Source organism: Paucibacter sp. B51, from assembly GCF_027863535.1.
GTDB classification, from domain to species: domain Bacteria; phylum Pseudomonadota; class Gammaproteobacteria; order Burkholderiales; family Burkholderiaceae_C; genus Paucibacter_A; species Paucibacter_A aquatilis.
Map to the genome: position 1 here is coordinate 855,917 of NZ_JAPIVN010000001.1, position 54,671 is coordinate 910,587.

General features: G+C 67.3%; 55 protein-coding genes (1 of these 55 cut by a window edge). 32 read left to right on the forward strand and 23 right to left on the reverse strand.

Going from position 1 to position 54,671, the window contains the following annotated elements; genetic code table 11:
• The first annotated feature begins 76 nt into the window (after positions 1-76).
• The 4 genes from OOB33_RS03615 (at position 77) to OOB33_RS03630 (ending at position 2,799) form a co-directional block, all read left to right on the forward strand.
• On the forward strand, positions 77-1,288 hold the full coding sequence (locus tag OOB33_RS03615; RefSeq protein ID WP_271007703.1) for a serine hydrolase domain-containing protein: 1,212 nt from the start codon (positions 77-79) through the stop codon (positions 1,286-1,288).
• A gap of 227 nt (positions 1,289-1,515) precedes the next feature.
• On the forward strand, positions 1,516-1,776 hold the full coding sequence (locus OOB33_RS03620) for a hypothetical protein (protein ID WP_271007704.1): 261 nt from the start codon (positions 1,516-1,518) through the stop codon (positions 1,774-1,776).
• A gap of 70 nt (positions 1,777-1,846) precedes the next feature.
• Entirely contained in the window at positions 1,847-2,260 is a 414-nt protein-coding gene (locus OOB33_RS03625; RefSeq protein WP_271007705.1) for a DUF3592 domain-containing protein, read from the forward strand.
• Positions 2,261-2,283: 23 nt separating this feature from the next.
• Positions 2,284-2,799, forward strand: coding sequence for an endonuclease V (locus OOB33_RS03630; protein WP_271007706.1), 516 nt, complete (start codon positions 2,284-2,286; stop codon positions 2,797-2,799).
• Positions 2,800-2,859: 60 nt separating this feature from the next.
• On the opposite strand, the gene OOB33_RS03635 is transcribed toward OOB33_RS03630, so the two are convergent.
• Positions 2,860-3,879, reverse strand: coding sequence for a GlxA family transcriptional regulator (locus tag OOB33_RS03635; protein WP_271007707.1), 1,020 nt, complete (start codon positions 3,877-3,879; stop codon positions 2,860-2,862).
• An 88-nt stretch (positions 3,880-3,967) separates the two neighbouring features.
• Between OOB33_RS03635 and OOB33_RS03640 the strand changes: the two genes are divergently transcribed.
• Positions 3,968-4,858, forward strand: a complete 891-nt coding sequence (locus OOB33_RS03640) for an MBL fold metallo-hydrolase (protein WP_271007708.1) — start codon at positions 3,968-3,970, stop codon at positions 4,856-4,858.
• Here OOB33_RS03640 and OOB33_RS03645 read toward each other — a convergent pair.
• From OOB33_RS03645 to OOB33_RS03655, 3 genes are all read right to left on the reverse strand, one after another.
• Positions 4,797-5,465: a substrate-binding periplasmic protein gene (locus tag OOB33_RS03645; protein ID WP_271010008.1), complete on the reverse strand. Its 669-nt coding sequence runs from the start codon at positions 5,463-5,465 to the stop codon at positions 4,797-4,799. The genes OOB33_RS03640 and OOB33_RS03645 overlap by 62 nt on opposite strands.
• Before the next feature lie 203 nt (positions 5,466-5,668).
• Positions 5,669-6,382, reverse strand: coding sequence for a PEP-CTERM sorting domain-containing protein (locus OOB33_RS03650; protein ID WP_271007709.1), 714 nt, complete (start codon positions 6,380-6,382; stop codon positions 5,669-5,671).
• Between the two features lie 144 nt (positions 6,383-6,526).
• Positions 6,527-9,076: a cation-translocating P-type ATPase gene (locus tag OOB33_RS03655; protein ID WP_271007710.1), complete on the reverse strand. Its 2,550-nt coding sequence runs from the start codon at positions 9,074-9,076 to the stop codon at positions 6,527-6,529.
• Between the two features lie 133 nt (positions 9,077-9,209).
• Here OOB33_RS03655 and OOB33_RS03660 point away from each other — a divergent pair, with 133 nt between their 5' ends.
• The 3 genes from OOB33_RS03660 to OOB33_RS03670 are packed head-to-tail and all read left to right on the forward strand — an operon-like array spanning position 9,210 to position 10,915.
• Positions 9,210-9,662 carry a DUF1924 domain-containing protein gene (locus OOB33_RS03660; protein WP_333780313.1) on the forward strand — a complete coding sequence of 151 codons (453 nt, stop codon included), beginning with the start codon at positions 9,210-9,212 and terminating at the stop codon, positions 9,660-9,662.
• A gap of 16 nt (positions 9,663-9,678) precedes the next feature.
• Positions 9,679-10,155, forward strand: a complete 477-nt coding sequence (locus tag OOB33_RS03665; protein WP_271007711.1) for a diheme cytochrome c — start codon at positions 9,679-9,681, stop codon at positions 10,153-10,155.
• Entirely contained in the window at positions 10,127-10,915 is a 789-nt protein-coding gene (locus OOB33_RS03670) for a cytochrome b/b6 domain-containing protein (protein ID WP_271007712.1), read from the forward strand. Before OOB33_RS03665 ends, OOB33_RS03670 begins: the two co-directional genes overlap by 29 nt.
• A gap of 51 nt (positions 10,916-10,966) precedes the next feature.
• Here the strand turns inward: OOB33_RS03670 and OOB33_RS03675 are convergent, their stop codons facing one another.
• The 3 genes from OOB33_RS03675 to OOB33_RS03685 form a co-directional block, all read right to left on the reverse strand.
• The gene (locus OOB33_RS03675) at positions 10,967-11,863 is read right to left on the reverse strand and encodes a PEP-CTERM sorting domain-containing protein (protein ID WP_271007713.1); all 897 of its coding nucleotides are present in this window, start codon (positions 11,861-11,863) and stop codon (positions 10,967-10,969) included.
• 218 nt (positions 11,864-12,081) lie between these two features.
• Positions 12,082-12,576 carry a RidA family protein gene (locus tag OOB33_RS03680; protein ID WP_102768828.1) on the reverse strand — a complete coding sequence of 165 codons (495 nt, stop codon included), beginning with the start codon at positions 12,574-12,576 and terminating at the stop codon, positions 12,082-12,084.
• A 52-nt stretch (positions 12,577-12,628) separates the two neighbouring features.
• Complete coding sequence (locus OOB33_RS03685; RefSeq protein WP_207795968.1) at positions 12,629-13,285, reverse strand: DNA alkylation repair protein; 657 nt, start codon at positions 13,283-13,285, stop codon at positions 12,629-12,631.
• Positions 13,286-13,632: 347 nt separating this feature from the next.
• Between OOB33_RS03685 and OOB33_RS03690 the strand changes: the two genes are divergently transcribed.
• The 4 genes from OOB33_RS03690 to OOB33_RS03705 all read left to right on the forward strand — a co-directional run bounded on the left by OOB33_RS03690 (position 13,633) and on the right by OOB33_RS03705 (position 15,770).
• Positions 13,633-14,088 carry a hypothetical protein gene (locus tag OOB33_RS03690; RefSeq protein WP_271007714.1) on the forward strand — a complete coding sequence of 152 codons (456 nt, stop codon included), beginning with the start codon at positions 13,633-13,635 and terminating at the stop codon, positions 14,086-14,088.
• A gap of 112 nt (positions 14,089-14,200) precedes the next feature.
• Positions 14,201-14,617, forward strand: coding sequence for an SRPBCC domain-containing protein (locus OOB33_RS03695; RefSeq protein WP_271007715.1), 417 nt, complete (start codon positions 14,201-14,203; stop codon positions 14,615-14,617).
• A 77-nt stretch (positions 14,618-14,694) separates the two neighbouring features.
• Entirely contained in the window at positions 14,695-14,997 is a 303-nt protein-coding gene (locus OOB33_RS03700; RefSeq protein ID WP_271007716.1) for a hypothetical protein, read from the forward strand.
• Between the two features lie 29 nt (positions 14,998-15,026).
• Positions 15,027-15,770: a hypothetical protein gene (locus tag OOB33_RS03705; protein WP_271007717.1), complete on the forward strand. Its 744-nt coding sequence runs from the start codon at positions 15,027-15,029 to the stop codon at positions 15,768-15,770.
• Positions 15,771-15,780: 10 nt separating this feature from the next.
• Here OOB33_RS03705 and OOB33_RS03710 read toward each other — a convergent pair whose 3' ends face one another.
• Both OOB33_RS03710 and OOB33_RS03715 read right to left on the reverse strand, forming a co-directional pair.
• Positions 15,781-16,524, reverse strand: a complete 744-nt coding sequence (locus OOB33_RS03710; protein ID WP_271007718.1) for a general secretion pathway protein GspB — start codon at positions 16,522-16,524, stop codon at positions 15,781-15,783.
• A gap of 86 nt (positions 16,525-16,610) precedes the next feature.
• Positions 16,611-18,317 (reverse strand): ExeA family protein, encoded by a 1,707-nt coding sequence (locus OOB33_RS03715; protein WP_271007719.1) that lies wholly within the window; start codon positions 18,315-18,317, stop codon positions 16,611-16,613.
• A 246-nt stretch (positions 18,318-18,563) separates the two neighbouring features.
• On the opposite strand from OOB33_RS03715, the gene OOB33_RS03720 reads away from it, so the two are divergent.
• On the forward strand, positions 18,564-20,189 hold the full coding sequence (locus tag OOB33_RS03720) for a thioredoxin family protein (RefSeq protein ID WP_271007720.1): 1,626 nt from the start codon (positions 18,564-18,566) through the stop codon (positions 20,187-20,189).
• A 93-nt stretch (positions 20,190-20,282) separates the two neighbouring features.
• Here the strand turns inward: OOB33_RS03720 and OOB33_RS03725 are convergent, their stop codons facing one another.
• From OOB33_RS03725 to OOB33_RS03760, 8 genes are all read right to left on the reverse strand, one after another.
• On the reverse strand, positions 20,283-20,774 hold the full coding sequence (locus OOB33_RS03725; RefSeq protein WP_102768820.1) for a hypothetical protein: 492 nt from the start codon (positions 20,772-20,774) through the stop codon (positions 20,283-20,285).
• Positions 20,775-20,797: 23 nt separating this feature from the next.
• Positions 20,798-23,107, reverse strand: a complete 2,310-nt coding sequence (locus tag OOB33_RS03730) for a protein kinase domain-containing protein (protein WP_271007721.1) — start codon at positions 23,105-23,107, stop codon at positions 20,798-20,800.
• Between the two features lie 168 nt (positions 23,108-23,275).
• Positions 23,276-23,836 (reverse strand): hypothetical protein, encoded by a 561-nt coding sequence (locus tag OOB33_RS03735; RefSeq protein ID WP_171826454.1) that lies wholly within the window; start codon positions 23,834-23,836, stop codon positions 23,276-23,278.
• Positions 23,833-24,669, reverse strand: coding sequence for a DUF6502 family protein (locus OOB33_RS03740; protein ID WP_102768817.1), 837 nt, complete (start codon positions 24,667-24,669; stop codon positions 23,833-23,835). The genes OOB33_RS03735 and OOB33_RS03740 overlap by 4 nt, the downstream gene beginning before the upstream one ends.
• 163 nt (positions 24,670-24,832) lie before the next feature.
• A complete protein-coding gene (locus tag OOB33_RS03745; RefSeq protein WP_271007722.1) occupies positions 24,833-26,791 on the reverse strand; it encodes a TonB-dependent siderophore receptor in 1,959 nt (652 codons plus the stop codon).
• An 82-nt stretch (positions 26,792-26,873) separates the two neighbouring features.
• Complete coding sequence (locus OOB33_RS03750) at positions 26,874-27,488, reverse strand: NUDIX hydrolase (protein ID WP_271007723.1); 615 nt, start codon at positions 27,486-27,488, stop codon at positions 26,874-26,876.
• Positions 27,489-27,631: 143 nt separating this feature from the next.
• A complete protein-coding gene (gene gstA, locus OOB33_RS03755) occupies positions 27,632-28,240 on the reverse strand; it encodes a glutathione transferase GstA (RefSeq protein ID WP_102768814.1) in 609 nt (202 codons plus the stop codon).
• 105 nt (positions 28,241-28,345) lie between these two features.
• Positions 28,346-28,681, reverse strand: coding sequence for a PspC domain-containing protein (locus OOB33_RS03760; protein ID WP_271007724.1), 336 nt, complete (start codon positions 28,679-28,681; stop codon positions 28,346-28,348).
• A 238-nt stretch (positions 28,682-28,919) separates the two neighbouring features.
• On the opposite strand from OOB33_RS03760, the gene OOB33_RS03765 reads away from it, so the two are divergent.
• The 3 genes from OOB33_RS03765 to OOB33_RS03775 are packed head-to-tail and all read left to right on the forward strand — an operon-like array spanning position 28,920 to position 32,442.
• A complete protein-coding gene (locus OOB33_RS03765) occupies positions 28,920-30,437 on the forward strand; it encodes an alpha/beta hydrolase (RefSeq protein WP_271007725.1) in 1,518 nt (505 codons plus the stop codon).
• Complete coding sequence (locus tag OOB33_RS03770) at positions 30,434-31,231, forward strand: ABC transporter ATP-binding protein (RefSeq protein ID WP_271007726.1); 798 nt, start codon at positions 30,434-30,436, stop codon at positions 31,229-31,231. Before OOB33_RS03765 ends, OOB33_RS03770 begins: the two co-directional genes overlap by 4 nt.
• Positions 31,228-32,442, forward strand: a complete 1,215-nt coding sequence (locus OOB33_RS03775) for an ABC transporter permease (protein ID WP_271007727.1) — start codon at positions 31,228-31,230, stop codon at positions 32,440-32,442. Before OOB33_RS03770 ends, OOB33_RS03775 begins: the two co-directional genes overlap by 4 nt.
• A gap of 686 nt (positions 32,443-33,128) precedes the next feature.
• Here OOB33_RS03775 and OOB33_RS03780 read toward each other — a convergent pair.
• Entirely contained in the window at positions 33,129-33,371 is a 243-nt protein-coding gene (locus OOB33_RS03780; RefSeq protein WP_133155246.1) for a hypothetical protein, read from the reverse strand.
• Between the two features lie 286 nt (positions 33,372-33,657).
• Between OOB33_RS03780 and OOB33_RS03785 the strand changes: the two genes are divergently transcribed.
• The 5 genes from OOB33_RS03785 to OOB33_RS03805 all read left to right on the forward strand — a co-directional run bounded on the left by OOB33_RS03785 (position 33,658) and on the right by OOB33_RS03805 (position 38,605).
• Positions 33,658-34,395: a helix-turn-helix transcriptional regulator gene (locus tag OOB33_RS03785; RefSeq protein ID WP_271007728.1), complete on the forward strand. Its 738-nt coding sequence runs from the start codon at positions 33,658-33,660 to the stop codon at positions 34,393-34,395.
• Positions 34,396-34,555: 160 nt separating this feature from the next.
• The gene (locus OOB33_RS03790) at positions 34,556-34,747 is read left to right on the forward strand and encodes a hypothetical protein (protein WP_133155245.1); all 192 of its coding nucleotides are present in this window, start codon (positions 34,556-34,558) and stop codon (positions 34,745-34,747) included.
• A gap of 84 nt (positions 34,748-34,831) precedes the next feature.
• Positions 34,832-36,082, forward strand: a complete 1,251-nt coding sequence (locus OOB33_RS03795) for an HlyD family secretion protein (RefSeq protein ID WP_271007729.1) — start codon at positions 34,832-34,834, stop codon at positions 36,080-36,082.
• The gene (locus OOB33_RS03800; RefSeq protein ID WP_271007730.1) at positions 36,075-38,249 is read left to right on the forward strand and encodes a peptidase domain-containing ABC transporter; all 2,175 of its coding nucleotides are present in this window, start codon (positions 36,075-36,077) and stop codon (positions 38,247-38,249) included. The genes OOB33_RS03795 and OOB33_RS03800 overlap by 8 nt, the downstream gene beginning before the upstream one ends.
• A gap of 101 nt (positions 38,250-38,350) precedes the next feature.
• The gene (locus tag OOB33_RS03805; protein ID WP_171828499.1) at positions 38,351-38,605 is read left to right on the forward strand and encodes a DUF2061 domain-containing protein; all 255 of its coding nucleotides are present in this window, start codon (positions 38,351-38,353) and stop codon (positions 38,603-38,605) included.
• On the opposite strand, the gene OOB33_RS03810 is transcribed toward OOB33_RS03805, so the two are convergent.
• Positions 38,592-39,611 carry a Bug family tripartite tricarboxylate transporter substrate binding protein gene (locus OOB33_RS03810; RefSeq protein WP_271007731.1) on the reverse strand — a complete coding sequence of 340 codons (1,020 nt, stop codon included), beginning with the start codon at positions 39,609-39,611 and terminating at the stop codon, positions 38,592-38,594. The genes OOB33_RS03805 and OOB33_RS03810 overlap by 14 nt on opposite strands.
• Positions 39,612-39,678: 67 nt before the next feature.
• The gene (locus tag OOB33_RS03815; protein ID WP_171828501.1) at positions 39,679-39,945 is read right to left on the reverse strand and encodes a YkgJ family cysteine cluster protein; all 267 of its coding nucleotides are present in this window, start codon (positions 39,943-39,945) and stop codon (positions 39,679-39,681) included.
• Positions 39,946-40,118: 173 nt separating this feature from the next.
• On the opposite strand from OOB33_RS03815, the gene mnmG reads away from it, so the two are divergent.
• The 5 genes from mnmG to OOB33_RS03840 all read left to right on the forward strand — a co-directional run bounded on the left by mnmG (position 40,119) and on the right by OOB33_RS03840 (position 45,001).
• Entirely contained in the window at positions 40,119-42,089 is a 1,971-nt protein-coding gene (gene mnmG, locus OOB33_RS03820; protein ID WP_271007732.1) for a tRNA uridine-5-carboxymethylaminomethyl(34) synthesis enzyme MnmG, read from the forward strand.
• Positions 42,086-42,661, forward strand: a complete 576-nt coding sequence (locus OOB33_RS03825) for a cysteine hydrolase family protein (RefSeq protein WP_102768801.1) — start codon at positions 42,086-42,088, stop codon at positions 42,659-42,661. Before mnmG ends, OOB33_RS03825 begins: the two co-directional genes overlap by 4 nt.
• Positions 42,658-43,329, forward strand: a complete 672-nt coding sequence (gene rsmG, locus OOB33_RS03830) for a 16S rRNA (guanine(527)-N(7))-methyltransferase RsmG (protein ID WP_102768800.1) — start codon at positions 42,658-42,660, stop codon at positions 43,327-43,329. Before OOB33_RS03825 ends, rsmG begins: the two co-directional genes overlap by 4 nt.
• Before the next feature lie 93 nt (positions 43,330-43,422).
• Positions 43,423-44,193 (forward strand): ParA family protein, encoded by a 771-nt coding sequence (locus tag OOB33_RS03835; RefSeq protein ID WP_102768799.1) that lies wholly within the window; start codon positions 43,423-43,425, stop codon positions 44,191-44,193.
• A gap of 16 nt (positions 44,194-44,209) precedes the next feature.
• Entirely contained in the window at positions 44,210-45,001 is a 792-nt protein-coding gene (locus tag OOB33_RS03840; RefSeq protein ID WP_102768798.1) for a GNAT family N-acetyltransferase, read from the forward strand.
• Between the two features lie 21 nt (positions 45,002-45,022).
• On the opposite strand, the gene OOB33_RS03845 is transcribed toward OOB33_RS03840, so the two are convergent.
• Positions 45,023-45,475, reverse strand: a complete 453-nt coding sequence (locus OOB33_RS03845; RefSeq protein ID WP_271007733.1) for a GNAT family N-acetyltransferase — start codon at positions 45,473-45,475, stop codon at positions 45,023-45,025.
• A complete protein-coding gene (gene argC, locus OOB33_RS03850) occupies positions 45,472-46,416 on the reverse strand; it encodes an N-acetyl-gamma-glutamyl-phosphate reductase (RefSeq protein ID WP_271007734.1) in 945 nt (314 codons plus the stop codon). The genes OOB33_RS03845 and argC overlap by 4 nt, the downstream gene beginning before the upstream one ends.
• 54 nt (positions 46,417-46,470) lie before the next feature.
• Here argC and OOB33_RS03855 point away from each other — a divergent pair, with 54 nt between their 5' ends.
• From OOB33_RS03855 to OOB33_RS03880, 6 genes are all read left to right on the forward strand, one after another.
• Positions 46,471-47,016, forward strand: a complete 546-nt coding sequence (locus tag OOB33_RS03855) for an RBBP9/YdeN family alpha/beta hydrolase (protein ID WP_271007735.1) — start codon at positions 46,471-46,473, stop codon at positions 47,014-47,016.
• Positions 47,017-47,030: 14 nt separating this feature from the next.
• Positions 47,031-47,942, forward strand: a complete 912-nt coding sequence (locus OOB33_RS03860; RefSeq protein ID WP_102768795.1) for a ParB/RepB/Spo0J family partition protein — start codon at positions 47,031-47,033, stop codon at positions 47,940-47,942.
• A gap of 310 nt (positions 47,943-48,252) precedes the next feature.
• A complete protein-coding gene (locus OOB33_RS03865; protein ID WP_102768794.1) occupies positions 48,253-50,175 on the forward strand; it encodes a PrkA family serine protein kinase in 1,923 nt (640 codons plus the stop codon).
• A 34-nt stretch (positions 50,176-50,209) separates the two neighbouring features.
• The gene (locus OOB33_RS03870; RefSeq protein ID WP_207795966.1) at positions 50,210-51,490 is read left to right on the forward strand and encodes a YeaH/YhbH family protein; all 1,281 of its coding nucleotides are present in this window, start codon (positions 50,210-50,212) and stop codon (positions 51,488-51,490) included.
• Positions 51,491-51,576: 86 nt separating this feature from the next.
• Positions 51,577-53,088: a SpoVR family protein gene (locus OOB33_RS03875; protein WP_243392887.1), complete on the forward strand. Its 1,512-nt coding sequence runs from the start codon at positions 51,577-51,579 to the stop codon at positions 53,086-53,088.
• Positions 53,089-53,251: 163 nt separating this feature from the next.
• Complete coding sequence (locus OOB33_RS03880; protein WP_102768792.1) at positions 53,252-54,343, forward strand: hypothetical protein; 1,092 nt, start codon at positions 53,252-53,254, stop codon at positions 54,341-54,343.
• 30 nt (positions 54,344-54,373) lie between these two features.
• Here OOB33_RS03880 and OOB33_RS03885 read toward each other — a convergent pair whose 3' ends face one another.
• Positions 54,374-54,671, reverse strand: partial view of an FAD-binding oxidoreductase gene (locus tag OOB33_RS03885; protein WP_102768791.1) — the final stretch only. It continues 1,112 nt past the right edge of the window; 298 of the gene's 1,410 nt are visible here — the last part of the coding sequence; its start codon lies beyond the right edge, outside the window — the gene reads right to left on this strand; its stop codon occupies positions 54,374-54,376.

A 54,671-nucleotide genomic window follows, 5' to 3' on the forward strand; every position in this document is an offset into this window, starting at 1 on the left:
GCGGCACGCTGCCTTCGCACCTCATTTCATTCTGGCCGTGCGGCTTGCCGCCGACAATTACAAGGACGAGGTCCTCATGCCAACTCTGACTCCCTGCGCCTGGCCACGCCGCGCCGCCACCCTGCTGCTCCTTGCCTTCGCCTTGTCAGGCTGCGCCCATTCGCCTCGGACCTCACCCCAGCCCGCCGTCAACACACAGGGCCTGGACGACACCGTACGGCTTGCCATGGCCGCCACCGGTGCCCGGGGTCTGGCGCTGGCTGTGGTCGACGACGGCCAGCTGGTGTTCAGCAAGGCTTACGGCGTGCGCAACGCCAGCGGCGACCCGCTGCAGGAGGACACCGTGATGCACGGCGCCTCGCTGACCAAGGCTGCCTTCGGCTACTTGGTGATGCAGCTGGTCGAAGAAGGCAAATTGGGCCTGGATGTGCCGATTGCAAACTACCTGCCGCAGCCGCTGCCGAGCTATGCCTCGCCGGACATCGTGCGGCGCTACTCCGCGTTTGCGGGCCTGGCCCGCGATGAGCGCTGGCGCCGGCTGACCGCCCGCATGCTGCTCACGCACAGCGGCGGCTTTGCAAACTTCTACTTTCTGGAACCCGACCAGCAGCTGCGCATCCACTTCGAACCGGGCAGCCGTTATGCCTACTCCGGCGATGGGCTGATCTTGCTGCAATTCGTGCTGGAGCGGGGTCTGGGCTTGGATGTCGGTGCGGAGATGAATCGGCGGATCTTTGCGCCAAACGGCATGAGCCGCACAAGTCTGATCTGGCGACCTGACTTTCGACCGAATTTGGCAGACGGGTTCACCCTGGACGGGCGGCCAGAGCCTCATGACGAGCGCAGCCGGGTGCGCGCCTCGGGCTCCATGGACACCAGCATTGCCGATATGGGCCGCCTGGCCGCCAGCTATGTGCGCGGCGATGGTTTGAGCGCTGCCGCGCGAGCCGAGCTGACCCGGCCGCAACTCCCGATCACCACGCGCAGCCAATTCCCTTCGCTCCAGCCAACCCTCGCCACTCCACCCTTTCCATCACTCGGCGCAGGGCTGGGGGTGATCGCCTTCACAGGGCCGCAAGGTGCCGGCTTCTTCAAAGGCGGGCACAACGACTCCACGGCCAATATGTGGGTCTGCATCGAGGCAAGAAAGCGCTGCCTGGTGATGCTCTCCAACGATGTGCGGGCCGAGCCGGCGTTCCCGGCCTTGGTGCGTTCCGTGTTGGGCGAGACCGGCCTGCCCTGGGCCTGGGAGTATGGCGACATGAAGTTCTGGTCGCCGGAGCGCTGAGTCCGAATCTCGTGGCGGAGGACGCTTTGCGTTCCCGGCTTCATCGGAGCCAGACTCCTCATGCAAGCTGCTGGCACTGCATGTGGGCCGCCTGGCGAGTGAATGAATGAATGCGGTGACTCTTCGCACAGCGCCCGGGCATGACTTTTCGCATCATGGGCCCAGGCTGGCATATCGGACCAATTCAACGTCTATCTGGCTCAAACCATCTAGGGAAGCTCAATCGAATGCAACGCGAATCCAAACTCTTCGCCTGGTTTGCGATCACGCTCGGTGCTGCAGGCATCCTGATGGGGCTGGCTTCACTTCTGGGATGGCCCGTCCAGGCATCCGGCTCCAGCTGCAAGGCCATCTGTGGCCTGAGCTTGCTGTTCACAGAACTGCTCGGCGACCGCGCGGGAATGTGGGTGGGAGGCCTGCTCTGGCTGGCCGCGGGCTTGGCCATTTTCGGTTTCGGCTGGCGAATCCTCAAAGAGCGGGCTGCTTGATGAAGGGTCTTGCCTGGGTCCGCCAACCGCACTCGACGGTGAGCAACACCAAGTGTTTGAAAGCTCGAACTTGAGCAGCTTTGCCATCGGCATCTTGTTACTGCTGAGCATCGCTGTGCTGCCTGCAGCCCTGGCAGCCGTCCTCCAGCAACTGGTGTTCGTGCATCGCGCACGCAGGGTGGAGGGGCGAGTTGTCAGCGAGCGGTGCTACCGCATGTTTGGCCGCACCCGGCGGTACTACCGCGTGGAGTTCGAGCTTTCAACGGGGCAGCGCGCTCAATTGCGCAGCAGTGTCGCCAGTTCGTCCAAGACAAGCCCTCAGCTGGGCCAGGCCGTGCCGGTTCTGCTCATCGAGCGAACGGGGCGCCAAGCCAAAGCGAAGATCGGAACCTGGCTGGAGCTTTGGTTCTCTTCGGCCCTTCTGCTCTTCATCGGCTCCATCGGATTCCTCGCGGTCGCCTTGGCAAGCGCTTCCAGCATCTGAGTCACCGCGACTCATAGTCCCGCATGAAACTCATCGTGGCTGTTCATTTCGAAGACGCGCAGGCGACCCGTGCCAGGGCTGCTGCGGTGGCTTTCGAGGCCTGGGATGCGGCAGAAGCGACCCGCACTTACCTCTCACGCATCGCCCATGTCGAGCCCGCGGTCCGAGGAGCGCTGGACCTGCGCGAGCTGCCCTGCTTGATGCAGCTGCTGCGCGAGCACAAGTTGGAGCCCGAACTCATCTTGATCGACGGTTTCGTGCATCTGGATGCCGATGAAACGCCCGGCCTGGGTCAGCACATCTTTCACGCCCTGGGCGGCAGCGTGCCCATCGTCGGCGTGTCGAAAAGGCGCCTGCCGGGCCTGACGGCACAGTTCGAGGTGATGCGGGAAGAAGACGAGGAAGCGCAGCCACTGCTGGTCACCTGTGCGGGCATCGACCTCGGCGCGGCCAAGGCTCGCCTGCGCGCGATGCACGGCAGGAAGCGCGTGCCCACGCTGATGAAGCTGGTGGCGCGCCTGGCGAAGAACAAGGACTGACTGCGGCCGGGGTCTTCCTCCTCGATCCAAGGCAACGATTTCAGCGGGAACGGATGCAGCCTAAGTCCCCTGCCGATACTGCGCCCGGTAGACCTGCGGCGTCAGCCCCGTGGTCTGCTTGAACATGCGGTGCAGGGCCGCCTCGGTGCTGAAGCCCAGATCTTCGGCCAGACGCTTCAGCGGCTCGGGGCCGCGCGAGAGGCGCTCGGCCACCTGGCGCAGCTTGACGCGGCGCAACCAGCTGGCGACGGGCAGGCCGGTGGCGGCTTGCAGATGGCGGCTCAGGGTGCGCGGTGAGAGGCTCAAGGCGGCGGCAGCGGCCGGCACGGTCAGTGCCACGGCCGGGGTGCGCTGGGCCCAGAGCAGCAGCTCGCGCAGCCAGGGCTCGCGCAGGGCCATCAGGCTGACCGCGGCAAAGGCCGGGTGGCGCTGGCGCGGCTGGGGCAGCATCAAGACCTCCTGCACCTCGCGCAGGCTCTCGGCCTCCATGCGGTGCGCCAGCTGGTCCAGCATCAGGGCCAGGTAGCCGTTGGCACCGGCCGCAGTGACCGTGCTGTCGCTGTCCACCAGGGCCTCGTCGAACTGCCAGGCCACCTGCGGGAACAGCGCTTGCAGATGCGGCGCCAGCCACCAGGTGGCCGTGGCCGCCTGGCCGTTCAGCCGGCCGCTGGCGGCCAGCAGGGACACGCCGGCGCAATAGCTCCAGAGCGCGCAGCGGGCAGGCAAAGCGCGCATGGCGGCGATCTCGGGCCGACGCGCCTGCATGGTCTGCTGCAGGCCCTCCAGCGAGCTGACCCACAGCCCCGGCAGCAGCAGGGCATCAAGCTCATCCGCGCTGTCGACCAAGGCGCCCTCGGGCGTCAGCGTCGGCCCGCCCTCGGTTCCACCACTGATTCCATTCACCGGCCGGCCATCCACCGTCAACCAGCGCCAGCGCATCAACTCCCGGCCGGCGCGCAGATGGGCCGCGCGCAGCAGATCGGCCACGGCGAACAGCCCGGCCGGCATGCAGCCCTCGAACAGCAGCAGGCCCAGGGTGAAGGGCGGGCCCGCTGCCGTGCGGTGAATTGAAGATGGCATGAATGGCTAATTTAATGTTCGATTCAGCCATTTTGCGGGCGGACTGGAATTTCAACAATGGCGCTATCCCCTCTCACACCGGTCCACCATGAAGATCACCCAGCTCCGCAATGCCACCGTCGTGCTCGAGTTCCACAGCCAGGGCCAGGACATCGTGCTTCTGGTCGACCCCATGCTGGCCGAGGCCGGCGCCCTGCCCGCCCTGCGCTACTTCGGCGGCCAGCGCCGCCGCAACCCGCTGGTGCCGCTGCCGCCCGGCAGCGAGGCCTTGCTCAGCCGCGTCAGCCACGGCCTGATCACGCATTGCCAGCGTGGCCACTTCGACCATCTGGACCGAGCCGGCCAGCGCTGGCTGCGCGAAGCCGCCGTGCCCGTTCTGGCCATGCCGCGCGACGCCGCCTACCTGCGCCAGCGCGGCCTGCAGGTGCAGGCCCTGCAGGGCCCGGGCCGCCAGCCTCTGCTGCCCGCCCAACTCAGCGGCGCCTTCATCACGCCGATTCCCTGCGTGCATGGCCGCGGCATCGCCGGCCTGCTGATGGAGCATGGCCACGGCTATCTGATCGAGGTGGCCGGCGAACCCAGCGTCTACCTGGCCGGCGACACGGTGATGTGCGCGCCGCTGCGCGATTGCCTGAGCACCTTGCGCCCCGATGTGGCCGTGCTGCCGGCCGGCGGGGCGCGCTTCGACCTGGGCGCCGAGATCCTGCTGACGCCCGAGGCCCTGATCGAGGCCGCCGCGCTGTGCCCGGGCACTCAAATCGTCGCCAACCATCTGGAGGCGCTGGACCATTGCCCGGGCACGCGGGCGCGGGTTCGAGAGTTGGCGCGGGCGGGCGGGATGCAGGATCGGGTCTGGGTGCCCGAGGATGGTGACACGCTGAGCTTCCCGGCCCGCGCAAACGCAAACGACGAGCGACTCAGTCCTTCAGGTACTTGTCATAAATCGCCTGAAAGCGACCCGATTCCTTCAGCTGCTTGAGACCCTGGTTGAAGTCATCGCGGATGCGGGGGTCGCGGAAGACCGGGCGGTAGTCCTGCGGGTTGAGCTTGACGAAGGCGGTTTCGTCCACCGGCTGCAGCTCGGTGAAGCCCTCGCTTTTGAGCTGCAAGGCGAAGTACTTGAAGATGTTGCGGTCGCTGAGCACCACGTCGTAGCGGCCCAGCATCAGAGTCTTGACCTGAACCGACTGGTCGTTGATCTCGGTGTAGAGCCCGGCGCGGCGCACCGGCTCCAGCCACTCGGGATAGCGCTTGATCGCCCCGGCAAAAGACACCACGCTCAGCCCCTTCAGATCTGCTGGCGTGCTGATCTTGAGCTGGCGCCGGCCCAGGGTGATGAAGACGTTGTCGTAGAGCACGGCCGGATCGGCATAGTGGCCGCCGGCGCTGCTGAGGTCCTGGCCCAGGTCGGTCATGGCCGCATCAACCGTGCCATCGCGGAAGGACACCGGGATGCGTGCGAAGGGAAAGTACTGCGGCTTGAGCTGGTGCCCTTTGTAGGCCAGAGCACCGCGGATCACCTCCAACTCGATGCCGCTGTCGGTCTTGGGGAAGCAGAACGGCGGGATCTTCTCGCCAAAAGCCATGCGCACTTCAGCGGCTTGGACGGGGCCATCGGGACACAGCAGCAGGAGCGGCCCTATCAACAACAAGCACGCCGGCCAAAGCCGCGAAGCCTGGCCGCTGCAGCCCGAATCGCGCACGCGTTTCAGCATCCTCATCATGGAGCGAGCCTTCCACCAGGGTTGAACTCAGGGCCTCGGTGGAAGGCTATCACGGCCGCCGCGCTTCAGGACGGCAGGGCATCCCCTGAACGTGGACGCGAGCGTCCGCCAGCCAGCAGGACCGCCGCCAGACCCAGGCCCAGCAAGACGGCACTGGCCGGCTCAGGCACGGGCTGGGCCTCGAAGGCCACCTCGCTGAGCATGGTGGCGGTGTCGTGGCGCAGGACCTGCAGCTGCAGGCTGCTGCCGACAAAGCCGGGGCCCAGATTCAGCACCGAGGCAAAGGGCGCGTCGCCAGCCGGGTCGATGATGTCAAAGCTCTGCGACTGGCCGCCCACCGTGACGATGAAACCGCGCGGTGTGGCGACATTGCCATAACCGTTGGCATCGTCGTGCCAGATGGTCAGCTGGCTGAAGACCAGGGTTTCGCCGAAGTGGAAGGTGATGACCGGGTCCATGGCCGACCAGCCGACGTAGGGGCCGGTGCCTTCGAGGTTCTCGACGCGGTCCCAGCGCTCGGTGGCGATGACGCCGTCGGTCAGATCACCGAGGCCGCCGCTCAGCGGTGCGAAATCGAGCTGGGTGTTGCCGCTGCCGCTGTAACCGCGGTCCCAGTAATTGAAGCTGCCGCCGCTGGCGGTGCCGTAGCCATTGGGCATGTCGTAAGAGGTGGGCGACACCGGCCCGGCCAGCGCCGCGGCGCTTGAAAGGGCCAGCAAGGCGGTGGCGCTGACTAGCAGGCGGCGGAAGGTCGGGCGACGAGCAAGAAGTCGGTTCATGGTGAACTCCTGTGTGGATGCGTTGAGGAATTGAAATCCGCGGAACAGATGAGTGAACGAGGAAGGAGCCCCGCTCCGCCCTCAGCCACTCCTTCAGTCCTTACGCATTCCGCCGCTCACAGCGGCCACACAGAGATCGACAAACTAGGGGTGCACCCCGCTCCAGCGCCGCAGCAGCAGCAAGACCAGCAGCATCAAGCCGCCCGTCGCCAGACCCAGGCCCAGCGAGGCCGGGCTCAGCGCGGCGAAGCGGAACACCTCGCGCAGCGGCGCCAGCCAGAACACCGCGGCCAGCAACACGGCGGTGGCGGCCAGCACCTGCCAGAGCACGCGGTTGGGCCGCAACAAGGCCTCGCGCCAGCGCCCGCTCAGGCTGCGGCTGGCCAGGATCAGCGCGATATTGCAGCTGACCAGGGCCAGGAAAGCCGTGCCCCGCACCGCCTCCTGGCTCATCGGGCCACGGCTGAGCAGGACGGCGTACAAGCCGCCCACCACCGTCAGGATCAGCGCGCCCTGGGCCACGCTCCAGGCGATCAAGCGGCCTGAGAACAGGGGCGCGGCCGGGTCGCGCGGCGGCCGGCTCATCACATCGGCCTCTTCTTCTTCGGCCTCGAAGACGATGGAGCAGACGGGGTCGATCAGCAGCTCCAGAAACGCAATGTGCACCGGCGAGAGCAGAAGCGGCCAGCCGAACAAGAGCGGCAGCAGCGACAGGCCGGCAATCGGCACATGCACGGCCAGCACAAAGGCCATGGCCTTGTGCAGGTTGTCGTAGATGCGGCGGCCCAGGCGGACTGCGCCGACGATGGCCGAGAAACGGTCGTCCAGCAGCACCAGGCTGGAGGCCTCGCGGGCCACATCGGTGCCACGCCCGCCCATGGCAATGCCGATGTGGGCGGCCTTCAGCGATGGGGCGTCGTTGACACCGTCACCGGTCATGGCCACCACCTCGCCCTGCGCCTTCAGCGCCTCGACGATGCGCAGCTTCTGCTGCGGCTTGATGCGCGCGAACACGCTGGCACCCGCCGCCAGGCGCTGACGCAGGGCTCCATCGGACAGCTGGGCCAGCTCCGGCCCGGTGATGGCGGGCTGGGCCACATCCAGGCCGGCCTGGCCGGCGATGGCGCGCGCCGTGGCCGGGTGGTCGCCGGTGATCATGAGCACGCGCAGGCCGGCGGCGCGGCATTGGGCAATCGCCTCGGGCACCTCGGGGCGCAGCGGGTCGGCAAACGCCAGCAGCCCCAGAAAACGCAGGCCGGCGAAGCCCTGCGGCCCGGCCGGCCAGGGCGGACCCGGCAGCGCGGCATCGGCGCAGGCCACACCCAGCACGCGCAGGCCGCGCTCGGCCATGGCCTGCGTCTCGGCCGCCACCTGGGCGCGCTGCGCCTCGCTGAGGCCACACAGTGCCGCCACCGCCTCGGCCGCGCCCTTCAGCGCCAGGCGCGAGCCGGCCAGGCCCTCGCCCTGCCAGACATGGCCCATGGCCGGCAGCTCGGGGCTGAGCCCGTACTCATGCACCAGGCGCCAGCCGGGGTGGCGGCGCTCGGGGGGCAGCTGGGTCTCGGCCAGGCTGTGCAAGGCACGCTCCATCGCATCGATGGGCGCGATTTCGCTGGCCAGCACGGCCACGTCCAGCATGTCCATCAAAGCCTCGGGCAGCGCCTGCCCGGCCGCGGCCACCCAGCGCACAGGCGTCTCGCCGAGCGCGGCCAGCTCGGCCACGGCCATGTCGTTGACGGTCAGCGTGCCGGTCTTGTCGCTGCACAACACGGTGGCGGCGCCCAAGGTCTCGATGGTGGCGGCGCGGCGCGCCAGCACGCGCTGCTGCGACAGGCGCCAGGCGCCCATGGCCATGAACACCGTCAGGATCAGCAGGAACTCCTGCGGCAGCATGGACATGGCCAGGGTGATGCCGGCCAGCACGCCGCCCAGCCAATCGCCGCGCAGCAGGCCGAAGAGCAGCAGCACCAGCACGCTCAAAGCCAGGCCCAGGATGGAGAACAAGCGCACCAGGCGACGCGTCTGCTGGTGCAGCGGCGTGGGCGGAATCTCGATCTCGGCCAGCGAGCTGCCGATGCGGCCGATCTCGCTGCGCACGCCAGTGGCCGTCACTCGCGCCAGGCCCTGGCCACCCACCACCAGCGAGCCGGCAAACACCCGGCCGGCCTCCTGCTCGGCGCCGGCGCGCTTGTCCACGGCCAAGGATTCGCCACTGAGCAGGGATTCATCGGTCTGCAGGTCGTGGCTGCTGAGAAGCAGCGCATCGGCGGCCACCCGGTCGCCCTCCTCCAGCAGCAGCAGATCACCACACACCACCTCGCGGCCGGCGATGCGCTGCGCCTGGCCGCCGCGCCGCACCAGGGCGCGCGGGCTGGTCAGGTCGCGCAGAGCCTCCAGCACCTGGGCCGTGCGTTGCTCCTGGCTGACGCTGATGACGACCGTCAGCAGCACAAAGGCCAGCAGCATCAGCGCCTCGCCGCGGTTGCCCAGCAGCAGGTAGATGGCGCCGGCCGCCAGCAGCAGCTGCAACATGGGCTCGCGGATCAGCTCGGCCAGGATGTGCCAGACCGTGCGGTGCTGGGGCGGGCTCAGCTCGTTGGGCCCGTCCTGGGCCAGACGGCGCGCCGCCTCGGCGGGGCTCAGACCTTGCTGGCTGTCGTCGTCAAGGGCCGGGGGCGCTGGATGTGGCTTCATCCCCTCAGAGTATGGCCAGGGATGTGACCGCGGCATGTAGGAGAGCGCCGCGCTGGGACATGCCAGCCAACTTCAGATAGCGCTAAGCAAGCGCGCGCAGCATGGAGGCATTGCCTCAGCCAGGACCCGCGCCATGCCCCGTTTCCCCAAGATCAAGCGCCATTTGCTGCTGCTCTTGCTGCTGCTCTTGCTGCTGCCCTTGCTGCGGCCCCTGCTGTTGGGGGCCGCCCTCTTCGGCACCAATCTGGCCCGCGCCGCCACCCCGGCCGAGCTGTTGGATGGCTATGTGGCCGCGGCCCAGGCGCCGGCCGATGCCCGCCGCGGCCAGGCGTTTTTCACCCAGCGCCACGTTGCGGAGTGGAGCTGCGCCTCCTGCCATCAGGCTGTGCCGACGCGGGCGGGCCTGCACGCCGGCACCGGCAAGGAGATCGGCGCCCTCGCACCGGCCTTCAACCCACGGCGTTTCAGCGAGCCGGCCAAGGTGGAGAAATGGTTCCGCCGCAACTGCAAGGACGTGTTGAACCGCGAGTGCAGCGCCGGTGAAAAGGCCGATGTGCTCGCCTGGCTGATGACGCTCAAACCCTGAACCGAAAGGCTCACCCATGAACACACGCACCGCCCAATGCCGCCGGCTTGCCCTGATCGGCCTGGCCCTGGTGGCGCCGCTCTGCCCCGCCGATGAAGGCCAGCGCCTGAAAGTGCCGCTGCTGCCGGCCTACCAGCAGGAATGTGCGGCCTGCCACATTGCCTACCCGCCAGGGCTTTTGCCGGCGGCGTCCTGGCAGCGCATCAGCCAGAACCTCGGCAAGCACTACGGCAGCGATGCCTCGCTGGACCCCGCCACCGTGGCGCAGCTGAGCCAATGGCTGAGCGCCAATGCCGCCACGGGCAAGCGCGCCCGCGAGGCGCCGCCCGAAGACCGCATCACCCGCAGCGCCTGGTTTGTGCGCGAGCACGATGAAGTGCCGGTCGCCACCTGGAAGCGCGCCTCCATCAAAAGCGCTGCCCATTGCGCCGCCTGCCACGGCGGCGCTGAACAAGGAGATTTCAATGAACACCGCATCCGCATTCCCAAGTGAGGGCGACACCGGCTCACCCGCCCCGGCGCCACAGCGCCGCGTCATCGACGCGCCAACCCGCGCCCTGCACTGGCTGCTAGCCCTGAGTTTCAGCGGCGCCTACCTCTCCGCGGAGAGCGAGCGCTGGCATCTGCTGCACATCACCCTGGGCTACACCGCCTTGGGCCTGGTGCTGGCGCGCCTGCTCTGGGCGCTGCTGGGGCCGCGCCGGGTGCAGGCTTCCGTCTGGTGGGGCAAGGTCCGCACGCTGCCGGCGCAGCTGCAGGCCTGGCGCCAGGGTCGCGGCTCGGTGCCGGCAGGCTTTCAGGCCCTCAACGCGGTGCTGGTGCTGGGGCTGCTGGCCACGCTGATGCTGGCCACGCTCAGCGGCATGGGCCTGGAGCTGGAATGGTGGAGCGCGAGGGCCGAATGGCTGGACGAGGCCATGGAAGAAGGCCACGAGCTGATTGGCAATCTGGTGCTGGCCCTGGCACTGGCCCATATCGGCCTGGTGCTGGGTGTCAGCCTGCTGCGGCGCCAGAACCTGGCCGGCCCCATGCTCAGCGGCAAGGCCCCCGGCCGCGGACCGGACCTGGTGCAGCGCAATGGCGGGCTGCTGGCCGCGCTGATCGTCGCCGCAGTGCTGGGCTTCTGGGCCTGGCAATGGCGGCAAGATGCACCATGGGGCGCAGGCCCCGACCGCGACCGGGCCAGCAGCTCACAGGGCCACGCCGAGGCCAGGGCCGGAAGCCATGACGACGACGATGACGATGACGATTGAATGAATGAGAGAAAGAAGCGGTAGGCCGGCGAGCCCGGCCCGCCCGTCACATCAGGCTTGAGCGGCTGGAGCCACGCGCCCTGCGCGGCGCCGGCTGCCCGCCAGGGCCAGCAAGGCGATGCCGCTCAGCGCCACGGTGCCCGGCTCGGGCACGGCATTGCCGAAGACCTGCACGTTCACATCGCTGGTGAAGGCGCCGCCGACGCAGCCGGCATCCTGGCCGGTGCAGGCAAAGCCGGTGAAATCGGCGGTGCCGGGGATGCTGTCGCTGAGCTTGAACAGGCGGTAGCGGTCGTCGGCACCGGGCTGCGGCAGGCCGCTCAGCGCGGCGTTGCTGGCATGGGCAAAAGTGCCGCGGCCACCGTCCAGGTCAATGCCGAACTGCACCAGGGTGTTGGACGCGAAATGCAGGCCCAGGTTGTCGAAATCCACGCGGTAGAGCGCGCGCGCGCCCTCGGGGCTGTCGAAGGTGCTGCCGTCGACATAGGCCACACGGGTGGCGCTGATGCTGGGACCGCTGCCGCTGCCCGGGGTGGCGTCGCTGCCGCTGCTCAGGTTGGAGAAGGCCAGGCGCTGCAGGCCGTCGCCATCGGCATCGCCGATGTAGAAGGACAGCGAGCGGTACAGATCGCCCAGAAAACTGTCGGTGGCGCCGCCCACCACCCAGGTGCTGATCTTGCTGACGTTCCAGCCGAGCAGGCTGTTGCCGAGCTGGAAGTCATCGCCCGCGAATTCGCGCGGTGCGCCCGCATTGACGGCGGTGTTGCTGCGCGGGCTGCCGGCCGGGCTGTTCAGGTTGGCCGTGGGCAGGCCGCGATCCACCAGCAGCGTGGGCGTGGCCAGGGCGCTGCCGGCACTGCCCAGGAAGAGGCTGGCCGCAGCCAGGGCGCTGAGGGCCAGGCGGCCGGGCATGGCAGCAAGAGAAAAGGCGTTCTTCATCATCGTCATCGGGGCACTCCATCCACTCGGGGGATTCTCGTCATCAACAAGGGCAAGGGCGGCAGCCTCATCAGCGCCGAACCGGCCGGATTCAGGCGCTGGCGGGCGGCGACCCCGGCCTCTGCAGCGAGGGTATCGCCTGGGGCCGCGCTTGTCCCCCCTAGGTCATGGGAAAAACCCGGCCTTTTCACCACGGTTCGCCCCCGGAGGCAGCGGTGGGAACAGGGTCAGGTCTTGCTCGATCTAGGTGTCGCCGCAGCCGGGCGAATCTCGACCGTGGCCTTGAGCGTCAAAGGCACGCCCTTGCGCAGCGAGCACACGCCCACCACCGAGCGCACATGGCGGCCCCGCACCGGGCCGAAGACCTGGTGCAGCAGATCCGAGGCGCCGTCCAGCACCTCGGCATGGGCCTCGAACTCGGGCACGGTGTGAAGCGAACCCTGCAGCTCGACGAACTGGACCACCTCGTCGAGCGAGCCGAGCTCGGCCCGCAGCGCCGCAATCAGCTCCAGCGCCGCCGAGCGCGCGAAGGCATAACCCTGCTCGGCGCTGAACTCGCGGCCCAGCTTGCCGCGCGGCAATACCCCGTCCACCGGCGACGGTGCCTTGCCGGACAAGAACAGCCAGGGCCCGCTGCGCAGCGCAGCCACATAGTTGCCGGCCGGCGCGCTGCTTGGGGGCAGGACCAGGCCCAGCTGGGCGAGACGTTGTTCGGTGCTCATGGGTGGGTGAATGCGTGATTGGGTGAACGGGTGAAGGAGTGAAGATGCGTGCTCAATCGGCAGGGCTGGGGTCAGGGCTGCGGATCAGCTCGCGCCAGGCGTCGGCGCCGATCCAGCGCGCGCTGGGCTCGGGGCGCTCGCGCAGGCGCTTCGCGATGAGCAAAGCCCGGGCGCGTAGCACCGGGTTGCGCTTGCCGATCTGGCGCAGGGCCCAGCTGACCGATTTCTTGACGAAGTTACGCGGGTCGGCCGCGGCGGCTTCGATTCTTGGAAATTGCTCGCTGAAGGCCTCGTCCGAGCAGGCCTTGTCATGCACGGCCAGCACCGCCAGCAGCGAAAACGCCGCCCGCTTGACGAACTCTGCCTCGTCCTCCGCCCAGACCTCGATGCGGCCCCAGGCCAGCGGCGTGCGCCGAAAGGCGTTCAGGCAGGCCTGATCGCAGACGTCCCAGGACTCCATGCTCTGCGCCCAATGGTCCATCTCGGCCGCACTCAGACGCTCCGGCTCTGCCAGCAAAGAAGCGAGGATCTGCGCCTCCGGAATGCCGCTGTCCCAGAGCGCCAGCGCCAGCGCATGGTCCTGGCCCAGCGCCTTGCCCAGACTGCGCAGCGTGGGCACCGCCAAGCCCAGGCGCTTGGCCCCGGTCAGCCCGAAGCGCGCCATGCCCGCCAACTGCTCGGGCCGCGCCTCGGCCCGCAAACAAGCCAAGGTCTTTTCCAGGCGTTGCGGGAGGGAATCGCGAGAGGGTGAAGGCGGCACGATTCGGAGCTGGGGTTTGGCGGGCGGCATGGTGGGCTGGGATTCGCTGGCTGGGGTGTGATCATGCACGCGGACGCGGTGCTTGCGTCATTCTCTGGCTGCTCGACCACAAACAACGATGGCGTACCAAGGCCCAGCTTCTGATGTCGCAGCGGTGGTCATTGCTTTGACGTGTGAATTACGAGCCATCGCCTAGACTTCCACAGCTGTTTGAAGTGAGGTCGGGCCCCAATGCTGGCGAATTCGTGACAAGGCACATGAACTCAAGACTCTTGCAGAGATTGGCGAGCGCGGCCATGTCCTTGGTCGCCTGCGGGCCTGAGCTGGCCCTTGCAGCCAAAGCTGAGCAAATCGCGGTGCGTTCGATGACGTCCCTGAAGCCGAGCACGACCTGGGATACCAGCACCTTGGTCCGCGGAGACTTCAATGGGGATGGCCTTCCTGACTGGGCCATGGTTGGCTATCGCAGCACCAGGATCGAGTTGGGCGTTCGCCTGTCGGCCCGACGGCCGGCAAAGGTGCGAACCCAGTTTCTTGAGTTTGGGATCGGGAGCGAACTGCAAGCCGCCATCTGCGATCGCCCTGCCCGACTGCAAGTCGAAGCACAGTTCTGCCACCCCATGGATGAAGCTCTACCTGGTTGCAAGCCAAGCAAGCACGCAAACTCAATCATCCTCAGCGGCGGCGACTGCGACCCCATTCACCTCTACTGGAACAGCGACACGCGAACCATGGACTGGTGGCGACTTTGAAGCCTTGAATGGCTGCCTGCATGAGGATCAATGGGCGTCGACCTGTTCTTGTTGCCCTTGCCCTTTCTGCGCTCACCCACCCCGAACCGCCCATCTTCAACGGAGAACGCTCATGAAAATCACCGTCACCACCCTCGTCCCCGCTCCCCTGCCCGCTGTCTGGCTGGCCTACACCACGCCCGAGGACATCAAGGTCTGGAACACCGCCTCGCCGGATTGGCACACGACCGCGGCCACCGTCGACCTGCGGCCGGGCGGCAAGTTTTCTTCGCGCATGGAGGCCAAGGACGGCTCCTTTGGTTTTGATTTCGCGGGCGAGTACACGCACATCGCACCGCATCAGCGCATCGAGTACGTGTTTGGCGACCGCAGCGGCATCGTCGAGTTCAGCGAGAGCGCCGCAGGCGTCCAGGTGACGGTCACGTTCGACGGCGAAACCACCCACTCGGAAGAGCAGCAGCGCACGGGCTGGCAGGCCATCCTGGACAACTTTGCGCGCCATGTGAAGGGCAAGCTGGCGGCGGAATGAGCCCCAGCCCTATCGGGCGAGAATCACCGCAACATGACCGAACCGAGCAGAGCCCGAGGAAAGGCAGCTGACCCACCATGCAACAGGTGATCCATCACATCCCACCCCGCGCAGCCGCGCGCATCGTGGCCGCCGTCGGCGGAGCGCTGGCCTTGGCCGGCATGCTTCTGGCCGGCCTGCTGAGCATCTGGCTGCCCGGTGTTGCCACATTCCACAACATGCCCATGGCTCTGGCCTTGTTCCTGGTGCCGATCGGCTGGTGGTTGAGCCTGTACCTGAGCACCTGGATCGTCTGCGGCATGTACAACCTGTGCGCCCGTCACTTCGGCGGCATCACTCTCGTTCTGGACGACGCCACCGCGGTTCAGCGTCCGCGCTGAGGGCATGACATGGCCGACAGGCTGCCCGCATGAGAAGCCTTGCGCTGATCGTTGGGGGCCTGTTCGCCCTTGTTCACCCCGCATGCGCCCAGCAGCCCGAACGCCATCCCCCGGCCGGCATGGTGGGCGTGCTGCGCTGGCCCGGGCTGTTCGGCGCCGATCCCTGCGACCCGACGCCGGCCAAGCCTGTCCCGATCTTTGCAAAACCTCGGGCCAAGGTGCCCATCGGCACGCTCGAGCTCGTCCGCGCGGCGAAGCCTGAACCGGAGGGCGGTTGCAGCAGCGGGCGAGTTGTGGGCCTGCGACGGTATGGCGCCCCGCAGGCCGAGGCCCTGCCGACGATCGAGATCGAGTACGAGCAGCCGGCCGCCATCGCCATCGCAAGATCGGGCCCCTGGTGCCAGTTGCTCCTGCGCTCGGGCAGCGCCTGGGTCCATGAATCTTGCGAAACAGGCTTCATCTCGCTCGAAGCGCTCTGGGCCGACAAGCCCTGGCTCTACCTGCTGGAGGGCGCCATCGAACAGGCGCGCAGCCAGCCGGGCAACTCAGGGCAGAGCCTGCAGATTGGCGATCGCGCCAAGGCCCCGGCCTTGCGCTCGGCCCATGTGCTGGGCCGCCGCATCGTGGATGGGCAGACCTGGCTACGACTGGCCGCAAGCGGGGTGAAAGAATGCGAGCGCAGCCCCCTGCCGGATGAAGTGTTCGAGCTGTGGCTGCCGCTGCGGAATGCAGCCGGCCGGCCGAACCTCTGGTTCCACGCGCGTGGCTGTTAGTTCGCGAGCCCTACAGCGCCTGCCGGTAGCGTTGACCTTTGAAGCGCAGCACCAGCTCGCGCGTACCGATCTGTTCGAGCACATGCTCGGGGCCGAGCTTGGCGCCTTCGCGCAGCACCTCGCCGTTGGCGATCACGAAACGGCTGGCCGGGTCTTCGGAATAGACGGAACCGCTGATCGCCAGCTTGGGCAGCTCGCGTCGCAGGCTCTCGGGCAACTCGGCCAGGCGCGGGATGGGCGCAGCCTCCGTGGGCGCGCTGGCCTTGGCGGCCAGCACTGAGGCGGAAGCGGAGGGCTTGAGCGCGATAACGGGTGGCGCGGTGATGGGCGGCGCGGTGACGGGCGCCGGGGCCGCAAGCGGCGGAGGCGGCAGCGTTGGAACCGCAATTGGGGATGATGTTGGCGGTGATGTCGGCGGCAATGCCGGCAATGTTGCGGCAGTGCCAGCGACGGCTGGCAGCGGCGGCGCCTCGGCACGCTGCTGCTGCTGCGGCAGCTGACCAACAGGCCCACTGACAGGCACATCCGCCGGGCCGCTGCTGCCGGCCCACCAGCTGCCCACGCCGCCCCCCACCAGCAGGAGCACAACGACAGCGCCGCCAGCGGCCCAGAGCCGCCCTCGGCGCGGGCTCAGAGCAGCGCCCACCGCGGCGGCGCCGCCTGCGGGTGGCTGGGCGTGCAGGCCGGGGACCTGGCCGCGCTCGCGTTCGCGGTCGGCTTCGGCACGGCGCAGGGCGTCGAGGATGTAGGACATGGCGGCTCGGTTGTTCTTTCTTCTATCGTTCGTTCGGTCAGTCGGTCGGTCGGTCTGATTGTGTGCCGCTCGCTCCCCGGCTGCGTTCAGCGCGCTGGCGCCAGCCGCGGCTCGTCCACACCCGCGGCGCGGTTGAGTTGCATCAGCGTGATCGGGCCGACGCGGCCGTCCGGCTGCAAGCCCTGACTGGCTTGGAAAGCCTGGATGCGCGGGCTCAGCTCGGCCCAGCCGGGCAGCACAGCAGAAGCGGCAGCAGGGGCGCGGCCCGGCACGGCGCTGCGACTCAAGGCGTCCAGCTGGCCGGCCAGCCATTCGCGCAAGGGCCCGGCATTGGCGGCCCGCTCGGCATAGCCCGGCGGCGCGCGCCACAAGGTGCTGAACTCACCGCGCCAGGCGCTGGCCAGCTCCGCCAGCGCCAGCCGGCGCGGCCGGCCGTCCACCCACAGCGTCAGCTCCTGCCCGTCCAGGCCCACCAGCGCGGCCAGGGCCGGCGCCTGGCCCGGGCGCTGCAGGGTCAAAAGCACCGGCCGGTCCATCAAGCGGATCAGGGACAGGCTGCCGCTGACGCTGCGGTAGCACTGCAGGCCTTGCAGGGCGGCCGCGTCGCAGGGTTTTGCCTCGTTCGGCGCCAGGGGCAAGCCCCAGCGCTCGGCCAGCGCGGCCCAGGCGGCAGCGTCAGAGGGCGTCCAGTCGGCCAGCTGCAGCGGCTCGGCAACTGGCCGCTCGGGCGGAGGCGCGCTGCTGGCAGCCGAGGCCGGCGCAGCCGCGGCGCTGGCGGCGGCCGGGACCGAGGAGGCCGCGGCAGAAGCCGGAACTGAAGGGGTCGCAGCCAACAAAGCCGCCGAGCTGGCGGCTTGTTTTCGTCCTGCCGGAGATTGCGTTTGCACGGCCCAGGTCAGCCCGGCGCCGACCAGCACCACCGCCGAGAGCACCGCCAGGCCGGACCCCAGACGCGGCAACCCGCGCCCCGGGCTGGCCGGCGGCGCATCGAACACCTCAGCCGCGGCCTGGCGCACGATGGCCGGCGTGACCTTGGCCTGGCTGCCGGCATAGGCCCCCAGGAGCGCGCGATCGCAGAGCAGGTTGATGCGGCGCGGCACGCCGCGGGTCAGGCGGTGAACCCAGCGCAGGGCGGCATGGTCCAGGGGCAGCGGGCCCGTGAGGCCGGCCACTTTCATGCGGTGCTGGATGTACTGGGCCGTCTCGGCCTCGGACAGAGCGCCCAGGTGGAAGCGCGCAATCACGCGCTGGGCCAGCTGCTCCAGCTCCGGCCGGGCCAGCATGCCGCGCAGCTCGGGCTGGCCGATCAGCACCACCTGCAGCAGCTTGCGCGTGGCGGTTTCGAGATTGGTCAGCAGGCGCAGCTGCTCCAGCACATCGGCCGAGAGGTTCTGCGCCTCATCGATGATCAGGACGTTGTTGCGACCGGCGGCATGCTGGGCCAACAGGAAGGCGTTGAGCGGGTCGAGGTAGTCCTTGACCGTCTGCGCGCCCGCGGGCACCGGCACATGGAACTCGTCGCAGATCGCCTGCAACAGCTCGCGCACGGTGAGCTTGGGGTTGAAGATGTAGGCGACGTTGCAGTTCGGCGGGATCTGCTCCAGAAAGCAGCGGCAGACCGTGGTCTTGCCGGCGCCGATTTCGCCGGTGAGCAGCACGAAGCCACCACCGCCTTCCAGGCCATAGAGCAGATGGGCCAGGGCCTCGCGGTGGCGCTCGCTCATGAACAGGTAGTGCGGATCCGGCGCGATCGAGAACGGGGCGTGTTTCAGGCCGAAATAGGACGCGTACATGGGGCGGCAGGATAACCGCTGCCTCGGCCGGCGCCGCGAATGGCCAAGCCACCCGCTTCGGCCGCCTGCGGTGCGATAAGCGCATGGCATGCGCCACAAAACGCCTAAGCTCAGGAGCGCCCCGCATAGGCAGGTTTTGCGCAGACGCCGCACAATCCTGCACCTGCTTGCAATCCAACCCTCCATTCATCCCACCGCTTCGCGCCGACCCGGCACGGGGTGGCCCAACGAGTGACCGACACCACGATGAGCCTCGCCACCGCTTCCCACGCCCGCAGCCCCCTGCTGCGCCCGAGCACCCTGGCCCGCGCTGCGGCGCTGAGCCTGGCCTTGATGACCGCCGGAGGCGCCAGCACCTGGCTGCCCGCGGCCCAGGCGGCCGCCAGCGCCACGGCCAGCGTGGCCTGGCAGCCGGCCGCCGGTGATGCCGACATCGAACGCGCTTTCGCTCAGGCCCGCGCCGAGAAAAAGCCGGTGCTGCTGTACTGGGGCGCCAAGTGGTGCCCGCCCTGCAACCAGCTGAAGGCGACCCTGTTCAACCGCGTGGATTTCATCGAGCAGACGCGTGCCATCGTACCGGTGCACATCGACGGTGACCTGCCCGGCGCGCAAAAGCTGGGCACCCGCTTCAAGGTGCGCGGCTACCCGACCATGATTCTGTTCAACCCCGAGGGCCAGGAGCTGACCCGCCTGCCGGGCGAGATCGATGCGCCCCAGGTCATCAAAGTGCTGCAGCTGGGCCTGGCCGGTGGCCGCCCGGTCAAGAGCGTGCTGGCCGATGCCAAAGCCGGCAAGAAGCTGAACGCCAACGAGTGGCGCCTGCTGGGCTTCTACTCCTGGGAGACCGATGAGCAGCAGCTGGTGCCGCCGGCCGAGCTGCCGGGCCTGCTGGCCCAGCTGGCCGCCGCCTCGCAAGGCGTGGACGCCGACACCAGCACCCGGCTGTGGCTGAAGGCCCTGTCAGCCAATGACAATGGCAAAGCCCTGAAGGTCGATGCCGCCCTGCGCGAACGTGTGAGCAAGGTGCTGGAGAGCGCCGAGCAAAGCCGCGCCCAGATGGATGTGCTGGCCTACGGCGCGACGGACATCGTCAAGACCCTGGCCCCGGCCGCCGGCGCGGAGCGCAATGCCCTGCTGGTGCAGTACGAGACCGCGCTGAAGCGCCTGGAAGCCGATGCCACCCTGTCGCGCGGCGACCGTCTGCAGGCCCTGCTGACCCGGGTGCAACTGGCCCGCCTCGATGTCGCACCGACCGAGCTGCATCCCAAGCTGAACCCGACCCTGGTCAAGGAAGTGAAGGACCACGCCGCCCGCGCCGACCGCGAGATCACCGATGGCTACGAGCGCCAGGCCGTGATCACCTCGGCCGCCTACCTGCTGGGCCAGGCCGGCCAGTGGAAGGACAGCGACGATCTGCTCAAGGCCAGCCTGAGCAAGAGCCACTCGCCCTACTACCTGATGAGCTCCCTGGGCAGCAATGCCAAGAAGCAAGGCCGCAAGGACGAGGCCCTGAAGTGGTACGAGGAGGCCTTCAACAAGAGCGAAGGCCCGGCCACCCGTCTGCAGTGGGGCTCCGGCTATTTCGCCGCCCTGACCGAGCTGGCGCCGCAGGACGCCGCCCGCATCGAGAAGACCGCCGCCCAGCTCTTCAGCGAAGCGGCGCAGGACAAGGGCAGCTTCTACGAGCGCAGCGCCCGTTCGCTGCAAAAGGTGGGCAGCTCGCTGGCCAAGTGGAACGACAAGGGCCAGCATGACGCCGTGCTCAGCCGCCTGAAGACCCAGCTGGACGGCATCTGCGCCAAGGTCGACACGGCCGACAAGCAACGCGAAACCTGCGAATCGCTGGTGAAGGCACCGGGCAAGAAGGCCTGAGCGCGCAAGCAGCCCGACCCCGCCGATCAAAAAGCCGGCTCGTGATGGCGAGCCGGCTTTTTCTTTTTCGGATGCCTGCGTGCGGCGCGGCGCTCAGCGCTGGGTGACCACGACCTCGGGGTCGAAGCGCAAGACCTTGTTGAAGGCCGGCACCCCCCCTTGGATGAGAGCCACCAGCACCAGACTCAGCTCCCAGCGCAGGGACTTGCTGGCCGGTGCCTTGACCGTGACCGGGTCGGAACGCAGCACATATAAGCCATCCACGGCTTCCATGGGGCTGCTGAAGGCCAGCGTGGTCCAGGGGCTCTCCTCGCCCTCCGCCTCGAAGGGGCTCAAGGTCTGGTTGCTGCCACCGGCCTCGTTGAGCACGGTGTAGAGCTTGGCTTCACGGACCGTGTAGTTGACATCGGCGTACTCGTTCGCGAACGACATGATCAGCTCGACACGGAAATCGTCGCCTTGCTGCAGCTCGATGGCCCCCGCGTTCTCGGGCCGGGTGCTGAGTTCGCCGGGATTGACCCAGACGAGATTGCGGCTGATCTGCTCGCCGTTGAAAGACAGTTTCAGGACCTTGGTCATCTTCATATTCGAACCTCCTTGATGAATCGTCACTGGGCTTGCTGATGGTGATAGCGCCGCTCGCTGCGCAGGGCCGCCAATGTCGGCTCCTGCTCGATGAGATGCGCGGGGTAGCCCGCGGCGCGGGCTTGCTGCAATCGGGCCAGCGCCAGATCGCGCTGCCCCGAAAGTTCGGCGGCCAGGCTGGCCCGGAACAGGACATCGGGCACCAGCGGTGCCAGCTGCAGGGCGCGTTGCGTCCAGTCGGTGGCGCGCTGGCGGTCCTGGCTGCGCGCGGCGTAGAGGCCGGCACGGCTGAGCAAGGTGGCGTCCTTGGGGTAGCGAGCCAGCAGAGGCTCAAGCAGCTGCAGGGCGCGGCCATAGCCCTCGCGCGCCTGCTCGCCACGGCCGGGCAACAGCAGCAAGGTGTCGGCCCAGTTGGCCCACATCAGGTAGTCGCCGGGCCGGCCCTTGTCGGCCGACAGCGCAGCTTCAAAAGCCTCGGCCGCCTGCACATAGCGGCCGCGGTTGTAGAGCAGATTGCCGAGGTTGGTGTAGAGCTGGCTGCTGGGCCGGGCCTTCAGGCCTTGTTGCAGCAAGGCCTCGGCTTCATCGGCCCGGTCGGTGCGCAGCAGCACCGCGCTCAGATTGGCATAACTGTTCACCCCGCCGGCACGCTGGGCGATGCTGCGGCGGAACAGTGCTTCGGCAGCGGCCAGATCGCCCTTTTCGTAAAACACCGTGCCCAGGTTGTCCATCAAGCGGCTGTCCTGGGGGTGGCGCTTGAGCGCGCTCTCGAACAGCAGCTGTGCTTCGTCCAGCCGGCGCTGGCGGGTCAGGAACATGCCGTAGCCATTGATCACCTGCACATCCTGGCCGTCCAGCAGCAAGGCCTTGGCATAGGCCGACTCGGCCTCGGCGCTGCGGCCCTGCAGCTTGAGCACCATGCCACGGGCCGCATGGCTCAGGGCCAGCATGGGGTCGTGGCGCAGGGCCAGCTGCGAGCTGGCATCGGCACGCTGCAGCCAGGCCTCGTCCACGCTTTCGTTGTGATAGCGGGTGGCATAGGCCAGGGCCAGGGTGGCCTGCACCCAGGCATGCTGGGGCTTCTCGGCGGCCAGCTGTTCCAGCAAGCCCAAGGCTTGCTCGAGCGCGCCAAAGTCTTCGTCGGAACCCTGGATCAGCTGCTCCGCCTGAGCCAGGCGCTGCGGCCAGGGCGCCGGCTGGCCCGGCAGGCGCAGATAGCCCTGGCTGGCGGCCAGGCCCAGGCCGAACAGCAAGGCTGCCGCCCCGCCCCACAGCCAGCGGCGCGTGCCGGCCGCCGCAGGCGATGGCGGCAGGCCCTCGGCCTGCAGCAGCGGGCGGGCCGGCGCGGGCACCGAGCGCGGGCGCGGGAAGGTGCTGCCCGGCAGCCAGCCGTCCTGCAGAGTGAGCAGGGCCTCGTGCACCTCGGCCATGCTGGCCGGGCGCAGCTCGGGCTGGCGGCTGACCATGCGCTGCACCAGGGCGGCCAGCGGTGCCAGGCCGGGCGGCAGCTCGGGCAGGGCCAGGATCAGCTCGCTGCCATGCAGCTTGTGGTGGGCCAGGGCCAGAGGGTCGGGTTCCATGAAGGCACGCTGGCCGCTGAGCATCTCACCCAGCACCAGGCCGAGGGCGTATATGTCGCTGGCCACGCTGGCCGGCCGGCCCAGCATCTGCTCGGGCGCCATATAGGCCAAAGTGCCGGAAACCAGGGGCTGGGCGCTGGCGCCTGAAGTGCCGAAGGTGCCCGATACGCCGGGGCCCAGGGTGGCCATGCGGTCGATCAGCCGGGCCACGCCGAAATCGAGGATGCGCAGCCGGCCGCTGTCATCGATCATCAGATTGGCGGGCTTGATGTCGCCGTGGGCGATGTTCAGCTGATGGGCTTCGGCCAGGGCTTCGCTGGCTTGCAGGGCCCAGTCCAGGGCCTGCTCCACGCTCAGCGGGCCGGCCGCCAGCGCACGGCTGAGGCTGCGACCCTGCACCCGCTCCATGACGATGTGACCGGCGCCCTGGTCGACGAAGACGTCGTAGACGGTAACGAAGGCGCGATGGCTGACGCGGGCGGCCAAGCGGGCCTCCTGCACCCAGGCCTCGGCATCGCCGGCGGCGCCGACCTGCAGGTTGAGGCGCTTGAGGGCCACGCTGCGCTGCAGGCGGCTGTCCCAGGCGGCGTAAACCGCGCCATAGCCGCCCTCGCCCAGCAGCTCGCGCAGCTCATAACGGGCAAAGTCCACACGGCCGGCGCTCGGCAGCAACTGGGGTGCGTCCACCCAGCCCCGCAAAGGCAGGGGCTCGGTGCTCTGAACCGTCGACTTGTCCTCACCCCCGTCCCGCATGCGCTGCGCATCCCCAAGCTTGGTGTGATGTTTCAAACTGAAACACACCACCCCGAGCTAACGCCAAAGCTGCGGGGTGTCCGCGTCATTCTCAGCGGCGGCAGGCCAGGCACTGCTCAGGGTTTGCACCGGACGCCCCCAGTTTGAAAGCCCGGGGGCCTCAGGCGCTCAAGAGCAGCTGCGTGGGCTGCTGCTGTTGCCGCTGAGTTTCTGCAGTTGCAGGAGGTTGAGCAGCTGACCCTCTTCGCTGCGCAGCTCCAGCTGCAGGCCTGGCACGCTCTCCAGATTGGACGGTGGCAGAGCCTTGACCGCACCGGTGGCCAGCACCGGCTGGATCAGCTTGGCGTTGAGGTAGCCGCCAAAGTACAGCGGCACAGCGCTGCCCACCTGGCCCCATTCGCCGGTGAAGCTGACGCGCGGGCAGCCGCCTTCCAGGCTGATCTTGTTGCCCTCGAAGCTGAGCACCCATTCGGGCTGGGCACTGCTGTCGCTGGCGTACTGGATCTTGGTGGTGCCCGGGTGGTCAGCGGCCACGGCGTTGCTGTTGATCACCGGCGGCTGGCAGTTGAGCAAGCCAGCCCAAGCAGCACTGCACACCGGCACCGGCTGGGCGCCGGCCTGAACGGCAAACTCGCGCGGCTCGGCGGTGCGACCGGTCCCCCCGACGCCCGGACCGCAAGCGCTCGACAGCGCCGCGATCGTGAGCGCCAACACATGCTTGGGTTTCACGGCTTCTCCCCCTCGTTCATCGATTCAGAATAGAAATACACACCGAAGCGCGCCCGCTGGTTTCTGTCGCCGCGGGGCGCGGTCTTGGCGTCTTCATCAAAACGGATCTGGGCTTCGCGCAGCACCTGCTTCAAGGCCTGAGGCCAGGCCTGGCGCGCCACCTCGTGCAGCTGATGGGCGGAAGCTGCGGTGATCTCATCCACAAACACCGCTTGTTCCAGGAACTTGGCCTCGCCCTGCAGATTGGCACTGGCCGCGGCCAGGGCGTCGCTCATATTGTTGGCATACATCCAGGCCATCTCTTCCATGCCCTGGTGGGGCGTGAAGCCCGCCTCGTTCAGGCGCAGGCCTTCGGCGCTCTCCTCCACGCCACCGAGGCGCAGAAGTTCATCGAGCAGCGCGCGCGGGCGGACATCACTGCTGACGCGGGCGACCAGGGCGTCGAAGCTGTCCTCGCTGCCGCTGCGCGGCAGCACGCGCGGCTGGCCCTGGGCATCGACAAAAGGTGGCAGATTGAGCCAGACACCCACCACCTCGGCCGCCAGGCTCAGCGGGCGGGCCAACTCGGCCTCGTCCACCTTGGGCTCGGCCGGGCGGGTCAGGTTGCGCACATCGCGGCGGTGCACACCGGAGAGCAGGCTCAAGGCGCTGTCGGTCTGCGGCATCTGGCGCTCTTGCAGCTCGCGCTGCGCGGCCGCCAGGAACTCTGTCTTGAGCGCCTGCGCAAAAGCCGGGTAAGCCACGCCGCGCTTGACCAGCATGCGGATCAGCGGCCGCATCACCTTGAGGCTGGCTTCCAGGGTCAATGTGGCGACGGACTTTTTCATCATCATCGGAGTCATCGGGCAGGGCTCCGCCGGGCGATGCTGCGGATCGAGATCAGGCGCTGGGCCTGCGGCAGGGCGGTCGGCATGGCGATGGACGAACGTGGAGGGTCCATGCAGCCCGAGGGCTGCGACGATGGCGTGGAACATTGTCCCACACCCCTCCCCTCGCTCACCAGCGGCTGCTGAGATTCACGGCCAGCAATCGCCCTTGTCGTTCGGCATAGCTGCCGCTACCCCGCAGCTCCAGGCTGCGGTGGTTCAGGGCATTGCTGAGCAGGAGGCGCAGGGTGCTGGGCTGGCCGCCCAGCTGCAGCGGCCAGCGCAGGCCCAGGTCCAGCTCGCTGAGGGCGGGCAGCTCGACCCGGTTGTCGCGCGTGGCCGGCATGCGGCCGGTGTGCGAGAAACCGGCGTCGAAACTCAAACCGCCGAGTGCGGCCGGGCGATAGACCGCGTTGAGCTTGAGGATGCGCTCGGCCTGGCCGACCGGGCGCGGGCCGACCCGGCCCAGGGCCACGCCCTCGCCGCGCACGCGCGGCTGCATCAACACCGCGCCGGCCACCAGCTGCCACTCGGGCGCCGGCCGGCCGTTCAGCGAGAGCTCGACGCCGCGGTGGCGCACATCGCCCAGCTCGGTGAAGAGCTGCTGGGCATCGAGGTTGTAGTAGGGCTTGCGCACATCGAACACGCCGGCCACCAGCTTCAGCCGCGGGCTCATCTGCCAGCGCAGGCCGGCATCCATCTGCGTGGTCAGGATGGCCGGCAGGGCCTGGTTGCGGTTGCTGGCGTTGCCGGGCGCCACGCCGCTTTCCTCCAGGCCGCGAGTCAGGCCGGCGTAGGCCGCCAGCTCGGGGCTGAAATGCCAGGCGGCGCTGAGGTTGTAGAGCCAGGGCGTGGCTTGAGTTTCGGTCAGCGGCAGGCCGGGGCGGTCGACGCGCTTGCGGTAGTCGCTGTGCTGCAGGCCGGCATTGAACTCCAGCTGCTGATTCCAGCGCAGCTCGTAGGACAGGCCCAGCCAACGCTGCTTGACCTCGTCCAGGCTTTGCGCGCCGAAGGCAAAGGTGGGCTGCGGCGGCTGGAAGGGCTGGAGCTGGCTCATCGTGCCGTAGTCCAGGCTTTGCGAACCGCCGGTGCGGCGGTCGCGGGCGCGGCCGGCCAGCTGCAGATGCAGGCGCTGCGCCCAGGGCGCCGGGGCGAAGGCCCAGCTCAGGCGCAGCTCGCCGCTGTTGGAGGCCACGCGGCTGGCCGGGTCGGCAATCACCAGGCGCTGGGCCTGGCCCTGCGCGTCCATGCCCAGCAGCAGGTTGCTGAAGCTGGCGCGGTCGTCGTTTTCGGAGTGGAAGATGCCCGCGCGCAGCTGCCAGGCCGGGTTGAAGGCATGGCGCAAGGTGGCACCATAGTTGCGGCCGACGCCGCTGTAAGCCGCCCAGTCGGGGCCCTTGAAGACCCGCGCCTCGCCCAGCGGCGGCAGGCTGGGGGTGGCGCTGGAGACCTGCGGGCCCATGCGGTCGTAAGGCGTGTCGATGGCCGAGGCGAACACCATGGCCTCGGTGTGCACATCGGGTCGCCACCAGAGCGCAAGGCTGCCGGTGGTGAACTCGCCATCGGTGCCGTTGCCGTATTCGACATGGGCTTTGGAGAAGCCACCGGTCACGGCCCAGCGGCCGTCGGTGCTCAGCGGGTGGCTGAAGTCCAGATCGATATAGCGGCCCCGCCACTGGTCCAGGCCCAGCACCAGCTGCGCGCTGGGCTCGGCGTCCGGGCGGCGCAGGCTGAGGTCGACGATGCCAGTGGGCGCGGGGAAGACAAAGCCCTGGGCCGACAGGCCGACGCGCACATTGCTGGACTGGCGCAGGCGCGCGCTCAAGCCCCAGACCTGGTCGAAGTACAGGCCGTCGATGCGCACATTGCCGGCCGCCGTAGGCGAGAAACCGCGCACGCTGCCGCTGGTGTAGAGGCCGATGGTCTCGCGGCCGATGCTGGTGCCGAAGGCATCGCTGGCGGCTTGCACCGCGGCGTCATTGGCGCGCGCGGCCAGCGGAGCCAGAGACAAAGCCGCCATCATCGTCAACAGGCCGGCGGCCAGCGGGGTCAGAGGCAGGGCGGGAGCAGCAAAAGAGCGATCGGGCATGGGGCGCAGCGCAGAAGCAGGCAAAGCTGCGCAGTGTAGGTGGCAGGTCCGCCGCAGGCGAAAGCCATGGCGGCCCACCCGCTCAAGCCAGGCCCAGCGCCGCCAGCTTGCGCGCCACCGTCTGAAAACGCAGATCGGGCGCCTCGGCCCAGGCGCGCACCGGCTGCCAGGCGGCGGCATGAACTTCGGCCAGCTGCGGGCGCAGCGGGGCGCGGCTGTCGGCCAGCAGAAGGTAGGCGTAGTCATGGTGCCAATGCGCACCTTCCTGCTTTCTCGGGTTGGCGGGGATGGCATGGCTGTCGATGTCCAGCGGCAGGGCCAGGCCGCTGGCGGCGTCGACGTATTCGGGGTGCGGCTGCAGGGCCTGGACCCCGGTTTCCTCGCGAGCCTCGCGCAGGGCCGAGGCCAGCAGGGGATCGGCCGCCTCGTTGGGCTCGAAATGCCCGCCCGGCTGCAACCAGCGCTGCAGGGTCTTGTGATGGATCAGCAGGAGCTGGCGGGTGGCGGGGTCCAGCACGATGGCGCTGGTGGTGATGTGGCCGCGCATCTGGGCGCGGTTGAAGGCATCGCCCTCAGGGTCTTGCAGCTGGGCCTGCAAGGCTTGCAGCCGCGCGCCTTCTTCGGGAAAGCGCTGGCTCAGATAGGCCTGCAGGATCAGGCAGGCCTGGGCGTGAACAGGGGAGCAGGAGGTTGACATGGGGCCATTGTCTGATCCCTGACTTGAAAGAGTGAGTAAGTGAACGGGTGCACGGTGGGGTGAACGAGTGAACAGGTGAACAAGTGAAGGGGCTGCGCTCCACCATTCACCATTCACCATTCACCATTCACCTGTTCACCCGTTCACTTCAGCAAGCCTTCGGCCTTCATCGCTTCCTGCACCGCCGGGCGGGCCGCCACGCGGGCGCGGAAAGCCACCAAATGCTCGAAGCCGCTGACGTCCACACCGACGTACTGGCCCCAGTTGCTGACCACGAACAGGTAGGCATCGGCCACCGTGAACTGATCGCCCATCAAGTACTGCTTGCCTTCCAGCTGGGCGTTGACCCAGGTGAAACGCGCCATCAGCGCGGCGCGGGCAACCGGCTTGTAATCTTCCGGCGTGGCCGGGTTGAACAGCGGCGAGAAGCCCTTGTGCAGCTCGGAGGTGATGTAGTTCAGCCATTCCTGCAGGCGGTAGCGCGCCATGCTGCCGGCGGCCGGAGCCAGGTTCGAGGCGGGCGCCAGGTCGGCGATGTACTGGACGATGGCCGGGCCTTCGGTCAGGCGCTCACCGTTGTCCAACTCCAGCACAGGCACCGAACCCTTGGAATTGATGGCGTAGAAATCGCTGCCGTCCTGCAGCTTCTTGGTCTTGGTGCTGGCCAGCACCAGATCAAAACTCAGGCCCGCCTCGCGCAGGGCGATGTGCGGGGACAAAGAGCAGGCGCCAGGGCTGTAATAGAGCTTCATGGTTCAGGTTTCCTTGCGAGAACTTGCCGGCGGACCTGCCGGCAAAGCCCGAACCATACGCCGGATTGGCGACTCTTGCAGGCAGGCGCCCAACGGCCGCCGGGATCAATCCTGCGGCACAAAGATCCAGAGCAGCAGGTAGACGAACAAGCCCGTGCCCACGCACAGCACCAGCAGGGTGAAGAGCAGGCGCCAGACCCAGGAATCCAGGCCGGTGATGCGAGACAAGCCACCGCAGACACCGCCCAGCCAGCGATCCTCGCGGCTGCGGCGCAGCTCGTTCAGGCCGTTGGCGGCCGGCGCAAAGCCCGCACTGGTAGAAGCGCCTGGCGCTGCCTCGCCGCTCAGCAGCCGGGCCTTGGCCTGCGCGAACTCAGCGTCACTGAGCACACCGCGCTCGTGCAGCTCGGCCAGTTTGTGGAGTTCTTCGGCGACGGACATCTGGGTTCCTCCTTCTGAATGCCGGGGCCGTCATTGCCCCAACCCTCAATCTAACGCCATTGGCGGGCTGAGTCCGTGCGCTGCGACAAACTGCAGCGCCGGGCGACTGAACGGCCGCCCCGCATTCCCCGCAGCTTGTCGCCGCGTTCCGCCATTCGCCGCAGGCAGGAGTCAAAGCGCTGCAGGCGCTGCCCATAATCCGCCCCCATACAAGCACCCAAGTCTGGAGACAACGCTGATGTGGAAACAAAGACAAGGAACAGGAGCCGCCCCGCTGCTGAGCGGCCTGGCCCTGCTGCTGGGCACGGGCCTAGCGACGGCCACCGCGAGCGAAGGCGGCACGAGCAAGCCGGGCAGTGGCCCCACCCACGCCTGCCGCATCGAAGGCATGCCCAATGAGATGCAATGCGGCAGCGTCATGCGGCCGCTGGACCCGGCCAAACCGCAAGGCACGCAGATCGAGATCCACTACCTGGTGGTGCCGGCCATGGCGCGCAACAAGCAGCCCGACCCGGTGCTGATGCTGGCCGGCGGCCCCGGCCAAAGCGCCATTGCGGTGGCGCCGCGGGTGCTGGGCGTGCTCAAGCGCTTGAACAACCGACGTGACCTGGTCTTCATCGACCAGCGCGGCACCGGCAAGTCCGCCCCGCTGCAATGCGCCGATGACAGCAAGCTGCCGATCGCCGAAGCCCTGGACCCGCAAGCCCAGGAGCGCCGCCTGCGCGACTGCCAGGAAAGCCTGAGCCGCCTGCCCCACGGCGATCTGCGCCGGTACACCACGACGATCGCCATGCAGGACTTCGAGGCCGTGCGTGAACAGCTGGGCGCGCCGCAGTGGAACCTCTACGGCGCCTCTTACGGCACGCGTGCGGCACTGGAATACATGCGCCAGTTCCCGAGCAAGGTGCGCCGCGCCCTGATCGACGGCGTGGCGCCGCCGGACATGGTGCTGCCCGCCAGCTTCTCGACCGACAACCAGGCCGCGCTGGATGCCGCCTTCAGCGCCTGCGAAAAAGAACCGGCCTGCCAGGCCCGCCACCCGCAGCTGCGTGCCCAGTGGCAAGCGCTGCTGGCCAGCGTGCCGCGCCAGATCACGGTGCGTCAGCCCATGACCGGCAAGCAAGAACAGTTCACGCTGACCCGCAGCCAGCTGCTGCGCGCCGTGCGCGGCCCGCTCTACATGCCAGCCCTGGCCGCCGCCCTGCCCGCCGCCATCGGCGAGGCGGCCGAGGGCCGCTTTGACGGCCTGATGGGCCTGACCGGCACCATGAGCTCGAACAAGAGTTCGCGCCTGGCCATGGGCATGCATTTCTCGGTGGTCTGCGCCGAGGACCTGCCTCGCCTGCCGCAAGCGAGCGACAAGCCGGGCGCCGACTACGGCAACAGCGACGCCCTGCTCTACAGCGCCGCCTGCAAGACCTGGCCCCGCGGCGAGGTGCCCGAAGCCTTCTACCAAGTGCCCAAGGCCGCCATGCCCGTGCTGGTGCTCAGCGGTGGCGCCGATCCGGTGACCCCGCCCCGCCACGGCGAGCGGGTGACAAAAGCCCTGGGCGACAAGGCCCAGCACATCGTCGTGCCCGAGGCCGGCCACGGCGTGGCCACCATCGGCTGCATGCGCGATGTGATGTTCCGCTTCTTCGACGCCAAGACCGACGCCGCCGCCCTGCCCCAGGACGCCGCCTGCGCCACCCGCATCCCGCGCCCGCTGGCCTTTGTGCCGGTGCAAGACGCTTCTGCCACCAAGGTGCAGCCATGATCGAAATCAAGAACGTCAGCAAGAGCTTTGTCAGCGCCAGCGGCGGCTCTTCTCTCTTCAAAAAGGGCAAGAAGCAGACCGTGCAAGCGGTGCGCGATGTCAGCCTGCATGCGCCGAACGGCCGCATCACCGGCCTGCTGGGCGCCAACGGCGCCGGCAAGACCACCACCTTGCGCATGCTGGGCGGCTTGTTCGAACCCGACCAGGGCCAGATCAGCGTCGATGGCATCCAGGTCAGCCAGGCGCCGCGCCAGGCCCTGGCCCGCATGGGCATTCTGGGCGATGCGCACGGCCTCTACCCGCGATTGAGCGCCCGCGAAAACATCATCTACTTCGGCCGCCTGCAAGGCATGGAAGCCGATGCGGCCAACGCCCGCGCCGAGGAGCTGGCGCGCCTGCTGGACATGCGCCACATCCTGGACCGCCGCAGCGATGGCTTCAGCCAGGGCGAGCGCATGAAGACCGCCCTGGCCCGCGCCCTGGTGCATGACCCGGCCAACATCGTGCTGGACGAACCGACCAACGGCCTCGATGTGCTGGCCACCCGGGCACTGCGCGAAGCCCTGCGCCATCTGCGCTCGCCCGAAGGTGGCGGCAAGTGCATCGTCTTTTCCACCCACATCATGCCGGAGGTGGAACAGCTCTGTGAGCATGTGGTGGTGGTGGCGCAAGGCCGCAGCGTGGCCGAAGGCTCGGTGCCTGAGCTGCTGGCCCTGGCCGGCGAGAAGCATTTCGAGGACGCCTTTGTGAAGCTGGCCTTCACTCAACAACAACAGCAAGAGGTGGCGGCATGAGCGCGAGCATCACCAGCAGCAACAACAACAGCGGCAGCTCCAGTCTGCTGAGGAACTTCTGGATCGTCTTGCGCAAGGAGGTGGTCGACGCCTTGCGTGACCGCCGCACCCTGATGCGCCTGTCCATCCCCGCCGTGCTGATGGGCCCGCTGCTGCTGCTGGCGCTCTCGGGCCTGATCTCCTCGCTGGAGGGCCAGGCCGACAAGCGCGAGGTGCAGGTGGTGGGCATCGAGCATGCGCCCAGCCTGCGCAACTTCCTGGAGCGCCAGACCTACACCCTGAAGCAGGCCCCGGCTGACTACGAAGCACGCTTGCGCGCCAGCACCTTGCTGGAGCCGGTGCTGGTGATCGGCAAGAACTTTGAGGCCGAACTGCTGGCCGGCGACAAGCCAACGGTGGAACTGGTCAGCGACAGCGCCAACCAACGCGCCAGCGCCGGCGTCGGCCGGCTGGAACGCCTGGTCAACGCTTTCAGCCAGGAGCGCGCCGCCCTCAGCCTGGCCTTGCGCGGCGTCTCGGGCGAATTGCTGCAGCCCGTGGCCATCGAGGAACGCGACCTGGCCAGCGTGCAGGCCCGCGCCGCCCGCATCACCGGCATCATCCCCATGTTCATCATCATGGCCGTGCTCTACGGCGCCCTGACGGCCGCCCTGGACAGCACGGCCGGCGAGCGCGAGCGCGGTTCACTGGAGCCCTTGCTGATGAACCCGGTGCAGCACATCGCCCTAGTGCTGGGCAAATGGGGTGCGGTGGCCTTGCTGGGCATGGCGGTGGCGTTGATTGCCTGCGTCAGCTTCGTGCCGGCGCAGTGGCTGCTGCAGAGCGACAGCCTGCAAGCCATGTTCCAGTTCGGCAGCTATGAGGTGATCGCCTTCCTGCTGCTGCAGCTGCCGCTGGCCGTGGGCATCAGCGCCGTGCTGATGGCCCTGGCCATCCGCTCCAAGACCTTCAAGGAAGCGCAAGCCGGCAGCACCATGGTGATGACGGCGGTGAGCCTGATGCCCATGGTCACCCTGCTCAACCCGGGTGGCGAAGCACCCTGGTATCTGTGGGTGCCCGGCCTGGCGCAGAACACCTTGATGATGCTGGTGCTCAAGGGCGAGACGCTCAGCGCCGCCCAGGTCCTGCCCGGCGTCGCCGTGGGCCTCGCCCTGATGATCGGCGGCCTGCTCTTCGTGGCACGTTCCATGCGCGGCGCGGTGTCCAAATAAGACGGGCGGTCCCGCCCGTCTTCTCCCTCCACACAAGCCCGGGCATGCCCGGGCTTTTTCATGGGTACAGGGAGGTGGGGAGCGGCACGAAGCCGCCTTTGGTTTTGCTCGTGAGGCCCTGCAGCCCGTGCCGCCACCGGGCTCATGGTTCCGGGGTCGGCCCTGACGGGCCGACTTCCCTGCGCTGCTCGCGCCTCGGGGCTGGCGCATAACTCACTCCGCTCCCTGCGTTCGCTTCGTTCAGACAGAAGCGCCAAGTCAGAACTTGAAGCGCACGGGTACGTGCACGCCCCGAGGCGCCGTGCTGCTCGGCCCTTCACAAATCGCCCGGCAGCGGCACGGGCTGCAGGGCGCTTGCATAGCGATCAATCTGCCTCATCAACGGTGGAGCCCGCCACCTCCGGAGGTGGCTCGGCCCGCCGACGGGCGATTTGTGCGCGGCCGAGCGCGCAGCGGAGCGGCTCAGGCGCGTGGCCCCACGCGCTTCAAGCACTGACTCGGCGCCACTGTCTGACCGCAGTGAGCGAAGCGAACGGAGGGAGTTTGGCGCCGCTGAGCCGCGGAGTGAGCAACGAGGGGAGTCGGCTCGAAGAGCCGACCCGCGAACCATGAGCCCGGCGGCGGGCCGAGCCACCGCAGCGAGCACGACAACCCAACAGAGGTCCGCAAAGTGCCGAGAGCTGCCCTCAATGCTGCCCGAGCGCTCGCTGAACTTCGTACTGCCAGGGCAAGGTGTGAACGATCTCGTTGAGCTGACGGGCGGATTCCAGCGGCGCCAGCACTTCGCCTTCGGCATTCAGAAATTGAAGGTTGGTGACCAAGGCAAGAGGGTCGACCATCGCCACCACGCCCGCCGACATGCTGACCCAATCCCAGGCCACACCGGCGACGGTGTCGCCGTCGTCCCCTTGCCACAGGGTTTGTCCCATGGCGGGCCGCCCACCTTCGCCTGGAACCAGCACCTGGGTGCTGCGGTGCGCAAACTGCAATCGCGGCGCATGCTGCGCCTCACAAAGAACCCGCGGCCATGCGTACACCATCCAAGCTGGAGTCATAGAACAATCACTTCGAATTGCTAATGTGGATCAACGAGCGGACAGACTTGCGTAACTGTTTGTGCAGTGTGCAAGCAGCGTTTTCGGCACGCCAGCTGTAAACCTTGCCAGGGGTATAACCGAGTTGACCGCGAGCCCGCGGTTTATTGCAATGCGCGCCATGGACGGGAGCAATTCAATGCTGCAAGGGGGTTATCAGGCGGTGCTGGAGGCACGCAGCCGCGAGGAGTTTCGCCACGAGGTGATCCGCTTCGCGCAAAGCCTGGGCTTCTCCACCGTGTCAGCCACGGTGGTGCTGGATCACACCGTCGGCGAATCCGAGTTCGAGACGGTGGACAACACGCCGGAGTCCTTCTCATCGGTGTTTGCAGATCGATCCAGCTGGCGCCAGGACCCGGTGATGCAGCACTGCAAGCGCCACAGCGTGCCCATCGTCTGGAATCAGAAAACCTATGTGGCGTCCGGGCAGGCTGAGATGTGGGAAGAACAAGCTCGCTTCGGCTATCACACAGGGATTGCCTTGGCTCTGCACCTGCCTGAAGGGCGGCATTTTTTCCTGGGCGTGGACCGAGACAGCGACTTGCCCCGCGAGCCCGTAGCCATGACGCAGATGGTTGCCAACCTACAGCTGTTTGCTGTGTACGCACAAGAAGCCGCGTGGCGCGTAGTCATGCCCAAAGGTCACGAGAGCGTCACATTGCCCAGCCGACTCACTCCGCGCGAGCTGGAATGCCTGCGTTGGACCATGGATGGCAAGACGGCTTGGGAGGTCGGCACCATCCTCAGCATTACCGAGCGCACGGCCGTGCTACACCTCAACAACGCCATGCACAAGCTGGGCTGCACCACCAAACATCAGGCGGTGTTGAAGGCGCTGCGCATGGGCTTGATCCGTTGAAACCCGAGTTCTCTCGCAAACCCGCAGCCCTGGCGCTGCGAGGCTGACATAACCTCCAGGCTTCGCGCAACTGTAAGAGTTGACAGTTTCCCTTCGGACGCAAGCTTGCTGAAATAGCGACAAGCACTCGTGGGAGTGAGTTCTTAGAACGGATTCCATCATGAACCATCAAACCCGCACTGAACTGGATTCTTCTGCATCGACACCCGTGGAACTGACCTTGGAACAACTGGCCCACGTGGCAGGTGGTGGTCCCAAGGGTGGTTGGGGCCCGCTGCCCGGCGCCCCCGTGGTGCCCGATGCACCGACGCCAACCGAAGCGCCTGTCCCCGGCCCCAAAGGCGGCTGGTAATCCCTTTCTCGCTGTCACCCCCCGCTCCTGAACCGAGCGGGCTTTGACGGGCAAGAAGGTAGCAAAGACCGGTCTTCGCCACACATGCTGTTCCGCCGCGAGGCCTTGCAAGGCCAGCAGCACAGCGGCTTGGGCAGGGTGCACGTCCTGCCACCGCTGTCTCTCACACTGCTCACGGCGGTTGCCGTGGGCAGTGTTGCTTTGGTGCTCGCGTTTCTCTGTACGGCGGAGTACACCCGCAAGGCCCGGGTCAGTGGCTATCTGGTGCCGGACCGCGGCGTGCTGCGCATCCAGGCGCCGCAATCGGCCACGGTGCTGAGCCGCGAGGTCGGCGAAGGCCAGGCGGTCAAGGCCGGCGATGTGCTGTTTGTGCTGGCCCTGGACAGCGCCAGCCAGACCATCGAAGGCATCGCCCAGACCCTGCAAAGCCGTCAGCTGAGCCTGCAAGGCACGGCCAGCCAGCAGCTGGCCCTGGTGCGCACCCAGTTGCAAACCCTGACGCAGAAACGCGCCGGCCTGCTGCGCGAACAAGCCCAGTTGCAGGTCGAGCGCCAACTGCACGCCGAGCGCCTGGCCCTGGCGCGCGAATCGCTGGAGCGGCAGGAAAACCTGGCCCGCAACAACTTCATCTCGCCCGCCCAGCTGCAGAGCAAACGCGAGGAACTGCTCGGCCTGCAATCGCAGACCCAGGCCCTGGCCCGCCAAGGCGAGGCGCTGCAGCGCGATCTGCAAGCGACCGAGGCGCAGATGCGCGAGCTGCCGCTGCGCAGCGAAGTGCTGCAGGCCGAGATCGCCCGCGACCTGGCCGAGCTGAAGGAAAGAGGCCTGGAGACCGAGGGCCGACGCCGACTGGTGCTGCGCGCACCCAGCGATGGCATCGTCTCCACCCTGCTGGCCGAGCCCGGCCAAAGCATCCAGGGTGGCGCGGCCCTGGCCCAGCTGCTGCCAGCCCGCACGCAGATGCAGGCCCAGCTGTTCGCGCCGTCCAGCGCAGTCGGCTTTTTGCAGGCGCAGCAGGCCGTGCAGCTGCGCTACCAGGCCTTTCCGTACCAAAAGTTCGGCCAGCAAAGTGGGCGCGTGCTTCAGGTCTCGCGCACACCGCTGGCCCCGGCCGAGTTGGCCACCCTCAACCTGCCGGCCGCCCTCAGCCAGGGCGCCGGCAGCGAGCCTCTCTACCGCATCACGGTCAGTCTGGACCACCAAACCGTCAGCGCCTACGGACAGCCTCAAGCCCTGACCGCCGGCATGCAGCTCGATGCCGATGTCATGCTGGAGCGGCGCCGCCTGATCGAGTGGATCTTCGAACCCCTGCTGAGCCTGGCCCAACGTGTCTGATCCCGCCCCCGACGCCGCCCCCGGCCTGCTGTCACGCCTGCACCTGGGCTGGCTCCGCCGCGGCCGGGTACCGGTGATCCTGCAGACGGAGGCAGCCGAATGCGGCCTGGCCTGCCTGGCCATGGTGGCCAGCGCGCGTGGACTGCATCTGGACCTGCCGGAGCTGCGTCGCCGTTTCTCGCTCTCGCTCAAGGGCGCGACCATGGCCGACCTGCTGCGCATGGCCGCGCCCCTGGGCCTGGCCGGCCGCGGACTGCGCGCCGAGCCCGCGCATCTGGCCCGGCTGGAGCTGCCGGCCATCCTGCACTGGGATTTCAACCATTTCGTGGTCCTGGTCGAGGTGCGCGGCCAGCAGGCCCTGATCCACGACCCGGCCCATGGCCGGCGGCAGATCTCTCTGGCGGAGCTCTCGCGCCACTTCACCGGCGTGGCCCTGGAGCTGCGCCCTGGCCCGGACTTCACACCCCAGGCTCCGGCGCCACGCCTGCGCTGGCGCCAGCTGTTCGGCCGCATCAGCGGGCTCAAGCGCTCGCTGGGCCAGATCCTGCTGCTGGCCCTGGCGCTGGAGCTGCTGGCCCTGCTCTCGCCCTTTTTGCTGCAGTGGGTGGTGGACGGGGTGCTGGTCAGCGCCGACCGCGACCTGCTGGTCACCCTGGGCCTGGGATTTGGCCTGCTGGTACTGCTGCAAACAGCCATCAGCGCCCTGCGCTCCTGGGCGGTGCTGGTGCTCTCGGCTTCGCTCAATCTGCAGTGGCTGACCCAGGTCTTCGGCCACCTGCTGCGCCTGCCTCTGGCCTGGTTCGAGAAGCGCCACCTGGGCGACATCTGGTCGCGCTTTTCCAGCGTGCAGCAGATCCAGCGCACCCTCTCCACCCGTTTCGCCGAGGCGCTGCTGGACGGCGCCATGGTGCTGCTGACCCTGGCCATGATGGCCGTCTACTCGCCGCGGCTGAGTGCCGTGGCGCTGACGGCGGTGCTGGGCTATGGCCTGCTGCGCTGGGCTTACTTCGGGCCGCTGCGCGAAGCCAGCGAAGAGGCCCTGGTGTTCGAGGCCAAACAGAACAGCCATTTCCTGGAATCGCTGCGCGGCGCCCAAGCCATCAAGCTCTACAACGCCGAGGCCGAGCGCAGCGCCGCCTTTGCCAATCTGGTGGTCGAGCAAATGAACGCCAGCATCGCCACTCGCCGGCTGGACCTGGGCATGGCCGTGGGCCAGCGCCTGCTGTTCGGCCTGGAGCGCGTGGCCATCGTCTGGCTGGGCGCCTTGCTGGTGCTGGACCGCGAGCTCTCGGTCGGCATGTTGTTCGCCTTCCTGGCCTACAAAGAGCAGTTCAGCGCGCGCGTGGCCGGCCTGATCGACAAGGGCGTGGAGCTGAGCATGCTGCGCCTGCAGGGCGAGCGCCTGGCCGACATCGTGCTGAGCGCGGCCGAGCCGGCCGAGCTGAGCGCAGGGGCCAAAGTGAGTGCCGGCTCTCCGGAAACGCTCGAACTGGTGGACCTGAGCTTTGCGTATGCGGAAGGCGAGGCGCCGGTGATCCAGAGCTGCAGCCTGCGCATCGAGCCCGGCGAAGCGGTGGCCATCGTCGGCCCCTCGGGCTGTGGCAAGACCACCTTGCTCAAGCTGATGCTGGGCATCCACAGCCCGCAGCGCGGCGAGATCCGCATCGGTGGCCGGCCGCTGGCCCAGCTGGGCTTGGCCGCCTGGCGCGCCCGCATCGGCATCGTCATGCAGGACGACCAGCTCTTCGCCGGCAGCATTGCCGACAACATCAGCTTCTTCGACCCCGAGGCCGACGCAGGCTGGGTGCAGGAATGCGCGCGCATCGCCTGCGTGCACGAGGACATCAGCGCCCTGCCCATGGGCTACCAAAGCCTGGTCGGCGACATGGGCAGCAGCCTTTCGGGCGGGCAGCGGCAGCGCGTGCTGCTGGCGCGCGCGCTCTACAAACGGCCGCACTACCTGTTCCTGGACGAGGCGACCAGCGCGCTCGATGTCGAGAAAGAACGCCAGCTCAACGCCTCGCTGCGCACGCTCAATCTGAGCCGCATCGTCATCGCCCACCGCCCGGAGACCATTGCCTCGGCTCAGCGCATCATCGCCCTGCAAGGTGGGCGGGTGGCGCAAGATCTGCGCAGCGTGCCGCCGGCCAGCAACCAAGCCGGTTGAGCAGGGGCTATTGCCGCCATCGAGATTGCCAAATGGACGGCGAGTGGCTGCCCTCTTAGCATTCGACTATTGAAATCAAAGCATCAATAGGTGAACCCGCCATGGCCAAAACCGCGAGCTTCGGCGTCCTCCATCTGGGCACCTCCTTCGGCGTCACCTACGCCCTGACAGGCAATGTGGCCGTGGCCGGCGCGGTGACCTTTGTGGAACCGGCCGTCAACACGGTGATGCACCACTTCTTCGACAAGTACTGGGGCCACCCGCGCCTGAAAGCCTGGTTCGCTCAGCGCAGCCTTCGCCGCCTGCGCCGCAACGCGGGAGCGGCGGCAGCGGCGGCCCAGATCAATCCGGCTTGACCTTGGCCCGGTTCAGCACCGGCTTCCAGCGCTGCTGTTCCTGGGCAATGAAGGCGGCGAACTGAGCCGGCGTGTTGCCCACGGCCTCGGCCGAATCGGCGCTCAGGCGCTCGGCAGAAGCGCTGCTTCGGATGGCCTTGGCCGATTCCGTGGCCAGGCGGTCGAGATGGGCCGGGGCCAGATTGGCCGGCGCGAGCAGGCCGTACCACTGCGTCATCTCAAAGCCCGGGAAGCCCTGCTCTGCCACGGTCGGCACATCGGGCAGCTGCGGCAAGCGGGCCTTGGAGCCGGTGGCCAGGCAGCGCAACTTGCCGGCCTTGATGAACTGCAGCACGGCCGGTGCACCGACCGAGGCGGCATCGAGGCGGCCGGCCAGCAGATCGGTCAGCTGCGGGCCGGTGCCGCGGTAGGGAACATGAACGATGAAGAGCTCGGCCGCCATCTTCAAATACTCCATGGCCAGATGGCCGGCGCTGCCATTGCCGGCCGAGCCGTAATTCAGGCGGCCCGGCTTGCTGCGCGCCAGGGCCACAAATTCCTTGAGGTTGCGCGCCGGCACATCGGGGTGGACCACGTAGAGACTGGGCACCTTGGCCAGCAGCGTCACGGGCTTGAAGTCCTTGACCGGGTCGTAAGGCAGCTTGTCGTAGATGAAGGGGTTGACCGCCAAGGTGCCGATATGGCCCAGCACCAGGGTGTGCTGGTCATCGGCGCGGGCCACCTCGGCCATGGCGATATTGCCGCTGCCGCCGGGCTTGTTTTCCACGTAGACGGTCTGGCCCAGGGTCTTGCCCAGCTCGAAGGCGGTGGCGCGAGCGACGATCTCCGAGCTGCCGCCGGGCGCAAACGGCACGACCAGGCGCACGGAACGGCTGGGCCAGGCTGCCTCGGCCCAGGCTGGCAAGCCCAAGCCGGCGGCTGCGCCAGCCAGGCCGGTCTGCAGCAGAAACTTGCGGCGGGCCCGCGAATCGAGGGCGGCGTGAAGATCGTTCAGGTCCTGGCTCATGGCTCTTGTCTCCGGTGGATGTTTTTTGGGGAACCGTGTCGTCGAGCCAGTCTAGGTCGTGGGCCTGTCAGGGCGCTGTCGCCTGCTCCATCCAGCCCAGCCAGCGCATGGCCTGCTCACGCGATTCGCCGCACATCTGCTCGCTGGGCTGCAGCGAGCCGCAGACTGCGGGGCGATCCGGGTGACCGAAGATCTGGCAACGGTCTTGCGCATCGAGCTGGATGCAGCGCACGCCCGCCGGCTTGCTGACCCCGTTGATGACGGGCATGCCCGGGATGGGCGAGCTGATCGAAGGCGCTATGCAGCAGGCGGCGCAATGGGGACGGCAATTCATCGCGATATTGTCGGCGCAGGGATGGCCTGCGGCCGTGACTTATCCACAGCCGATCCGTAAAATCACGGGTTTGCCCGCGCCAGCTTTGGCGCTGTGGAAACGGGCCCGAATCACCCAAGACCCTGCGCAAAAAATGCGCAGCCGATCGGGCCACTATGAAAGCAGCCAGCCCCATGCAATACCCCAAGGAATTCGATGTCATCGTGGTCGGTGGCGGACATGCCGGCACCGAAGCGGCGCTGGCCGCCGCCCGCATGGGCTGCACCACCCTGCTGCTCACCCACAATATCGAGACCTTGGGGCAGATGAGCTGCAACCCCTCGATCGGCGGCATCGGCAAAGGCCATCTGGTGAAAGAGGTGGACGCCCTGGGCGGTGCCATGGCCGCAGCGACCGACGAGTCCGGCATCCAGTTCCGCATCCTCAATGGCTCCAAGGGCCCGGCCGTGCGCGCCACCCGTGCCCAGGCCGACCGTGTGCTCTACAAAGCCGCCATCCGTCACCGCCTGGAAAACCAGGCCAACCTCTGGCTTTTCCAGCAAGCCGTGGACGACCTGCTGGTTGAGTCCGACGGCCTGGGCGAGCGCGTGGTGGGCGCCGTCACGCAGATGGGTTTGCAGTTCCGCGCCCGCGCCGTGGTGCTGACGGCCGGCACCTTCCTCGATGGCCGTATCCATGTCGGCCTGGAGAACTACAGCGCCGGCCGCGCCGGTGACCCGCCAGCCATCAGCCTCTCGGCCCGGCTGAAAGAACTGAAGCTGCCGCAAGGCCGGCTCAAGACGGGCACGCCGCCGCGCATTGACGGCCGCAGCATTGATTTTTCCAAGTGCGAAGAACAAGGCGGCGACCTCGATCCCATGCCCGTGTTCAGCTTCCTCGGCGACGCCGCGCAGCACCCGCGCCAGCTGCCCTGCTGGATCACCCACACCTCGGAGGCGACGCACGCCATCATCCGCTCCGGCTTCGACCGCAGCCCCATGTTCACCGGCGTGATCGAAGGCGTGGGCCCGCGCTACTGCCCCAGCATCGAGGACAAGGTCAACCGTTTTGCCGACAAGGACAGCCACCAGATCTTTCTGGAACCCGAGGGCCTGACGACCCACGAGTACTACCCCAACGGCATCTCCACCTCCCTGCCCTTCGACATCCAGTTGGCCGCCGTGCGCTCGATCCCGGGCCTGGAGAACGCCCACATCATGCGGCCGGGCTATGCCATCGAGTACGACTACTTCGACCCGCGCGGCCTGAAGTCCAGCTTCGAGACCCGCGACATCGGCGGCCTCTTCTTCGCCGGCCAAATCAACGGCACCACCGGCTACGAGGAAGCCGCGGCCCAAGGCCTGTTCGCCGGCCTGAACGCCGCCCTGCAGGTGCGCGGCCAAGGTCCCTGGTTGCCGGGCCGCGACCAGGCTTATCTAGGCGTGCTGGTCGACGACCTGATCACCAAGGGCGTGACCGAGCCCTACCGCATGTTCACCAGCCGCGCCGAGTTCCGCCTGCAGCTGCGCGAAGACAACGCCGACATGCGCCTGACCGAAATCGGCCGCCAGCTAGGACTGGTGGACGACCATCGCTGGGCAGCTTTCAACCGCAAGCGCGACGCTGTTTCACGTGAAACAGAGAAGCTGAAATCAACCTGGGTGCACCCCAGCATCCTGCCGGCGGCCGATGCTGAGCGTCTGGTCGGCAAGGCGCTGGAGCGCGAGTACAACTTCATCGACCTGCTGCGCCGCCCCGGCGTGGTCTACGACACCCTGGCCGAAGTGGCGGCCATCGCCCGCCCGGAAGCCGCTGTTTCACGTGAAACACTGACCGCCGATCTGGGCAAGACCATGGCCGATGCCGTCATCGAGCAGATCGAAACCAGCGTCAAGTACGCCGGCTACATCAACAAGCAAGTCGAAGATGTGGCCCGCGCCGCCAATCTGGAAAACCTGCGCCTGCCCGCCGAACTGGACTACAACGAGATCCAGGCCCTGTCCTTCGAGGTCCGCCAGAAGCTCAACACCCATCGACCCGAGACCCTGGGCCAGGCTTCTCGCGTCTCCGGTGTCACGCCCGCCGCCATCTCCCTGCTGCTGGTGCACCTGAAGAAGAAACGCTTCAAGGGCTTCAGCGACGCCCACGACAAGGTCGGCGCATGAGCCACAGCGAACCGGCGCTCGATCTAGAGCGCGCCGCCCTGCTGGTGATCGATATGCAGTGCGGCGCCTTCGATGGCCGGCTTTGCCCGCCCATGCCGGACGGCGACGCCCTGCTGAGCGCCTGCCGCAGCGCCCTGGACTGGGCCCGCCGGCAGCGCGTGCCGGTGTTCTGGATCCAGCACTCCGAGCCCGGCGGACCGATGGACGGCCCCGGCTTCGACATCGATCCGCGCCTGAACCCGGCCGCCGAAGAACCCCGCTTCACCAAGACCGTGCCCGATGCCTTTGAGGAAACGAGCCTGGCCCAAGCCCTGCAGCAGGCCGGGCGCAGCCAGCCCATCCTGATCGGCTTGCAATCCGATTGCTGCATCGAGGCGACCGCCCGCGGTGCACTGGCCCAGGGTTTGAAACCTTGGCTGGTTCCCGACGCCCACCACACCTGGCCCGACCAAGGCCTGAGCGCCGAGGCCTTGCGCGACCAGGTCTCGCAAGCGCTGGCACAAGCCGGCGTGCCGCTGATTCCTCTCTCCACGCTGTACACGGTGACCCACAAGCAAAGCCACTCCGCATGAGTTCCGACGCCCTTTTTGCCCCCTTGCACGATGCCGCCCAGACCCTGGGCCTGAACCTCAGCGACGCTCAGCTGCACCAGCTGTTGGCCTACCTGGCCATGATCAGCAAGTGGAACAAGGTCTACAACCTGACCGCCGTGCGCGAGCCCCAGGCCATGCTGACCCAGCATCTGGTGGACAGCCTGAGCCTGCTGCCCGCCCTGCGCCGCCATCTGCAGAGCACCGGTCAAAGCAGCCTGCGGCTGATGGATGTGGGCAGCGGCGGTGGCCTTCCGGGTGTGGTGGTGGCCATCTGCGAACCCAATATCGACGTCAGCTGTGTAGACGCCGTGGCCAAGAAGGCCAGCTTCATCAAGCAGGTGGCGGCCGAATTGCGCCTGCCCAATCTGCATGGCGTGCACTCCCGCGTGGAAGCACTGGACACCCCGCCCTTCGACCTGATCACCTCGCGCGCCTTCGCTTCCCTGCTGGACTTCACCACCCTCACCCGCCAGCACCTCAAGCCTGGCGTCGAATCCGGGGCGATTTGGTTGGCCATGAAGGGGCAACATCCGGCGGAAGAACTGGCCGCCCTGCCCGCCGACCTGGATGTGTTTCACGTGGAACAACTGCAGGTTCCTGGCCTCGACGCCCAGCGCTGCCTGATCTGGATTCGCCCCAAGGCCTGAGAAATTTCTCTGCGCCGCAGCCCTGAGGGCCCCGCGCCACAAAAGCAGCCCCCATCTCCCGCTACCATCACGCCTGCTTAGAAAAACGAGACCATGGCCAAGATCTTCTGCGTTGCCAACCAAAAAGGCGGAGTCGGCAAGACCACCACCACCGTCAACCTCGCTGCTGGCTTGGCCAAGGTCGGCCAGCGCGTGCTGGTGGTGGACCTGGACCCGCAGGGCAATGCCACCATGGGCTCGGGCATCGACAAGCGCGCACTGGAGCTCAGCGTCTACGACGTGCTGCTGGAATCGGCCTCGGTGAAAGAGGCCAAGCAGACCAGCGAAAAGGTCGGCTACGACGTGCTGGGTGCCAACCGCGAGCTGGCCGGCGCCGAAGTCGAGCTGGTCGATCTGGAGCGCCGCGAACGCCGCCTCAAGGCCGCCCTGGCCGCCGCCAACGACGACTACGACTTCGTCCTGATCGACTGCCCGCCCTCGCTGTCCATGTTGACCCTGAACGGCCTGTGCTGCGCCCACGGCGTGGTCGTGCCCATGCAGTGCGAGTACTTCGCGCTCGAAGGCCTCTCGGACCTGGTCAACACCATCAAGCAGGTGCACGCCAATCTCAATGCCGACCTGCAGATCATCGGCCTGCTGCGCGTGATGTTCGATCCGCGCATCACCCTGCAGAACCAGGTCAGCGATCAGCTCAAGCAGCACTTCGGCGACAAGGTGTTCGACACCGTGATCCCGCGCAATGTGCGCCTGGCCGAAGCGCCCAGCTACGGCCTGCCCGGCGTGGTCTTTGATCCGAGCTCCAAAGGTGCCCAGGCTTTTGTCGATTTCGCCCGCGAAATGGTGCGCCGCGTCGGCAGCATGTGAAGTGAATGGGTCGGCGATGAGCGAAGAGGCTGCGCTGCCGTCCGGCGACTGGGACCTGGCCTGGCGGGCCGAACAAGCCGGCCTCAACGCCAGCGCCCCGCCCCAGCAGCAGCGCGTCGAAGGCTGGCTGATCCGCCTCTCCCCAGGCAAGGCCAAGCGCTCGCGCTGCATCAATGCCCTGGAAGCCGGCAGCCTGCCGCTCGATGACTTGCTGTCGCGCTGCCAGCATGCTTTCCAGGCCGCTGGCCTGCCGCTGATCGTCCGCCTCACGCCCTTCACCCAGCCGGCCGATCTGGACGCCACCCTGGCCGCCAAAGGCTGGCCCAGCTATGACGCCGCCGATGTCATGACCCGCAAGGATCTACTGGGTCTGCCTGAGACCCTGGCACCCGGCCTGCGCCTGGAGCGGCTCAGCGCCACCGAATACGCGGCCTTGGTGGGCCAGCTGCGCGGTTCCAGCGCCACCGAGATCGCCGCCCACGCCGAGCGCCTGCAAGCCTCGGCCGTGCCCTATCTCGGCCATGCCTTGCGCACCGCCGAAGATGGGCGTTTGCTGGCCCTGGGTCAGTACGCTCGGGAAGAGGTCATGGTGGGCCTGTACGACATCTTCACGCCGCCCGAGGCACGTGGCCAGGGCCATGCCACCCAACTCTGCGCCGCCCTGCTCCGCGCGGCCCAGGCCGAGGGCGCGCAGCAGGCCTACCTCCAGGTGGGCAGCGACAACCACAGCGCCCAACGCGTCTACCAGCGCCTGGGTTTCCGGCTGGCCTACCGCTACCACTACCGCTCTCCCGAACCCTCGATTTGAGCGGTGCCTGCGCGAACCAAATCAATCGCGCGGCTTCCAGACCTTGAGCAAGGTGTGGCGTGTGAAGCCCGGCACGAAATCGTGCACATGGCTGATACAGACGTAGCCGAGGTGTTCGTAGAGCGCGGCCGTCTCGTCGGACAGGGTTTCGATCAAAGCGTCGACACATCCGCGACGCAAGGCCTGGGCCTCGATCTGGCGCAGGCAGGCGCTGCCCAAGCCCTGCCCCCGCAAGTCCTCCCGGACCCACAGATAGTCGACGTACAGCCTTTGGAACTCGGTGCGACCGCTGGCGCCCACCAGCAGCTCGCCCTGTTCATCGAAGCGTGCGCAGGCGATGTCCTGCGCATCACTGCCCTGGGTCTGCTGACGGCCGAACAGGCGCACGCGCTCACGCAAGGCCTGCACCGCCGCCGGCGGAACGTCCTCATCCCGCCACCAACGCTCGGCTTCACCGCGCGGCGCCGGGCTCACACCAGGCCCAGGCTTTCTTCCAGGCCCAGGTGCACATTCATGGCCTGCACGGCGGCGCCGCTGGCGCCCTTGCCGAGGTTGTCCAGGCGGGCCATGACGAGGATCTGCGTCTCTGAGCCGAAGACGAACAGGTCCACCCGGTTCGTGTCATTGCAACCCTGCACATCAAAGAAGCCCTCGGCCAGGGTGTCAGCATCGCGCAGCGGCATCACGCGGATGAAGCGCTCGCCCTCGTAATGCGCGGCCAGGGCCTGCTGCACCTGCTCGGCCCCGGTGCCGGCACGCAGCTGGCTCAAGTGCAGAGGCACGGTCACCGCCAGGCCCTTGTAGAAATTGCCGACGATGGGCATGAAGACCGGCGCGCTCTTGAGGCCGGTGTGGGCCATCATCTCGGGCAGGTGTTTGTGTGCCAGGCCCAGGGCATAAGGGCGGGGCGAGAGCAGCTTGGTGTTGCCGCCCGCTTCGTACTCGCCAATCATGCCCTTGCCGCCACCGGAATAACCGGTGATGGAGGTGGCCGAGACCAGGGCCTCGGGTGCCAGCAGGCCGGCATCGACCAGGGGGCGCAGGGCCAGGATGAAGGCGCTGGCATGGCAACCCGGGTTGGCGATGCGTTTGGCTGCGCGGATGGCCTCGCGTTGGCTCTTGCACAGCTCGGGCAGGCCGAAGGCCCAGCCGGGCACGGTGCGGTGCGCGGTGCTGGCGTCGATCAGGCAGGTCTTGGGATTGCTGATCATGGCCGCTGCTTCACGTGAAGCAGCGTCGGGCAGGCACAAGAAAGCCACATCGGCGGCGTTCAGCAGGCGCGCACGCTCGGCCGGGTCCTTGCGCTTGTCGGCGTCGATGCGCAGCACCTCCACATCCTGACGCGCGGCCAGGTACTCATGGATGCGCAGCCCCGTCGTGCCCTCTTGTCCATCCACAAAAACCGCGTACGTCATGACTTCTCCAGCACAATCAAATTCAAGAAAGAAGTGAAAGCATAAGGCAAGCGAATGAAAGCAAGCACCGTCCTCCTGCTGCCCGGCTGGTTGAACTCCGGCCCTGGGCATTGGCAAAGCCTCTGGGAGGCGCAACTCGGCCACCAGCGGGTTGAACAATCCGACTGGGAGCGCCCGCTGCGCGGCGACTGGATGGCGCGCCTGGATGAGGTGCTGCAAACCCAGGCGGAGCCCGTGGTCCTGGTGGCCCATTCCCTGGGCTGCCAGCTGGTGGCCAGCTGGGCCTCGTATTCCCGCCACACGGCGCGCGTGCGCGGCGCCCTGCTGGTGGCGCCGCCCGACACCGAGGCACCAGGCACTCCGCCGCAGCTGCACAACTGGCGCCAGATCCAGCGTGCCCGACTGCCCTTCCCCGCCATCGCCGTGATCAGCAGCGACGACCCTTTCTGTGCGCCCGAGCGCGGCGCGCAGATGGCGGCCGACTGGGGCGCCAGCCTGGTGATGGCTGGGCCGCGTGGGCACCTCAATGCCGATTCCGGCCTGGGCAACTGGCCCGAGGGTCAGGTCTTGCTCTCCCAGCTGATGCCCCAGCCCGCATAAGGGACAATCGCCCCATGGTCACCAAGAAACCCAAAGGCCTCGGCCTCGGCCTCGAAGCGCTGCTCGGCCCCAAAGTCAACGAAGCGGAAGCCGCCGCCGCCCGCGAAGGCAGCCCCAGCCAGCTGCGCCTGGAGCAGATGCAGGCCGGCAAATACCAGCCGCGCACGCGCATGGACGAAGGCTCACTCTACGAGCTGGCCGAGAGCATCAAGGGCCAGGGCATCATGCAGCCCATCCTGGTGCGCCCGATCGCCCCGCCCTCACCGCTCAGCGATGTGCGCTACGAAATCATCGCCGGCGAGCGCCGCTTCCGCGCCGCCAAGCTGGCCGGTCTGCGCGAGGTGCCCGTGCTGGTCAAGGCCGTGCCCGACGAGGCCGCGGCCGCCATGGCCCTGATCGAAAACATCCAGCGCGAGGACCTGAACCCGCTGGAAGAAGCCCAGGGCCTGCAGCGCCTGGTCAACGAGTTCCACCTGACCCATGAGCAGGCCGCCCAAGCCGTGGGCCGCTCACGCAGCGCCGCCAGCAATCTGCTGCGCCTGCTGCAGCTGGTCGAGCCGGTGCAGAACATGCTGATGGCTGGCGACATCGACATGGGCCATGCGCGTGCCCTGCTGCCACTGGACGGCGCGCACCAGATCACCTGCGCCACCGAGATCGCCGCCAAGAAGCTGAGCGTGCGTGATGCCGAGAAGCTGGTCGCGCGCCAGGGCGCCGGCCGCCAGACGCCGCTGCTGCGCGTCAAGAACGACAAGAGCCGCGACCTGCTGCGCTTGGAAGAGGAGTTATCCGACCTGCTGACCGCGGTGGTCGAGGTGCGGGTCAAGAAGCGCACCAAGCGCGGTGAACAGGGCGAACTGTCCATCCAGTTCGGCTCCCTCGATGAGCTTAACGGCTTGATCGAACGCCTGCGCAAAAGCGAGTGAATATCGGTGTGAGGAAAGCGCATCAAGCGCCTTCACACCAAACTTTTCAGATCGGCGTAGCATCAGCCCATGGCTTGATTTCGAGCCCGGTTTGAACCCCTGAATCAAGAGCGGAAATTGCCGCTCTTTTCAGGGCTTCAGCGGGGTCTTGAACGGCCAAGCTTGAATCACTGCCGCTGCACCTCGGAAAGCTCTGATGACGCCCCCAGCCACGCGTGGCCGGTGCGCCAAGGGACTTCATCAGAACTTCCCAGGCGATGCGCCGACGAGCCATGTCTGCGCGCTGCCCGGGACCTTACCGGAGGTCAGCATGGACGTGATCAGCAGCTTCACCAAGCGCTACGAGCGCACCCGCGTCGAAGAGCTCTCGCTCGAGGATTACCTCAACGAGTGCAAACGCAACCCCCTCGCCTACGCCACCGCAGCCGAGCGCATGCTCAAGGCCATTGGCGAGCCTGAGATGGTGGACACGCGCCACGACGCCCGCCTGTCCCGGCTGTTCGCCAACAAGACCATCAAGATCTACCCCGCCTTCGCCGAGTTCTACGGCCTCGAGGAAGCGATCGAACAGGTGGTCAGCTACTTCCGCCACGCCGCCCAGGGCCTGGAAGAGAAGAAGCAGATCCTCTATCTGCTGGGCCCGGTGGGCGGCGGCAAGAGCTCCATCGCCGAGCGGCTCAAAAGCCTGATGGAACAAGTGCCTTTCTACGCCCTGGCCGGCTCGCCGGTGAACGAATCGCCGCTGGGCCTGTTTGACGTCAACGAAGACGGCCCCTTGCTGGAGCAGGAGTACGGCATCCCTCGGCGTTATCTGAACCGCATCCTCAGCCCCTGGGCGGTCAAGCGCCTCGACGAATTCGGCGGCGACATCCGCCGCTTCAAAGTGGTCAAGCGCTACCCCAGCGTGCTCAAGCAAGTGGGCGTGGCCAAGACCGAGCCGGGCGACGAAAACAACCAGGACATCTCTTCCCTGGTCGGCAAGGTGGACATCCGCAAGCTGGAGACCTATGCCCAGGACGACCCCGATGCCTACAGCTACTCGGGCGGCCTGTGCCTGGCCAACCAGGGCCTGCTGGAGTTTGTGGAAATGTTCAAGGCGCCGATCAAGGTGCTGCACCCGCTGCTGACCGCCACGCAGGAAGGCAACTACAAGGGCACCGAGGGCTTCGGCGCTATTCCCTTCGACGGCGTGGTGCTGGCGCACAGCAACGAGAGCGAGTGGAAGACCTTCCGCAACAACAAGAACAACGAGGCCTTCCTGGACCGCATCTACATCGTCAAAGTGCCCTACTGCCTGCGTGTCAGCGAGGAGGTCAAAATCTACGAGAAGCTGATCCGCGGCTCCTCGCTGGCCGAGGCCAAATGCGCCCCGGGCACGCTCAAGATGATGAGCCAGTTCGCGGTACTGACGCGGCTGAAGGAGCCCGAGAACTCCTCGCTCTATTCCAAGATGCAGGTCTACGACGGTGAAAGCCTCAAGGACACCGACCCACGCGCCAAGAGCTTCCAGGAATACCGCGACTACGCCGGCGTCGACGAGGGCATGAGCGGCATTTCCACCCGCTTCGCTTACAAGATCCTGTCCAAGGTCTTCAACTTCGACAGCGCCGAGGTGGCGGCCAATCCGGTGCACCTGATGTATGTGCTGGAGCAGCAGATCGAGCGCGAGCAGTTCCCGAGCGAAGTGGAGCAAAAGTACGTCGGCTTCATCAAGGAAGCGCTGGCGCCGCGCTATGCGGAGTTCATCGGCAAGGAGATCCAGACCGCGTATCTGGAGAGTTATTCCGAGTACGGCCAGAACATCTTCGACCGCTACGTCACCTACGCCGACTACTGGATCCAGGACCAGGAGTACCGCGACACCGACACCGGCGAGGTCTTCGACCGCGTGGCCCTGAATGCCGAACTCGAGAAGATCGAGAAGCCCGCGGGCATCAGCAACCCGAAAGACTTCCGCAACGAGATCGTCAACTTCGTGCTGCGCGCGCGCGCCAACAACGCCGGCAAGAACCCGGCCTGGACCAGCTACGAGAAGCTGCGCACGGTGATCGAGAAGAAGATGTTCTCCAACACCGAGGAGTTGCTGCCGGTGATCAGCTTCAATGCCAAGGCCAGCGCCGACGAGGCCAAGAAGCACGAGAACTTCGTGCAGCGCATGGTCGACAAGGGCTACACGGCCAAGCAGGTGCGGCTGCTGTGCGAGTGGTACTTGAGGGTCCGCAAGAGTTCTTGAGTCCGAGGACGAGGCCACGCAGGAGCAAGCACCCATGCTGCAGCAGATCATCGACCGAAGGCTTTCCGGCAAGAACAAGTCCATCGGCAACCGTGAGCGCTTCCTGCAGCGCCACAAGGCCCAAATCCGCGAGGCGGTGCGCCGCGCGGTGGACGGCCGCGGCATCCGCGATCTGGAGCGCGGCGAAGATGTGCACATCCCCAAGAAGGACTTGAGCGAGCCCGTCTTCGGCCACGGCGAGGGCGGCGTGCGCGAGGTGGTGCGGCCAGGCAACAGCGAGCATGTCAAAGGCGACCGCATCGCCAAGCCCAAGGGCGGCGGTCAAGGCCAGGGCGGCGGCCAGGCCAGCGATTCCGGCGAGGGCGAGGACGACTTTGTCTTCCACCTGAGCCGCGAAGAGTTCATGCAGGTGTTCTTCGAAGACCTGGCCCTGCCCAATCTCGAGCGCACCCAGCTGGCCGAAACACCGGAGTGGAAAAGCCATCGCGCCGGCTTCACCAGCGATGGCACGCCAACCAACCTCCATGTGGTGCGCTCCATGCGCGGTGCCCTGAGCCGCCGCATCGCCCTGGGCACTGGCAAGCGCCGCGAGCTGCACGAGCTGGAAGAACGCCTGGCCCTGCTCAAGCGCGAGAACCCGGCCGATCTGGAAGTGCAGCGCATGCTCAAGGAAACCGAGGATCGCATCGCCTTCCTCAAACAGCGCATTGCAGCGATTCCTTTCCTCGACCCCATCGACCTGCGCTTTCGCAACCGCGTGCGCACACCGGTGCCGACCAGCCGGGCCGTCATGTTCTGCCTGATGGACGTGTCCGGCTCCATGGACGAAAGCCGCAAGGATCTGGCCAAGCGCTTCTTCATCCTGCTCTACCTCTTCCTGACCCGACATTACGAGAAGATCGATGTGGTCTTCATCCGCCACCACACCCAGGCCCAGGAGGTGGACGAGCAGAACTTCTTCCACGCCACCGAGACCGGCGGCACCGTGGTCTCCAGCGCCCTGGTGCTGATGGAGGAAATCATCCGCGCGCGCTATCCCAGCAGCGAATGGAACATCTACGGCGCCCAGGCCAGCGATGGCGACAACTGGCACCACGACAGCGGCCGCTGCCGCGAGCTGCTGGCCCAGCAGATCCTGCCGCTTTGCCGCTATTTCGCTTACGTGCAGGTGGCCGAGCAGGAACAGAACCTCTGGGACGAGTACAGCAAGCTTGCCGAAGAGGTGCGCCACTTCGCCATGCGCAAGGCCACCGAGGCCGCGCAGATCTACCCGGTCTTCCGTGAACTCTTCAAGAAGGAAGGGGCACAGGCATGAGCCAGATCGAAAACCGCCGCCAGATCGGCATCGCCCCCTTGACCGATGAATACGGCGGCCGCCGCACACGGGCGCCCCTGCGCGAGATGAAGCCCGCCGGCCCCCGCCCGGCCCAGCCCCTGCCCTCGCCCAGCGACTGGACCTTCGAGCTGATCGACGAGTACCACGACGTCATCCGCGCCACCGCCGAGCGCTACGGCCTGGACACCTACCCCAACCAGCTCGAGATCATCACCGCCGAGCAGATGATGGACGCCTACGCCTCGGTGGGCATGCCGGTCAATTACCGGCACTGGAGCTATGGCAAGGAGTTCATCGCCACCGAGCGCAACTACAAGCGCGGCCAGATGGGCCTGGCCTACGAGATCGTCATCAACTCCGACCCTTGCATCGCCTACCTGATGGAAGAGAACTCCATGGCCATGCAGGCCCTGGTGATCGCCCACGCCAGCTACGGCCACAACAGCTTCTTCAAAGGCAATTACCTGTTCCGCATGTGGACCGACGCGTCCAGCATCATCGACTACCTGGTCTATGCCAAGAACTTCGTCGCCGACTGCGAGCAGCGCCACGGCCTGGCCCAGGTCGAGCAGGTGCTGGATTCCTGCCATGCGCTGATGTCCTACGGCGTCGACCGCTACCGCCGCCCGGCCAAGCTGTCCCTGGCCCAGGAACGCAGCCGCCTGGCCGACCGCGAGGCCCATGCCCAGCTTCAGATCAACGAGCTCTGGCGCACCCTGCCCAAACGCGTCGAGAAGGGCGATGAAGCCGCGGCTACCCGCCGCTTCCCCGACGAGCCGCAAGAGAACCTCCTCTACTTCATCGAAAAGAACGCACCCCTGCTGGAGCCCTGGCAGCGCGAGATCGTACGCATCGTGCGCAAGATCGCCCAATACTTCTACCCGCAGCGCCAGACCCAGGTGATGAACGAGGGCTGGGCCACCTTCTGGCACCACCGCCTGCTGAACCAGATGTATGACGACGGCTATCTCAGCGACGGCATGATGATCGAATGGCTAAAGTCGCACACCAATGTGGTGGCGCAACAGCCCATGGCCAATCTGAACCCCTATGCCCTGGGTTTCGCCATGTACACCGACATCAAGCGCATCTGCGAAAAGCCCACCGAGGAAGACCGGCGCTGGTTCCCCGACATCGCCGGCGGCGACTGGTTGCCCACGCTGGACCATGCCATGCGCAACTTCAAGGACGAGAGCTTCATCGGCCAGTACCTGAGCCCGCATCTGATGCGCGAGTTCCGGCTCTTCTCCATCCTCGACGATGAAAAGCAGTCCGAGTACGAGATCTCGGCCATCCACGACGAGAGCGGCTACCAGCATGTGCGCGAAGCCTTGTCGCGCCAATACGACCTCAGCACCCGCGAGCCCAATATCCAGGTCTGGAACGTCAATCTGCGCGGCGACCGCTCCCTGACCCTGCGCCACACCCAGCACATGGGCCGACCTCTGCACGACAGCGCGCAAGAGGTGCTCAAGCATGTGGCCCGGCTCTGGGGCTTTGGCGTGCAGCTGGAGAGCGTCAACGAGGCCGGCGACATCAGCCGGCGCTGGAGCGTGCCGGCGCCGCCGCACGGATGATGAGGCCACCGAGCCGCCCTCGGGTGGGCTCGGTGGCTCTGCCAGCCCCGGAAGGGAGCATCCAGCAGCACCTGGCACAAAGCCACCTAACTCACCACTCAGGGGGAATCTCGGCGTCACACAAGCCCCGTACCATCACCAGCCTCAAGACTCGGAGGCTGAGATGATGATCACGACCCGGACGCTGACCCCTCGCACCGCTTTCCCCAAGCATCGCATCGCCACGCCTGCGGCCTGGTTGCTGATCGGCCTTGGCAGCCTGGGCCTCAGTGCCTGTGGCGGTGGGGGCGGCAGTGACAACACCCAGGTCGTTCCCGTGCCAACACCGGTGCCTGAGCCGACCAAGCTGATTGCCCCGCCGACCACGGCCGGCACCCTGGCCCAAAGCAGCGAAGTGGCGCAGGACAGCGTCAAGGCCACCACAGCCGCCGCGGCCGACCTGGTGCGCCGCAGCGAGGACCCCAGCAATCTGTTCCTGCCCTTCGGCGAGCTGATGAGCGGCCGCCAGAACAGCCCCAAGCCCAGCGCCGCTGAACCCGAGCGCCGCAAGATCCTGGAGACCACCACCGTCAGCTGCAGCAGCCTGGGCATCAGCGTCATCCGCAACTGCAGCGGCTCCATCGTGGTGGACACCAATGTGAGCAACAGCGCCACGTCCTTGCCGGCCGGCAGCTACATCAGCATGCGCTTTGACAAGATCAGCGGCATCGCCGATGGCCAGAGCCTCAGCATCGACGGCGGCATGCGCATCGATTTCCTGACCGCCATCAGCAATCTCGACAACCCAGGCAACAACGTCCGGCTGCAGCTGAGCTTCGACAAGCTGAGCGCCTCCGGCGGCGGCGAAAGCTTTGGCCCGTTGACAGCCGTGGCGCTCCTGGAAGTGGACGGCCAGGGCAAGCCCAGCCTGACCCTGAACGGCGTGCAATACGCGGGGCTGAATGAGCTCAGCGTCACCGACGCCAACAACTACAGCCTCGGCCACAGCAAGCTGCGCAGCGCCCACTGGAGCGACAGCAAGGCGTTTGTGGACACCCAGTTCAGCAACTGGCAGACCAGCAACGGCCGCCCGCTGCAAGGCTCCAGCGCCACGCTGACCACCGGCAAGGACAGCGCCTTGATCACGGTGGAATCGAGCAGCAGCAGCCAAGTCAGCTACCGTGTGCAGCTGAGCAGCGGCGGCGTGGCCAAGAACTACCAGGTGCTGGCCAGCTACAGCGGCAGCACGCTCAGCTACAGCGTCAAGGCCTTGTGATCCCGCGCGAGCTGCGGGCTGCACAAGCCCTCAGCTCGCAAAGATCTTGCCCGGGTTCATGATCTGGGCCGGGTCCAGCGCCGCCTTGATGCTGCGCATCAGGGCCACCGCGCCCGGCCCGGCCTCGTCGAGCAGAAAGCCCTGCTTGTGCAGGCCGATGCCATGCTCGCCGGTGCAGGTGCCGCCCAGACGCAGGGCGCGGGCCACCATCTGCGCGCTCAGGCGCTCGGCCAGCTCCCGCTCCGCGGGTTGCTGCGGGTCGATCAAATAGCCCATATGGAAATTGCCGTCGCCGACATGGCCGACGATGAAATAGGGCAGATCGGTG

Excerpts from the sequence above, each read along its gene's own strand:
- OOB33_RS03855 (WP_271007735.1), top strand. The coding sequence starts at position 46,471 with ATGAAAGCAAGCACCGTCCTCCTGCTGCCCGGCTGGTTGAACTCCGGC.
- OOB33_RS03880 (WP_102768792.1), top strand. The coding sequence starts at position 53,252 with ATGATGATCACGACCCGGACGCTGACCCCTCGCACCGCTTTCCCCAAG.
- OOB33_RS03780 (WP_133155246.1), bottom strand. The coding sequence starts at position 33,371 with ATGGGACAAACCCTGTGGCAAGGGGACGACGGCGACACCGTCGCCGGT.
- OOB33_RS03695 (WP_271007715.1), top strand. The coding sequence starts at position 14,201 with ATGAAAATCACCGTCACCACCCTCGTCCCCGCTCCCCTGCCCGCTGTC.
- OOB33_RS03865 (WP_102768794.1), top strand. The coding sequence starts at position 48,253 with ATGGACGTGATCAGCAGCTTCACCAAGCGCTACGAGCGCACCCGCGTC.
- OOB33_RS03860 (WP_102768795.1), top strand. The coding sequence starts at position 47,031 with ATGGTCACCAAGAAACCCAAAGGCCTCGGCCTCGGCCTCGAAGCGCTG.
- OOB33_RS03675 (WP_271007713.1), bottom strand. The coding sequence starts at position 11,863 with ATGACGATGATGAAGAACGCCTTTTCTCTTGCTGCCATGCCCGGCCGC.
- OOB33_RS03730 (WP_271007721.1), bottom strand. The coding sequence starts at position 23,107 with ATGCGGGACGGGGGTGAGGACAAGTCGACGGTTCAGAGCACCGAGCCC.
- OOB33_RS03790 (WP_133155245.1), top strand. The coding sequence starts at position 34,556 with ATGAACCATCAAACCCGCACTGAACTGGATTCTTCTGCATCGACACCC.
- OOB33_RS03700 (WP_271007716.1), top strand. The coding sequence starts at position 14,695 with ATGCAACAGGTGATCCATCACATCCCACCCCGCGCAGCCGCGCGCATC.
- OOB33_RS03680 (WP_102768828.1), bottom strand. The coding sequence starts at position 12,576 with ATGAGCACCGAACAACGTCTCGCCCAGCTGGGCCTGGTCCTGCCCCCA.
- OOB33_RS03620 (WP_271007704.1), top strand. The coding sequence starts at position 1,516 with ATGCAACGCGAATCCAAACTCTTCGCCTGGTTTGCGATCACGCTCGGT.
- OOB33_RS03815 (WP_171828501.1), bottom strand. The coding sequence starts at position 39,945 with ATGAATTGCCGTCCCCATTGCGCCGCCTGCTGCATAGCGCCTTCGATC.
- OOB33_RS03765 (WP_271007725.1), top strand. The coding sequence starts at position 28,920 with ATGTGGAAACAAAGACAAGGAACAGGAGCCGCCCCGCTGCTGAGCGGC.
- OOB33_RS03775 (WP_271007727.1), top strand. The coding sequence starts at position 31,228 with ATGAGCGCGAGCATCACCAGCAGCAACAACAACAGCGGCAGCTCCAGT.
- OOB33_RS03715 (WP_271007719.1), bottom strand. The coding sequence starts at position 18,317 with ATGTACGCGTCCTATTTCGGCCTGAAACACGCCCCGTTCTCGATCGCG.
- OOB33_RS03665 (WP_271007711.1), top strand. The coding sequence starts at position 9,679 with ATGAACACACGCACCGCCCAATGCCGCCGGCTTGCCCTGATCGGCCTG.
- OOB33_RS03640 (WP_271007708.1), top strand. The coding sequence starts at position 3,968 with ATGAAGATCACCCAGCTCCGCAATGCCACCGTCGTGCTCGAGTTCCAC.
- OOB33_RS03650 (WP_271007709.1), bottom strand. The coding sequence starts at position 6,382 with ATGAACCGACTTCTTGCTCGTCGCCCGACCTTCCGCCGCCTGCTAGTC.
- OOB33_RS03710 (WP_271007718.1), bottom strand. The coding sequence starts at position 16,524 with ATGTCCTACATCCTCGACGCCCTGCGCCGTGCCGAAGCCGACCGCGAA.
- OOB33_RS03785 (WP_271007728.1), top strand. The coding sequence starts at position 33,658 with ATGGACGGGAGCAATTCAATGCTGCAAGGGGGTTATCAGGCGGTGCTG.
- OOB33_RS03630 (WP_271007706.1), top strand. The coding sequence starts at position 2,284 with ATGAAACTCATCGTGGCTGTTCATTTCGAAGACGCGCAGGCGACCCGT.
- OOB33_RS03740 (WP_102768817.1), bottom strand. The coding sequence starts at position 24,669 with ATGATGATGAAAAAGTCCGTCGCCACATTGACCCTGGAAGCCAGCCTC.
- OOB33_RS03635 (WP_271007707.1), bottom strand. The coding sequence starts at position 3,879 with ATGCCATCTTCAATTCACCGCACGGCAGCGGGCCCGCCCTTCACCCTG.
- OOB33_RS03795 (WP_271007729.1), top strand. The coding sequence starts at position 34,832 with ATGCTGTTCCGCCGCGAGGCCTTGCAAGGCCAGCAGCACAGCGGCTTG.
- gstA (WP_102768814.1), bottom strand. The coding sequence starts at position 28,240 with ATGAAGCTCTATTACAGCCCTGGCGCCTGCTCTTTGTCCCCGCACATC.
- OOB33_RS03825 (WP_102768801.1), top strand. The coding sequence starts at position 42,086 with ATGAGCCACAGCGAACCGGCGCTCGATCTAGAGCGCGCCGCCCTGCTG.
- OOB33_RS03745 (WP_271007722.1), bottom strand. The coding sequence starts at position 26,791 with ATGCCCGATCGCTCTTTTGCTGCTCCCGCCCTGCCTCTGACCCCGCTG.
- OOB33_RS03705 (WP_271007717.1), top strand. The coding sequence starts at position 15,027 with ATGAGAAGCCTTGCGCTGATCGTTGGGGGCCTGTTCGCCCTTGTTCAC.
- OOB33_RS03720 (WP_271007720.1), top strand. The coding sequence starts at position 18,564 with ATGAGCCTCGCCACCGCTTCCCACGCCCGCAGCCCCCTGCTGCGCCCG.
- OOB33_RS03835 (WP_102768799.1), top strand. The coding sequence starts at position 43,423 with ATGGCCAAGATCTTCTGCGTTGCCAACCAAAAAGGCGGAGTCGGCAAG.
- rsmG (WP_102768800.1), top strand. The coding sequence starts at position 42,658 with ATGAGTTCCGACGCCCTTTTTGCCCCCTTGCACGATGCCGCCCAGACC.
- argC (WP_271007734.1), bottom strand. The coding sequence starts at position 46,416 with ATGACGTACGCGGTTTTTGTGGATGGACAAGAGGGCACGACGGGGCTG.
- OOB33_RS03840 (WP_102768798.1), top strand. The coding sequence starts at position 44,210 with ATGAGCGAAGAGGCTGCGCTGCCGTCCGGCGACTGGGACCTGGCCTGG.
- OOB33_RS03805 (WP_171828499.1), top strand. The coding sequence starts at position 38,351 with ATGGCCAAAACCGCGAGCTTCGGCGTCCTCCATCTGGGCACCTCCTTC.
- OOB33_RS03750 (WP_271007723.1), bottom strand. The coding sequence starts at position 27,488 with ATGTCAACCTCCTGCTCCCCTGTTCACGCCCAGGCCTGCCTGATCCTG.
- OOB33_RS03875 (WP_243392887.1), top strand. The coding sequence starts at position 51,577 with ATGAAGCCCGCCGGCCCCCGCCCGGCCCAGCCCCTGCCCTCGCCCAGC.
- OOB33_RS03670 (WP_271007712.1), top strand. The coding sequence starts at position 10,127 with ATGAACACCGCATCCGCATTCCCAAGTGAGGGCGACACCGGCTCACCC.
- OOB33_RS03660 (WP_333780313.1), top strand. The coding sequence starts at position 9,210 with ATGCCCCGTTTCCCCAAGATCAAGCGCCATTTGCTGCTGCTCTTGCTG.
- OOB33_RS03615 (WP_271007703.1), top strand. The coding sequence starts at position 77 with ATGCCAACTCTGACTCCCTGCGCCTGGCCACGCCGCGCCGCCACCCTG.
- OOB33_RS03655 (WP_271007710.1), bottom strand. The coding sequence starts at position 9,076 with ATGAAGCCACATCCAGCGCCCCCGGCCCTTGACGACGACAGCCAGCAA.
- OOB33_RS03760 (WP_271007724.1), bottom strand. The coding sequence starts at position 28,681 with ATGTCCGTCGCCGAAGAACTCCACAAACTGGCCGAGCTGCACGAGCGC.
- OOB33_RS03690 (WP_271007714.1), top strand. The coding sequence starts at position 13,633 with ATGTCCTTGGTCGCCTGCGGGCCTGAGCTGGCCCTTGCAGCCAAAGCT.
- OOB33_RS03770 (WP_271007726.1), top strand. The coding sequence starts at position 30,434 with ATGATCGAAATCAAGAACGTCAGCAAGAGCTTTGTCAGCGCCAGCGGC.
- OOB33_RS03645 (WP_271010008.1), bottom strand. The coding sequence starts at position 5,465 with ATGGCTTTTGGCGAGAAGATCCCGCCGTTCTGCTTCCCCAAGACCGAC.
- mnmG (WP_271007732.1), top strand. The coding sequence starts at position 40,119 with ATGCAATACCCCAAGGAATTCGATGTCATCGTGGTCGGTGGCGGACAT.
- OOB33_RS03725 (WP_102768820.1), bottom strand. The coding sequence starts at position 20,774 with ATGAAGATGACCAAGGTCCTGAAACTGTCTTTCAACGGCGAGCAGATC.
- OOB33_RS03870 (WP_207795966.1), top strand. The coding sequence starts at position 50,210 with ATGCTGCAGCAGATCATCGACCGAAGGCTTTCCGGCAAGAACAAGTCC.
- OOB33_RS03810 (WP_271007731.1), bottom strand. The coding sequence starts at position 39,611 with ATGAGCCAGGACCTGAACGATCTTCACGCCGCCCTCGATTCGCGGGCC.